This window comes from Corynebacterium sp. HMSC08C04, from assembly GCF_001807495.1.
GTDB classification, from domain to species: Bacteria; Actinomycetota; Actinomycetes; order Mycobacteriales; family Mycobacteriaceae; genus Corynebacterium; species Corynebacterium simulans.
This window is the reverse complement of the sequence record NZ_KV789202.1, coordinates 220,829-277,283: the sequence shown is the minus strand read 5'-3', so window position 1 is coordinate 277,283 and position 56,455 is coordinate 220,829. Positions and strand designations below refer to the sequence as shown.

The window sequence follows — 56,455 nt, the reverse complement described above, 5'->3', positions numbered from 1 at the left end:
GAATATTAACCTCGGCGAATTCATGACCTACCGTTCGTTCAGGTAAATCATGTGAGGTACAATACAAGGCCTGTACGTGAGTTACAACACAATTAAAAAAGTTTCATGACCCAGGGCACATTTCCCGTTGGGAAAACGCAGCTAAGGCCTAGAATTTTTCTCTCACAGATTCTCCCCAGTCGAGCTACCCCCGCAGCACCCCAAAACTTCTAGCCCCTCAGGCCACCAAACAACAAGCCCACCACAGCATCGGCGACTTCCTCCGCCTCCAGCTTGCCGCCCGGGTTGTACCACTCCGCCACTGAGTTGACCATGCCAAAGACCATGCGAGTCAAGATCGCAGCGTCCAGGTCAGACCTGATTGCGCCATCCTCCTGAGCATCGCGCACGAGCGGGATAACTGAGCGGGTTAGCTTACGACGTCGCTCCAAAGCGCGGGACTCAACCTCCGAGTTGCCACGCAGCCGCAGCAGCAAAGACACCGACTGCGGGTCTACACACAGCACATGAATGGACCCCTCCACCAGGCAGCGCACACGCTCCCCGGAAGCCAAGTCCGAATCTTTAACCTCGGCAACCACGGCCTCAAGCTCGCTGAGCGCGCGGGCAACCGTCAGCTCCAAAATCTCCTCTTTTGAAGAGATGTGGTGATAAAGCGCCGACTTTGTAATTCCCAGCTCGTGCGCAACATGCCCCATCGATGTCGCGTCATATCCACGGGCATTAAAAGCGCGCACAGCCGCGCTAATTACATCATCACGGGAATAGCCCGGGCGACCCCGCCCGGCACCAACATTTACTTCAACCACGGTCCCCATTCAAGCAGAACGGCCAAAAAATGGTTAGACTCTCCAATCACCACACCCCCATTTCTCATCGAGTGCTTGCTCTAGATCTCCAGCTAACTAGGAGCATCCATGAGCCAGATCCTGCGCCCCGGCGTGGCCGAATCTGAAGAATTCGCCCACGTCCGCGCCATGTTTGAAAGCGATAAAGCCACCGCGCACATCGGCGCGGAGATTACCAAGCTCGAACTTGGACACTGCGAAGGCCAATTCACCATCCGCCCAGAGATGTGCAACGGCCACGGCACAGCACAGGGCGGTTTTCTCTACACCTTTGCCGATTCACTTTTTGCCGGCGCGTGCAACTCCCCCGGCGAAGTCGCCGTCGCTGCCCACAACTCCATTCACTACATCGCCCCCGCTTTCGAGGGCGACGTCGTCAGTGGCGTAGCCATCACGCGCGAGACTTGGGGACGCAACGGAATCGTCGACGTTTCGCTGAACATCCACGGCAAACCCATCGCGGAGTTCCGCGGAACCTTCCGCGTCCTGCCAGCCAAGAAGTAACGAAGTCTCCCCCAAGAAACTAGAGACACATCACAAAATGTGTTGACGTAGGTCACAGATCTCCCATATACTGACCAACCATTCAGTAAGTAATACCCCGCTTACTCCTCCATCCGGATAGAAGGATTTCCTCCATGACTACCACTGACTCCGCACTCGCCAGCGCAGAGGCAGAAGCACGCTTCGACGAGCTCATTGCGGAAGATTCCCGCATTGAGCCCACCGACTGGATGCCGGCCGCCTATCGCAAGACGCTGACCCGCCAGATCTCCCAGCACGCGCACTCCGAGATCATCGGCATGCAGCCAGAAGCCAACTGGATCACCCGCGCACCATCACTTAAGCGCAAGGCAATCCTCATGGCCAAGGTGCAGGACGAGGCAGGCCACGGCCTTTACCTCTACTCCGCCGCCGAGACCCTCGGCACCTCCCGCGATGAGCTGGTACAACAGCTTCTTGATGGCACGGCGAAGTACTCCTCCATCTTCAACTACCCGGCGCGCACCTGGGCAGACATCGGAGCAATCGGCTGGCTGGTCGACGGTGCGGCAATCTGCAACCAGGTCCCACTGTGCCGCGCTTCCTATGCCCCATACGGCCGCGCCATGGTGCGCATCTGCAAGGAAGAATCCTTCCACCAGCGCCAAGGCTGGGAGATCCTCTACGAACTCTCCCACGGCACCGAGGAGCAAAAGCAGATGGCGCAAGAGGCCATCAACCGCTTCTACGGCCCAGCCCTGCAAATGTTCGGCCCACCAGATGATGATTCCCCGAACTCCAAGCAGTCCATGGAGTGGAAGATCAAGCGTTTCTCCAACGATGAACTGCGCCAGCGCTTCGTCGACATGATCGTCCCGCAGGCTGAGGCCCTAGGCCTCCACTTCGAAGACCCGGACCTTAAGTGGAACGAGGAGCGTGGCCACTACGACTTCGGCGAGCTGGACTGGGCCGAATTCAAGTCCGTCATCAAGGGCGAGGGTCCGTGCAACGTGCAGCGTATGCAGCGACGTCGCCAAGCGCATGACGACGGCGCCTGGGTCCGCGAGGCAGCAGCTGCTTATGCCGAGAAATACCACAACGTCGACTCCGCCCTGTCGGCCTAATCCGCTCCACATCAACCAAAGGAAACCCCATGTCTGAAAATCAATGGCCAATGTGGGAAGTCTTCGTCCGCTCTTCCCGCGGCTTGTCCCACGTCCACGCTGGTTCTTTGCACGCGCCCGACGCAACCATGGCGCTGCGTAACGCGCGCGATCTATACACCCGCCGCAACGAAGGCACCTCCGTGTGGGTAGTTCCCACCGAAGCAATTTCTTCTTCCGATCCTGACTCCAAGGGCGGCTTCTTCGAGTCCCCGCAGGGCAAGAGCTACCGCCACGCCACCTACTACGACAAGTCCGAGGGGGTGCCGCACCTGTGAGTGGATTCGCTAGCGCCGATTCTGCGACCAAGCAGTCGCAGGGTAACGGCATTACCGCAGAAGACATCGCCGCTTCCGGCGCCGTGGCCTCGGAAGACGTTGCTGCTTACGCACTAACGCTTGGCGACGACGCCCTTATCCTCGCCCAGCGCCTGGGCTGGTGGATCTCCCGCGCCCCAGAGATGGAAGAGGACATCGCACTCGGAAATATCGCACTCGACCTCATCGGCCATGCCCGCTTCCTTCTGACCTACGCGGGTACTGCTTATGACAAAACTGAGGACGATCTCGCCTACTTCCGCAACGAAGAACAATTCCGTTCCTGCCGCCTCGTGGAGCAGGAAAACGGCGACTTTGGCCAGACCATCGCACGCCAGCTGCTCTTTTCCTACTACCAGTACGGTCTCTACACCGCCCTGCTGGCATCCAAGGATGAGACGCTAGCGGCCATCGCGGCAAAAGCCATCAAGGAAGTCGAGTACCACGTCGACCACGCCAATCAGTGGATCCTCCGCCTTGGCCTGGGCACCGAGGAATCCAAGCGCCGCGTGCAGGCAGGCCTGAATTACATGTGGCCTTACCTCGACGAACTCTTCGAGGATCTGCCGGTGCACGAGAAACTCGCCGCCGAAGAGATTGCCGTTCTGCCTTCCTCCCTGCGCGCTGAGTTCGACGAGCGCATCGCGCACGTCCTTGGCAAGGCCGAACTGGATATCCCGCAGGTAAAGCAGGCTCGTTCCGGCCAGCGCGGCGGCGGTTTTTCCGAGTACCGCGGCTACATCCTCGCCGAGATGCAATCGCTCGCCCGCCAGCATCCGGGCGCTACCTGGTAAGGAGTTTGACCACTGTGACCATCACTGATACCTCTCATCCCCTGCGCCCGGCAGCGCCTGCCGACGCCCAGGTATGGGACGTCGCCGCGCAAGTCCCCGACCCCGAGATTCCCGTCATCTCGATTGCGGACCTGGGGATTCTGCGCGCAGCGAAGCTAGAAGACGACGTCGCAGTGGTAACCATTACTCCGACCTACTCGGGCTGCCCCGCCATGGAGCACATCACCGCGGATATCACCGCAGCGCTGGGGCAGGCAGGCTACAGCGCTGCCCGCGTGGACCTAGTGCTGCAGCCGGCGTGGACCACCGACTGGATCACCGAGTTGGGCCGCAAGAACCTCAAGGATTATGGCATCGCGCCGCCAACCGGCAAGTCCCGCGCGGCAAACTCTGGACCCATCCCGCTGACCCTTGGTCCCCCACCTGCCATCGAATGCCCACACTGCGGCTCCCGCCGCACCCGCAAGCTCGCCCAATTTGGCTCTACTTCCTGCAAGGCACTGTATAACTGCCTGGACTGCCTAGAGCCTTTCGACTACTTCAAGGTGCACTAATGACCACCACAATCCCCGCTAAGAAGAAGGCTACGTTCAACACCCTGACCGTGACCGGTGTACGTAAGCTCACCGAAGACTCCGTCGAGGTTTCCTTCGCAGTCCCCGCCGAACTCCAGGAAGACTACAACTACATCCCCGGCCAGTACGTGGCACTGCGTGCCGAGATCAACGGCCAGGAAGTGCGTCGCTCCTATTCCATCTGCGATGTGCCGCGCGACGGCGTCATCCGCGTGGCCATCAAGCGCGACCGCGGCGGCATCTTTTCTACCTGGGCCAACGAGGAGCTAGAGCCCGGTACCCAGATGGACGTGATGAACCCGCAGGGCGCGTTTACCTCAAAGACCCACCTGACCGGCCTTAATAACCCAGAGGCCGTGCGCGAGGAGCTGGAAAAGCTTGACCATCCGCACCTCGTCGCCGTTGCCGCGGGTTCGGGCATCACCCCAATCATGGCGATTGCTCAGACCGTGCTGGCGGAGTCCCCGGAAACCACCTTCGAGCTCATCTTCGCCAACAAGGGCGGCGGAGATGTCATGTTTGCCGAGGAGATCGGTGACTTGAAGGATAAGTACCCGAACCGCTTCGCCGTCCATCACGTGCTTTCCCGCGAGCAGCGCGTCAACCCGCTGTTTTCCGGCCGCATCGACGCCGAGAAGCTGCAGACGTTGCTCGATAACGTGGTGCGCACCGAGAACGTGGACGAGTGGTTCCTGTGCGGCCCCTTCGAACTGGTCCAGCTGGTCCGCGACGAGCTCTCCGGCCGCGCTGTCGACGAGAAGAACGTGCGCTACGAGCTCTTTACCACCGGCAAGCCCACGGGCAATCAGAACCAGTCTGGCCGCCGGGTAGAAGCCGATCCAGAAGGCAACAACGTCGAAATCACCTTCCAGCTCGATGGCCTCTCCGGCTCGGTTACCTCCCCGGTTTCCGCCCACGAATCACTCCTGAACGCCGCTCTGCGCGTGCGCTCCGATGTCCCATTCGCCTGCGCCGGCGGCGTGTGCGGCACCTGCCGCGCCAAGGTCACAGAAGGCGAAGTGGAGATGGATGAAAACTACGCCCTCGAGGCCGACGAAGTGGCAGCCGGCTATGTGCTGACCTGCCAATCCCACGCCACCACGCCAAACGTCTCCCTCAACTTCGACGCTTAAAACCCACTACTTACTTTATAAAGGCACAGCATGATTGAACTACAGGTGGACGCTGAAAGCGGCGTCGCAGAACTCATCTTCAACAAGCCTAAGGCCATGAATTCTCTAGGCATTGCGGATTTGGCAGAGCTTTCCGATGCCCTCGATGCCGCAGCCAAGGCGCAGCCCAAAGCACTCATCGTCCGCGGCGAGGGCAAGAGCTTTAGCGCCGGCCGCAACATCAAGGGGCTAAACCCGCGCGAAGATGACGCAACCGACTTCCTAGCCAACAAGGTCACCCCAGTCCTGCGCCAGCTCGACGAGTTCCCCGCCCCAACCTTTGCCGCAGTCCACGGCCCCTGCCTCGGCGTAGGCCTAGGCATCGCGCTGGCCTGCGACGTTGTCTATGTCGCCGAAGACGCCAAATTCGGTTCTCCTTTTGCCAACCTCGGCGCCACCCTTGACTCCGGGGGCCACCACCTCTTCGTCGAGCGCCTCGGACCGCACCGCGCGATGGACCTCATCATCACCGGTGAGCTCATCAGCGGCGCCGAGGCTGTACGCGCGGGCCTGTTCTCCCGCGCACTCCCGGCAGAGGAGCTGCTGGACTTTACCCGGGGCGTCGCCAAGCGCGCGGCTCAAGGGGCCACCTTGGCATTCATGGCCAGCCGCAAGCTCGTCCAAGACATCCGCGACAACGGCACCGGATTGTGGGACTCCGTGGAGCAAGAAAACATCGCACAAGGAAAGCTGTGCGAGACCGAAGACTATTACGAAGGTTTTGATGCCTTCAACGAAAAGCGCAAGCCGCAGTTCAAAGGAGCATAAATGACTACCTCTAACGCATACCTCGTCTCCGGTTTCCGCGCGCCGGTGGGCCGCTACGGCGGCGCGCTTTCTTCCGTGCGCCCCGACGATCTCATCGCCACCGCCATCAAGAAGACTGTGGATGAGGCGGGCATCGATCCCTCCTTGGTGGATGAAGTCATCATCGGTAACGCCAACGGCGCCGGCGAGGAAAACCGCAACGTAGCACGCATGGCGTGGCTGCTCGCTGGCTTCCCCGACACCGTTCCGGGCATCACCGTCAACCGCCTGTGTGCTTCGGGCATGTCCTCGATTGCGCTGGCTACCGCCCTCGTGGAATCCGGCCAGGCCGACATCATCGTCGCAGGTGGCGTGGAGTCCATGTCGCGCGCGCCGTGGGTTATGGAAAAGCCCACCAAGGCCTTTGCCAAACCGGGCGAGGTCTATGACACCTCCATCGGCTGGCGCTTCCCCAACTCCAAGTTCCTGGCGCAGGAAAAGATGACCTACTCCATGCCGGAGACCGCCGAAGAGGTAGCTAACGTCTACGGCATCACCCGCGAGGACGCGGACGCATTCGCCCTGCGCTCCCACCAGCGCGCACTTCAGGCTATCGCCGACGGCAAGTTCGCCTCCGAGATCGTCGCCATCGAGGTCACCGACCGCAAGGGCAACGTCACCGTCGTCGATACCGACGAGGGGCCGCGCCCCGAGACCTCCCTGGAAAAGCTCGCCAAGCTACGCCCGGTAACCAGCCTCGGCGATGTCACCACCGCCGGCAACGCATCTTCGCTTAACGACGGCGCTTCCTGCGTCATCGTCGCCTCCTCTGCGGCGATTGAAAAGTACGGCCTTAAGGCTCGCGCCCGCGTGGTCGCGAACTCCGCCCGCGGCGTCAAGCCCGAGATCATGGGAACCGGCCCTGTGCCCGCTACCCGCCAGGTGCTTGAACGCGCTGGCTGGAGCATTGAGGGCCTCGACGCGGTTGAGCTCAACGAGGCCTTCGCCTCCCAGTCCCTCGCATGCATCCGCGAGCTCGGGCTCGACGAGGACAAAGTCAATGCGTGGGGCGGCGCCATCGCTCTGGGCCACCCACTGGGTTCCTCGGGTTCGCGCATCACGCTGACCCTGCTCAACCGCTTGGAGACCGAAGGCTTGCAGCGCGGCGTCGCCACCATGTGCGTCGGCGTGGGCCAGGGCACCGCTATCGCGATCGAGAGGGTCTAAATGAGTACCGCTATCGAAGTAACCCAAGAAGAAGGCTTTGTTCTAGCCCGCCTGAACCGCCCAACAGTGCGCAATGCCATCGACGAGCAGATGGTGGCTGAGCTGCACGAACTCTGTGCGCAGTTGGAACAAGAACCGCAGATTCTCATCATCACCGGCTGCACCGTGGAAACCTCCAAGGGCCCGCGCGGCATCTTCGCCTCGGGCGCGGACATCGCCCAGCTGCGGGAGCGCCGCCGCGACGACGCCCTGCGCGGCATCAACTCCGGCATTTTTCACCGCATCGCCCAGCTGCCGATGCCCGTCATCGCTGCCGTCGACGGCTATGCCCTAGGCGGCGGCCTGGAACTGGCGCTCGCTGCGGATTTCCGGGTAGCCACCCCGTTTGCCAAGTTCGGCCAGCCGGAGGCCAACCTGGGAATCATCGCCGCGGCCGGGGCGCTGTGGCGGCTCAAGAACACGGTCGGTGTGCCGCTCGCCAAGGAGATTCTGCTGGCAGGACGCATCTTAAGCGGCGAAGAGGCGCTGGAGGCACACCTTATTAACGAGGTTCACTCCCCCGCTGAGCTCCTCGACGGCGCAAAGGCCCTAGCCGAGCGCATCGCCGCGCTCGACCCGCTGGCCGTGCGCATTACTAAACAGCTAATGGACATGCCGGATTCCGCGCACCCCTCAGTAGACAACATCGCTCAGGCCGTGCTCTTCGAGTCTCAGGCCAAGTTCGACCGCATGCAAGCATTCCTCGACCGCAAGAAGGAAAAATAAAGATGAAAACCCCGAATAAAGTTGGAGTACTAGGCGGCGGCCGCATGGGTGCCGGCATCGCGCATGCCTTCCTGGCAGCGGGTGCGCAGGTCCACGTCGTCGATATCAACGACGATGCCGTCGCAGCCGCTCGCCAGCGCGTGGAGAAGGCCATTCAGGGTTCCCTGGATCGCGGCGCTTCCGGCACCTTCGAATCGTGGGCTCAGCGCCTGACGCTGTCCACCGAGGCTGCCGACTTCGCGGGATTCCCGCTGGTAGTCGAGGCAGTCCCGGAGTCCATGGAGCTCAAGACGCAGGCATTCGCCAACGTTTCGGCGGCAGCTCCGGAGGCAGTCATTGCCACCAATACCTCTTCCCTGTCCGTATCCGAGCTGGCAGGAAGCGTAAACAACGACGTGATCGGCCTACACTTTTTCAACCCGGTTCCGGCATCCAAGCTGGTGGAGGTCGTTATTGCCGATTCCACGCCTGAGCAGCTCGTCGAGGACGCCAAGGGCTGGGTTGAGGCTTTGGGCAAGACGGCCGTTGTAGTCAAGGATGCCCCCGGCTTCGCGTCCTCCCGCTTGGGCGTGGCCATTGCGCTGGAGGCCATCCGCATGGTGGAAGAAGGCGTGGCCTCCCCGCGCGATATCGACAACGCGATGGTGCTGGGCTACAAGTTCCCCATCGGCCCGCTCGAGCTCACCGACATCGTGGGCCTCGACGTGCGTCTCGGCATCGCCGAGTACTTGGAGTCCCAGCTTGGCGAGCGCTTTGCGCCTCCGCAGCTGATGCGCGACATGGTTGCTCGCGGGGAGTTGGGGCGGAAAACGGGTAAGGGGTTTTACGACTACAGCTAGCGCCTTTAAGTTCCGCCGCCCTAGATGCCAAATCGGAGCGAAATCGCGACGTCGTAAAGCGCAGATTTGGCATTTAGGGCGATGTTTCGTGCACCCACTCCGGCTCTGGCGGCAGCGCGTATTCCTCCCATGGTTTAGGAAGCAGCGCCTTGTGCCAGAGGTGAACAAAGGAATAGAAACGCCGCGACCAATTGGGCGGCTGCGCTACCTGCTCCACGATGTAATCTAGGTGATGCGCCACGCAATGACCGGTGTAGCGCAAAGTCCGCCAACCTCTTAATACGGCTTCGTTGTTCTTCCAGTGATCGCGAATCCACACGCCCAACTCGGAATGGAACTGCAGCCCGTTAATCTCGATGGCTATCTTGCGTGAGGGAATCACGATGTCCCAGCGATGCACGCCGATGAATACGTTGCATTCAATTTTCAACCCTGCCTGCTGGAGTGCCCGTGCAACCGCAATCTCCGCGCTGGAGTCGGTGAACAATACTGCGGACCTCAATAGCTCCTGTGCTCGGGCGGGCAGGCTGGATATTTCAGCCCGGTCTGCCTCAAGCTTCTCGCGCCCGCGATGTCCGGAATAAAGCGCCTCGCAGAGCTCGATGCCGCAGCCCCAGTCAATCTGTTCGAGGGCCAACAGCGGATTCTGCACGGAGCAGCCCAGTACTTCGCGCGTCTGCTCCCGCACGCTTCGCCGCGCGGAATAGTACGTAGATGCTGGCAGACGCTTCGGTGCGGCGAGTTCTAATGGCAGTGTCACCTCGCGCTTCAGATACAACTGCGCGGCTGTCTGCCCAGTGGCGACGGCCTGCGGGTATCGCTGTTGGACCGCCCAGAGCACTTCCAGCGGCGTGGGCCTGCCCCAGACGTTGAGCCCCCGCGCAATCTTGGTGACGCGCCCGTGTTTGATGTGCGTGGCCAGTTGGCTCTTCGTCAGCCCCGACACTAAGCCCTTGTGCATGATTATCTCCCCCAATTGGAAGCTAGCACCGGCGGGCGGGGTGTGCAGCTTGAAGCGGTGGAGGCGCTCACGCCTGCCTAGATGCCAAATCGTGGCCCATTCAGGCAGCCAACATGCGTCGATTTGGCATCTAGGGCGGCTAACCTAGCTTCTTTCCACCAATGCGTTCGTGATTCGCGCGGTGCACAGGCGCTTGCCGGCTTCGTCGGTAATCACGACCTCGTGGCTACACAGCGTGCGCCCCAACTTGATGGCCGTCGCAGTAGCGGTAACCAACCCGGCGCGCCCGGAAGAGTGATGCGTGGCGTTGATGTCCACGCCCACAGCTACCTTGCCCTGCGTCGAAGCATGGATGACGGCCGCCCAGCTGCCCACGGCCTCGGCTAGGCACACCATCGCACCGCCGTGCAAGATGCCGAAGGACTGCGTATTCCCCTCCACCGGCATGGTGGCCACAACTCTCTCCGGCGACTGTTCGAGCACCTCAACGCCCATTTTCTTGTCTAGCTCACCAAGCACAATTTGCCATTGCTGCATGGTTCTCCCTCCTCGCGATGTGATGTGGATTATACTAACTTAAATTACTGACCGAACGATCAGTTACTCGCGAAAGGAACGATTCCCGCAATGACAAACGAGAACACCGCGCAGCTTGTCCCCAGCTTCCTCGCCGGGCAGTGGGTCACGCCTGACAACCCCAGCAAGATCACCGATGTGCACGATGCGTCCACCGGCGAGCTGGTCGCTCGCGTGAGCGCAGAGGGCCTCAATATTGCTGCGGCCGTCGATTATGCCCGCACCACCGGCCGTATAGGCCTGCAGGCGCTTACCTTCCACGAGCGCGCCATCAAGCTCAAGGAACTGGCTCTTTACCTGCAGGAGCACCGTGATGAGCTCAACGAGCTCGCGCACAAAACCGGCGCCAACAAGCGCGATAACTTCGTCGACGTCGACGGCGGCATCTCCACCATGTTCACCTTCTCTTCGAAGGGACGTCGCGAGCTGCCTAACTCCACCGTCATCCCCGACGGCGAGGCTGAGGTCTTCTCCAAGGACGGATCGTTCATTGGCCAGCACATCTACACCTCGATTCCGGGCGTGGCCGTGCAAATTAACGCCTTCAACTTCCCGGTCTGGGGCATGCTCGAGAAGTTCGCGCCGGCTTTCATCGCGGGCGTACCCTCCATCGTGAAGCCAGCCACCCCTACCGGTTACGTCACCGAGGCCTGCGTACGCCTCATGCTGGATTCCGGCATCCTCCCCGAGGGATCCCTGCAGCTCATCTCCGGTTCCGCGCGCGATTTGCTGGATCACCTCGATTACCGCGATCACGTGGCCTTCACCGGTTCCGCAGCCACCGCACACACCCTGCGCAGCCACCGCAATGTCGTGGAGGGCGGCATCCAGTTCAGCGCCGAGGCCGATTCCCTGAACGCGGCCATCCTAGGCACCGACGTCACCGAGAACTCCCCCGAGTTCGAAGCCTACGTCAAGGCCGTCTTCGGCGAGATGACCGCCAAGGCTGGGCAGAAATGTACCGCCATCCGCCGCGCTATCGTGCCGCAGCACCTCGTCGATCCCGTCATCGCAGCGCTGAAGGCACGCCTCGAGGCGAAGGTCGTACCAGGCGATCCGCGCGACACTAACGCCACCATGGGTCCGCTGGTCTCCGTTGAGCAGCGCGAGGACGTCGCCACTGCAGTGCGCACGCTTGTCGACGCCGGCGGCGAGCTCATCTGCGGCGGCCCCGACGAGCTCGAGGGCGCATTCTTCGCACCGACGATTCTGCGCTTTGCAGATTCTCGCACCCCAGCCGTGCATAACACCGAGGCCTTCGGCCCGGTGGTCTCCTTCATCGGCTACGAGACCCCTGAGGAGGCCATCGAATTGGCGGCCCTGGGTGCAGGCTCACTGGTCGCATCCGTCGTAACCCACGACCCAGAGCTAACTGCCCAGCTCGGACGCGGTATCGCCGCTCACCACGGCCGCCTGCATTTCCTCGACCGCGACGACGCCAAGACCTCAACCGGCCACGGCTCTCCCCTGCCGCACCTAGTCCACGGCGGCCCGGGCCGCGCCGGCGGCGGCGAGGAGCTCGGCGGCGTGCGCGGCATCAAGCACTTCATGCAGCGCACCGCCATCCAGGGCACCCCAGACCACCTCACGGCAATTACCGGCCAGTGGCACCGTGGCGCGGCCGTTAACCGCGTGACCCGCGCCGATGTGGAGGCAGGCACCGGCACACATCCTTTCCGCAAGGATCTGGCAACGCTCAAGGTCGGCGACCAATTCGCTTCCGATCTGCGCAAGGTCACCTTGGAAGACATCACGGCCTTCGCCAACGAAACCGGCGATACTTTTTACGCCCACACCGACGAAGAGGCCGCCACCGCGAACCCCTTCTTCCCACGCCGCGTCGCACACGGCTACCTCCTGGTCTCCTGGGCCGCAGGCCTTTTCGTGGAGCCGGCGCCGGGTCCCGTTCTGGCAAACTACGGGCTAGAGAACCTGCGTTTTATCAACCCTGTCACCTACGACGATTCCATCCGCATCGAGCTCACCGCCAAGCGCATCACCCCGCGCGTGACCGACGACTATGGCGAGGTCTGCTGGGATGCTGCCCTCTACAACCAGCACGACGAGCTGGTTGCGTCCTACGATGTCCTGACCCTGGTGGAGAAGGTCGACACCATCTACGCGCAGCAGTAATACGAATAGGCGTCATTGCCGCCACGATTAAGGAGACTGCGTCACAGGTCACATTCCTGCCGTATGCTTTTGTGTATGAAAGAGAACTCAGTCATTATCGTCGGCGCTGGGCTGGCAGGAATGGTCGCAGGTTACGAGGCCATCAAAGGCGGCAAGCACGTCATCTTCCTCGAGCAGGAAAACCGCAATAACCTGGGCGGACAGGCCTTTTGGTCGCTTGGCGGCCTGTTTTACGTCGGCTCCCCTGAGCAAAAGCTCATGCGCGTGAAAGACTCCGAGGAGCTGGCCTGGCGCGACTGGGCCAACTCCGCCGACTACGACGAAGTCACCACCGAAGACTCCCACGACTACTGGCCACGTAAGTGGGGCCGCGAGTACGTTCGCTTCGCCGCAAATGAAAAGCGCTCTTACCTCAAGAAGCTAGGACTTAACGTGCTGCCCACCATTGGCTGGGCAGAGCGCGGCTCGGGCGACGCCTCCGGGCACGGCAATTCAGTCCCCCGCTTCCATCTCACCTGGGGCACCGGCCCTGAGGTAGTCCGTGTATTCCGCGAACCTCTTGAGAAGGCCGAGAAGGAAGGCAAGGCGGAATTCCACTTCCGCCACCGCGTGGACGAGCTCATCACCGAGGGGCACGGGAGCGCACGGCGCGTCGTCGGCGTGAAGGGCTCGGTCCTGGCGCCCACCGACCAGGTGCGTGGCGAGGCGAGCGGAAGGGACGTCGTCAAGCAATTTGAGCTCCGTGGCCAGGCCGTGGTGATTGCCACCGGCGGCATCGGCGGAAGCCTTGAGAAAGTGCGCACCATGTGGCCCACTGAGCGCTGGGGTAAATGCCCAGAGGAGCTGGTCAGAGGTGTTCCCGCGCATGTCGACGGCCGCGGAATCGACATCGCCAGCAAGGCCGGCGCCAACCTCGTCAACCAGGACCGCATGTGGGCCTACCCCGAGGGCATGAGCAACTGGGATTCCATCTGGCCAGAGCACGGCATCCGCATCATCCCAGGCCCATCCAGCCTGTGGCTCGACGCGGAAGGCAATCGCCTGCCCACCAACCTCTTCCCTGGTTCGGATAACCTCGCCGCACTGTCGCACATCACCAACACCGGACATGGCTACTCCTGGTTCGTGCTCAACCAGGAGATTGCGGACAAAGAGTTCATCTTCTCCGGCTCCGAGCAGAACCCCGATCTCACAGACAAGGAGTTCAAAAAGCTGGCCGGCAAGCTCGGCCCAGGCACCCATGTGGCCATCAAGGCTTTCATGGACAACGGCATCGACTGGGTTGTCGAAGATAACCTAGAAGACCTGGTCAAAGGCATGAATTTCATCAGTCCAGAGGGTTCACCCAAGATTGATGTGGACCAACTGCGCAAGATCATTGAGGATCGCGACGCGCAGCTCGACAACCCGTTCTCCAAGGACGCTCAGGTCAACTACATTCGCATCGCTCGCGGTTTCTTGGGCGACAAGTTGATTCGCTGCGCAGCCCCGCATCGCTTGCTCGACAAGGGCCCACTCATCGCGGTGCGCCTCAAGGTGCTCACCCGCAAAACGCTGGGCGGCATCGAAACCAACCTCGATGGCGCCTGCCTCAATACCGACGGAACCGTCCTGACCGGCCTGTATGCCTGCGGCGAGGCGTCCGGCTTCGGCGGCGGGGGCATGCATGGCAAGAACGCGCTCGAGGGCACGTTCTTGGGCGGCTGTATCCATTCTGGCAAGCGCGTAGGCGAGGCTCTCGCGCGCAGCTAAGATGGCCCATCATGGACATCTTTTTGGAAACCGTCGACGAGCTCCACGAGGTCGCGCGCTCCCATGAGGACCCCGCGTTTGACGAGGTCCTCTATCACCGCGATCCTTCAGGCATCTGCATCACTGCGATGACCTACGAAGATGAGCAGACCGCCGTGGTCACCTACCGCGGCCCGGCCCAGCAGGGCACCATCTACAGGGCCACGCCTTTCATCGGGGTGGTAGAAACTGCAGGTAAGCGCTTCGCAGCGCTTGTCGACGCCCCCTTTTCCCTCCCCGCCGGCAACCCTGCCGGTGGCGAGGCTTTGCAGGACACGCTGTACCCCGCACTCTTGGCCACGCACGTGGAATCCACAGGTCACCACGCTATCGAGGACTTCGAGGCCCCCGACACGGAACGCTTCTACAGCAATTACAAGCCCAGCATGCTGACCCCGCGGGTGCGGGTGACGGGTGAGGTAAAGGACGTCGCGAAGCACGTGCATGAGCTCACCGAAAATGAATTCTGGGTGGGCCAAGTGGCCGGGTTTGCGGTGGTCTTCGAGGAGGAACCGCCCGCACACGCGGCAATCGACGCCGTGGCGGTCTGCGCTACTCCTTTCTGGGACGAGGCCTAGACCTGTTCGCGGCGCGGCTTGTCGACGCCGCGCCGACGCACCGCGATGGTCAGCAAGATAATGCCGCTGAGCAGGAATGCGAGCGCGCGGAAGATACCGCTTGTGGCCGCGAGATCGAAGAAGGTCAGCTTGGCCACCGCCACAATGGCAAGCAGCACGCCGATGGCGGTAAAGCGCTGGTCCGCGGCAAGAAGCAGGCGGGCAGCAAGGACCATCCACGCCACAGAAACCAAAGCGTGCGAAGCCAGGTAGGCAGTCTTGAGGCCCGCGGCTCCCGCCACGATGGCGGCTGCCGAGGCGATTGTGCCTACCGCGGCAAGAAGACTGAGCAGGAGTACAAAAAGTAGCAGTGCGGCTGCGACTTCGCGGCGCTCGTAGTGGGGAATACGCTGGCGCAACAGGTAGCCCGCGATGAGAGCCACGGTGAGGACGATGCCCTCAGCAAGTGGCTCCATGCCAGCGAGGGCAGGCGGATCAAAGAGCACACCGCCGAGGAGCGGGGAGAGCACTATGAGCGAACCCAGGAACCAAGCGGCCAGGACGAAAGCATTGCGCATCGCTTGGAAGAGCAGCACGAATGCTGCGAAGAAGAGCCCGCTTAGGACAAACGTCAGGACTACAGCCATGGTCCCTGTGGGGGCTGTGCCGGTCCAGCCCGCCATGGTGTCCAGCATGACCAGGGCATAGACCACAGGGATAGCACCAAGTGCGCAATCTTTGATGACGGAGTTGCCAAGCCAGGCGATCCCCACGATGACAGCCAGGGCAGCAACGGCCATCCACTCGGCGAGGATGGTGTCCGCGCGAATGAGGGCAGTGACCAGCAGGAAGCCCGGGGCGAGCAGCCCCAAGAACGCAAAGCCAAATTCCGCCTTGGCGGTGGGGAAGTAGACCACTATGGCCACAGCCGCGATGGCGAGCAGGCTGCACACGATGGCGATCCACAACGAGGGCAGACTGAAGAGGGTGCTGCGGGCGGCGACTTCCGTCATGACCACGGCAAGCCCGATGCCAGCGATAGCGCGCAGCACCTCGGCCATGCGCTCACTGCGGCACAAGACGCTGTAGGTGGCGGTAACCAACGGGATCACGACAACGAGCATGGCACCGCCGACGTGCGCGGGTGCCACTGCGCTGGGGTAGGAGAGTGCGGCGATGCCTGCGCCTGCGGCCATCCACTCTTGTGTGAATGAGCCCTGACGGAAACGGTGGGCATAACCCACGAATCCGCCGTAAATGAGCGCCATGAGCACCGCGCCCAGCCACACCGGCCACCACCCGAGCCACGTGACCACCAGGAACGTCGTGGCCAGCGCCGCAAATAGGGAAGTGGCCACCAAGGCGGTCGCACCGGCCGGTGCTGCCTTGTCACGGAACCACCAGCCCGCGCCGAGCAGCGCAGCAGCAACGATATAGGCCAGAACGACGCGGCCCACTGGCCCCAGCAGGCCCGCCTGAATGGCAAGTCCCACAAGGAAGGCCACGCCCGCCAGGGTGATGACGGTGCCACCAATAGCAACCGCACTGATGAGCGTCTTCTCGCGGTCCCGCGGGGTACGCGGCCGCGGGGCCTGCCGCGGGTAGGGAGGCGGTGCCGCGTGCGGCTGGGGCTGCGCCGCCGGTTGCGCTTGCTGCTGCACTGGAGGTGGCGCAGGGGCCTGCTGGGGTGGGGTGGAAATTGGCTGCACCTCGGGCACGCCGGCCGTCTGACGTTCGAAATCGCGGAGGCTGGCGCGGGCGTCGCTAAGTGCTTGCTCGGCAATGTCGAGCCGGCGCAAAGCGTCCCTGAGCAGCTCTTGGTTTGGATTCATGCTTTATGATTTACCGCGAAACCCCCGTGTCTACTAGCGCACGTAGTATTTCGTTATGCCTTTGAAACCTTTCATCGGCTGGGATATCACCCAATGGCGCGAACATGCCCTGCGGCATGGCCCCGAAACTGGAAAGGACCACCTGTGAGCGTGCAGCTCGTGGCCTCGACAAGCAGCACAAATAGGGGAGAGGGCCTGCCCCTTGATGTGGCGCAGGCCCTCTGTTTGTGATGATTTAGCGCTTACTTAACCACCAGGTTGACCATGCGGCCAGGGACGTAGATCTTCTTGACTACGTTCTTGCCCTCGGTCAGCTCGACGATGCGGGCGTCGGCAAGCGCGGCGGAAACCACGGTGTCCTCGTCGGCGTCGGCAGGCACGTTGACGCGCGCCTTGACCTTGCCGTTGATCTGGACTGGAATCTCAATCTCGTCATCTACCAGGTACTTCTCCTCGAAGGTGGGGAAGGAGGAGTAGGTGATGGTCTCGGTGTGGCCGAAGCGCTTCCATAGCTCCTCCGCGATGTGCGGAGCAATCGGGGAGACCAACTGCGCAATCGGCTCAACCGCAGCACGCGGAGCGCCTTCGGCGGAGTTGCCGTAGGTGCGCGTCAGGTAGTTGACGTACTCGATGAGCTTAGCCACCACGGTGTTCAGACGCAGGTTCTCATAATCATCACGCACACCGGCGATGGCGCGGTGCAGGGCCTTGAGATCATCCTCGGTGAGCTCGGCGTCGCTAGTAGCAAGCTCTCCTGTCGTCTCGTCTACAGCCAGACGCCACAGACGCTGCAGGAAGCGCTGAGAACCGACGACGTCCTTGGTTGCCCACGGGCGGGAGGTATCCAGCGGACCCATGGACATCTCATAAACGCGCAGGGTATCGGCGCCGTAGTCGCGGCAGATGTCATCCGGAGCCACGGCATTCTTCAGGGACTTGCCCATCTTGCCGTACTCCTGGTTGACCTCTTCACCGTTGTAGTAGAACTTGCCGTCCTTTTCCTCCACCTCGGCAGCCGGGACGTAAACGCCACGGGAATCGGTGTAGGCATAGGCCTGGATGTAGCCCTGGTTGAACAGGCGGCGGTACGGCTCCTTGGAGGAAACGTGGCCGAGGTCGAAGAGGACCTTGTGCCAGAAACGGGCGTAGAGCAGGTGCAACACCGCGTGCTCGACGCCGCCGACGTAGAGGTCCACGCCGCCTGGATCGCCAGCGCCGTGCTCCTCAGGACGAGGGCCGGTCCAGTAACGCTCGTTCTCCAAGCTGCAGAATTCTTCCGAATTCTGCGGGTCAATGTAGCGCAGCTGGTACCAGGAAGAACCTGCCCACTGTGGCATGACGTTGGTATCGCGATAATACGTCTGGGTGCCCTGGCCGAGGTCGAGTTCTACCTCAACCCATTCGCGGGCCTTGGCCAGCGGCGGCTGCGGGGAGGAATCGGAATCGTCTGGGTCGAAGGAGACCGGCTTGTAGTCTTCTACCTCCGGCAGTTCGACCGGCAGCATGGACTCTGGCAGCGGGTGAGCCTGGCCTTCAGCGTCATAGACGATGGGGAAGGGCTCGCCCCAGTAACGCTGGCGTGCAAACAGCCAGTCGCGCAGCTTGTACTGGATCTTTTCGCAGCCGATGCCCTGCTCCTCCAGCCACGGGATGATGGCCGCAATTGCCTCTTGTTTGGACTTGCCGTTCAGGTCGATGGATTCGTTAGCGGAGTTAACGGCCTTGCCGGACTCAGTAAACGCTTCCTTACTGATGTCACCACCAGAGACAACCTCCGTAATTGGCAGGCCAAATTCGGTGGCGAACTCGTAGTCACGCGTATCGTGCGCCGGCACCGCCATGATGGCGCCGGTGCCGTAGCCGGTCAGAACATAGTCAGCAATAAAGATCGGAACCTGCTTGCCGTTGACCGGGTTAACGGCATAGGTGCCCAGGAAGACGCCGGTCTTTTCCTTGTTCTCCTGGCGCTCCAGGTCAGACTTTGCGGCGATGGACTCACGGTAGGCCTCCACGGCCTCCTTCGGATCATCGTGGCCAAAGGTCCAGCGGCTGTCGACGTCGTCGTCATACGGGACGGGGGAGAGCAGGGCGTCGACAAGCTCGTGCTCTGGAGCCAGCACCACGTACTCAGCGCCGAACAGGGTGTCAGGGCGAGTGGTGAAGACGGTGATCTTGTGGCCTTCAGCGGTGAAGTCCACCTCGGCGCCGCGGGAGCGACCAATCCAATTGCGCTGCATGGACTTGACCTTCTCCGGCCAATCCAGAAGCTCCAGATCGTCCAGCAGACGATCGGAGTAAGCGGTAATGCGCATCATCCACTGGGACAGGTTCTTGCGGAAGACCGGGAAGTTGCCGCGTTCGGACTTGCCCTCTGCCGTGACCTCCTCGTTTGCCAGCACGGTACCCAGGCCAGGGCACCAGTTGACGGTGGAGTTAGACAGGTAAACCAGGCGGAACTCGTCCAGGGCTGCGGCCTGTTCGGCTGCAGTCAGATCGGAGTAGTAACGGCCATCCTTGGTCTTGCGCTTTCCTACCTCGAGCTCCTTGACGAGCTCAGACATTGGGCGCGCCTTCTGCTGCTCCTCGTCGAACCAGGAGTTGTAAATCTGCAGGAAGATCCACTGAGTCCACTTGTAGAACTCCGGGTCAGTGGAAGCGACCGAGCGGCGCGGATCGTGGCCCAGGCCCAGCAGGCCCAGCTGGCGGCGCATGTTCTCGATGTTGGCCATCGTGGTGGTGCGCGGGTGGGTACCCGTCTGGATGGCGTACTGCTCGGCCGGCAAGCCGAAGGCGTCATAACCCAGGGTATGCAGGACGTTCTTGCCCAGCATGCGGTTGTAGCGAGCATAGGTATCGGTAGCGATATAGCCCAGCGGGTGGCCCACGTGCAGGCCCGCACCAGATGGGTACGGGAACATGTCCTGGATGTTGAGCTTTTCCTTCGGAAGGGCGCCCTCGCCCTCCGTGGCTAGGTCGCCGACGGGGTTCGGCGCGTTAAACGTGCCATTGTCTTTCCAGTACTGCTGCCAGGTCGACTCGATCTGGGCCGCGAGCTCCGGCGTGTAGCGGTGCGCGGTGGAATCACTCGGGTTAGTCATGGCTCCACAGTCTAGCGCCCTAACAAGCTCCGGAGCACGTCAGGGCGGATAAAACTTCAATCTATTCGGCCGCTCCGATGTATCGCGCGGCCTCCACTCCGACCGCGCGCCGTCGGACGCTGTCCGCAGCGCTGTCTTTGCCCGTAATCATTCCGGTAACCTGCGCCACTTTGACTAATCCCATGGGTTAATGAGACGGACTCCAGTATTCTCAAAATCCTTGACATTACGGGTGGCACATACAGCACTATTGGCTCGGCATACTGCTGCTATCTGCGCATCGACAGTAGAAATTGGCTGCCCGGACTGCCTCCGTCTGGAAACTACTTCGGCGTATTCCTGCGCAGCCAGAAAATCAAAGGAAAGGATTGAGTACATACCGAGGACACGATCTAAGACCGTGCGCAACGTGGCCTTCTTCCTTCCCTCTGGCAAGATAGCCACGCCAGCATAAAGCTCCGAAACAGTCATGGCAGTGACAAATGTACGGGCCTCGATGCTTTTCATCCAACTCAACACTTTGTCATCCGGAAGCGGTTTAAGCACCTCAGATACGACATTTGTGTCCAGTACGATCATTTAAAAAGCACCGCCCGCGCTTCATCATCACGTGGTGGAGTTTCCAATTCAACCGCGGCATCTCTGCTTGCTTCATAAAGAGCAATCCCAATGTTCTTCGGTTGCACAACGTCAATAAGAATGGCGCGCACCTCCGCTTCCATTGAGCGGCCATTGTCCCGCGCACGAGCCACGAGCGCTTCTTTTATCGCGTCGTCAAGGTTTCTTACTACCAATGAGGCCATCGCACTGCCCACCTTCCCGTTGATATCAGTAACGATATCACTTTCGGGCAAACCCCTCTAGACCTTCTTGACCACCGCCGGTTTCAACGTCATGGCGCCGAAGCCATCAATCTTGCAGTCGATGTTGTGGTCTTCCTGGCCCGTTCCAGCATCAAAGTTCAGGCGAATGCCACGGACCTTGGTGCCGGACTTTAACGGCTGCTGCGCACCCTTGACCTTGAGGGTCTTGGTGACGGTGACTGTGTCGCCGTCGGCAAGCGCGTTGCCCACAGAATCAACGATTACCTGGGGCTCAGCGGAGTCGGTGTCCGCACCAGCGGCGGTGGCTTCGAACTCGTGCGCGCACTCCGGGCAGACGATGAGCGGCGGCATCTCGTAGGTGTATTCGGAGGAACATTCAGGGCATGGCGGCAACGTCGCAGCTGCATTTTCAGTCATGAGAGGGATTCTAACCTGTGCTCGTGCCTACGGCTGAACGCCGTAGTGGGTAATTGACGTTCAAAAGAGTTCCCCTCAAAGTTCGATTCTTATTAACCCGTGCGTGGTCCCGCTGTTACTCCGCCTGCCTAGATCTATGCGCGGTTGATTCCACTCTCACTTTTGGAACTTGCCTCTTTCTATTCCTATCTCTCTTTAAAGTCCCTAAGACCTTAAACATAGAAAGCTCTCTCATGCGCAACTTCTCTCGCGCCCTGCGCGTTAGCGTGGCCGCAGTAGCCACTACCGCCCTGACCACTGGCCTTGTCGCCCCGGCACACGCCGCTGCTTCTGGCCCGAAAAATGTCATCTACATGATTGGTGACGGTATGGGCTACGGCCACATCGCCTCCAACAATCTCTACGAGTCCGGCCAGTCTAAGTACCTGGTTGAAGGCGCATTCGGTGCTGACACCGCCAAGGAGCTCGAGGGCGAGTCTGTCCAGGCATTCGAGGACTTTAACCGTCTGTCCATGACCACCTTCCCGCACGGCGGCTCCTACGACCCAGCCAAGGCATGGTCTGACCACGAGTACATCAAGCAAGGCCCTACCGACTCTGCTGCGGCCGGCACCGCAATGGCCACCGGCTCCAAGGTTGATAATGGCACCCTGGGCGTCTCTTCCTACGGCCACGAGATGGAAAACCTCTCCGAGCGCGCCATCCGCGAGGGCAAGTCCGCAGGCGTCGTCACCTCCGTACCGTTTGACCACGCCACCCCAGCCGCGTTCGCGGCGCACAACAAGAACCGCAACAACTACCTGGAGATCGGCGATTCCATGATCAACTCCGATCTCTCCGTCATCATGGGCGCGGGCCACCCTGAGTACAACGACGACGCTCAGAAGGTTGCTGCCGGTTCCGAGGACTACTCCTACATCTCCAAGGAGAACCTCGCTGCGCTTCGCGACGGCTCGAAGGGCTGGGAGTTCACCGATAACACCGCCGGCTTTGAGTCCCTGGCTGCTGGCAACGTAGAAGAGGGTAAGAAGTACTTCGGCCTGGCACCAGTTGCTACCACCCTGCAGCAGAACCGCTCCGGCGATGCCAAGGCGAAGGAGCCAGGCACCGACCCGAAGAACGACATCGTCGACCTGCCGACCATGACCAACGGCGCACTCAACGCCCTGGGCCAGGACGAGGACGGCTTCTCCCTCATGATTGAAGGCGGCGCCATCGACTGGTCCGGCCACGCAAACCAGACCGGCCGCGACATCGAAGAGGTCCAGGACTTCAACGCGGCTGTCGACGCCGCCATCGACTGGGTTGAGAAGAACTCCTCTTGGGAGGAAACCCTGCTGATTGTCACCGCTGACCACGAGACTGGTTACCTCTCCGGCGCGGATGAGACCGACGCTTGGAAGCCACAGACCGGCACCAAGGGCACCGCTCCGACCCACGAGTGGTACTCCACCAACCACACCAACCAGGTAGTACCGTTCTTCTTCATGGGCGCCGGCTCCGAAGATATCCAGGCTAAGGTTTCTGGCACCGACCCAGTCCGCGGCGAGTACATCGACAACACCACCGTGGCCAAGCTGGCCCTGGACGAGTGGTGGTTCAACACCGCTGAAGACGACACCGACAACCCCGGCGATACCGACAACAAGCCATCTAACGGCGGTTCCTCCAACGGCTCCTCTTCTGCAGGCGCTGGCCTGGCTGGCGCCGGCGTGATGGCCCTCATCTTCGGCATCATCACCGCTGCGGCTCAGGCCCTTGGCCTGGTCAAGTTCGACTTCAAGGCTCTGCAAGACCTCATCAAGCAGTTCGCCTAATGCGCTAGCCGACGCCCCGCCACTAGGCCACGGGCAAGCACCAGCCCTCGTCTCCCCACAGACGGAAACACCGTCACTTTCTAGGGGATGACGAGGGCTTTGGACGTTTTCGCCGCTGAAAGGACACAGTCAGAAGACAGGACGGAAGGATAAGTCTTATCCGAAGGGCAAAGCCGCTCTGGTCGGTAGGTGAAGTGCCCTAGGTTTTGTTCCGTTTGAGTAGATGGGAAAATCTTCGAGCATGCCGAAGAAGTTTGATCAGGAGGTGAAGGACCGAGTCGTCCACTTGGTAGAAGATCCAATTCTGGCGGAGAATATTTCGATGCAGGAAGCAGGCAAGAACGTGGCACCCATAGCTGGGTGTTTCGTGGCGCACAGCGAAGCAATGGACGCAAGCCCGCTCGACGTGAGGGACGCGTTACTAAACGGTTGCCTGAGGACCTTGTGGCAGAGGTCGCCAAACTGCGTCGAGAAAATCACCAGCTACGCGACACCAACGGGTTGTTGAAGGCTGCTTCGGCTTTTCGCATCCGAACTCGACTGAGAAACGTCGGAAATGATCCTGTTCATTAATCAGTATCGGAATTGCTTCTGCGTCGAGTTCATCTGCCAGACGTTAAACATCCACCGTGAAGGCGGCTTTTTACTTCGCGTGGGTACCGCCAGTCTAAAACCCGGGGCTTAAGCGCCCACAGTCTTGGCGACGCTGTTTTCGTGGAGCATAGTCGCAACGTTCATTTCCGAAAATTACGGCGTCTACGGCGTGCGGAAGATGTAGCGCGTGCTAGTCCGTTAGGGCATTGACATTGGTCGCGAGCACACAGCGCTTCGCATCTAGCGAGCAACACTCTGTTGAAAACATCGCCAACTCACGCTGATCAGAATCGACGTCATCCATGAACTGCGGAAATAACAGATGCGGGGCGAATGGGATCTTGCCCGAGCTCACTGCAAATCCGCAGAACTGGCGGACCAGCTCAACGTTCGCCTCGGTGTCGCCCGAGTAGGGCGAGCAGATATAAATCAAGGGCCGGTAGCCGAATTGTTCACGCCGAAGCTTCTTGAGCGCGTGTTAGCTCGTCAGGTCCAGATAGCCTTCAGAGTTCTTCTTCGAAAACCCACTATCAAGAGTCGCGACGGTCATGCTTACACCTGACCCTCACGCTCAATCACTGGCAGAATGCCGAGCTGGTTCTTGAGAACCTCGTAAATGAACAGTCGGCCCTGCTGGGTCCAGTACATGTGGGTGCGGGTCCGTCCTTCGCCGTATTCGTGGGTCTTGGACTGGGTGAATCCTTGCTCGGCGTACTTGGCGTAGAGGAACCAGCGGCCAGACTGATGGAACTGCACGTGAGCATCACGCAGGATCCGGTTGAGCTTCTTCGCACTCAGCCCGTAGTCCTTCGCAATCGCCGTCGTCGTTAACAACGAATCGGACTGCAACACAACGTCGTAGTACGAGACTTTCGGTGCCGCTTCAAGCAAAGCTTGCTCTGCTGCCAATCGCTTGGCCCGCTCGGCACGAAGCGTGGCGATGGCATGCTCAAGGAACTCATCGTCAGCAAGGAGTTCGTCGTATGCATACATGCCGTGGCGGAGAATCGTCGGCAACACCTCATCGAACACCCAAGCCTCAAACTTCTGCGCTGCCGGGAGCTTCGAGAAGATGATCAGGCGGTAGAGGTCACCTTCGGTGATGAAGGTGGCTTCTTGTTCGCATCCCATGGCGTCGACGATGGGGTAACGTTTTAGACCCCCATCGGCGTGAGCATGATCGCGTACTGCCTTGCAGGGATTGGCATACCCGAGCGCGGCGGCGATATCCTTCCCACAAAACAGGATCTGACCATCATTGGTGATGACGCGAATGGTGCCGAACACGTCGTTGGTAAATGTTTGAATCTGGTTTCCCATGGCGGGGTTCCTTTCCGAGACCCCGTCGAGAGAAAGTCGTGCCGGGCGGCACAAGGGTTAAGGGCCTCACCCCACTGCCGACACCACCGAAAGTGTTAAATCGGGTATCCTCAACCGCCTGTCGGATCAGCGGTTTCACCTCTGCCACCAGCTGCGATACCCGAGCACGGGTCAACCCCATATCGCGCGCCACTTGCGCCTGATTGAGCTTGCTGGTTGCGAGAAGGCGCGTCATCACCTCACGATGCTGAGGATCCAAACCAGCGATGACGTCACGCATAACCTCGAGCTCACGGGCACGCTCGACGGTGTCTTCACGTTCAATAACCTGATCCTCGGCGCTGATACCCGGTGAAGCTGGATCAAGATCGATGTCGAGCATCTGCTCATACGAAAACGGCTTGTTATTCGGGATGCGGCATCCACGTCGAGGACCGCACCCAGCCCCGCACGTGCATTTCTTCTTACCCTTGCCGCGATCGGCGCGAACCGCCTGATGCGTGGCAGCTTCCTCGGCGTTCCACAACTCGTCCAGGATTTTCTGTGCGGTGCGGGGCTTAACCTGATCAAGCGGAACACCAGTAGCTGCAGCACGTTGCTGCCGGTCGGTAACGATCATGAGAGCGAACTCGCTAGGGTCAATGTCGAAAGTGTCAGTGATGGACTCGTTCTTGTTGTTATCTGCTTCGTGCTTGAAGGTGACCTTCATCGAAGGATCTCCATTTCTCCGGGAATCCCGGTGATTTGGAGACCTGATCTGTTTGGCTCAGATCACTGGTGAGAACTGCTAGGAAGACGACAAAGGCGAGCCACCCCACCCGTCCCTCAACAAAGAGGGGTTGGGTGAGGTGACCCGCCGAGCGCTTCCAGAGCAGGTCTCACTAGTGAATCTTTTGTCGAACCCCACGGCCTGCACCCGCCATAGGGCTTCGCTCATCCGCCAGATGAGCTCCCGAACAATCACGCTCAGGCTTCGGAGAACGTCAGTGCCGGTGGCCACCAGCACTACCGCCTCCACTGCTTGGCTCGAGAAGTACTCACACCAGGCAGGAGTGGTTGCGGCTACTTGCCGCGCTTAGATGGCCTGGCCTGCGCTAATGCCGACGCGGCAACAGACTTGGTCCGTTCCGATGAACGACCATCGGTCAGAATCTTCGACGCTTTGGACGCCACCTTCGCCGACGTCTGCTTACGGTTCTTACCCATGTGCTTCACCTCCTTCGCCACGATCAGGGCACCCACCACCAGTTGGTGCGTGTTCATGAGCGTTCGCGCGAGTCGGCGTGCGATAATGAGATGACAGTTGTTCGTCTCGTCGGCTCGTGTTTTGCTCACATACTCATCAAACGCTGTGGTTTTGGGACTTCAGATCGTTGAGGGAAGCAAAAACTGGGACTTCTGGGACTAGTTTTGGGACTCGGCATAGAGGAGCGTGACGCATATGGGTTTGCCCGAGTTTTGTCGCGCTGTTTACAAGCGGAAGAGTCCCATCACTAACCAGGCAAAATTCGTCCAAGCCGTATTCCAACACGCTGGCAGTGCAGAGCGGTTAGACGACGAGTACGCACGCAAGATCTTTACCGGGGCAAAACCGATCTCCGAACCGCAATACGAGTCATTTCCTACACAGGTGAGCAAGAAATCGTTGCATGATTTCCTTCTTGCCCACCTGAGGCCCCTCCCAAGCACGAAGCGCACGTTGGATGATCGTTGCCAAGAAGTCGGCAAAGATGCCGGACTGCCCTCAACCCTCACTATCGAACCAGAAGCATTCATTTGGGCACTCACAGATTGGTTCGACGCGATCATCCATGACCCAGACCATTGCGATGTCCTTGAACACTGCTACCAACTTCGCCTTGAAGACCAGGAACCAGAAGAAATAAACCCCGCGCCGCAGCCGCTCTATCAAGGAGATCGCGTCGACGTGACGCAACCGCCCGCACTGCAAAAACACAAGCCAGGATTTTGGGTCGAGTTCACTCACACATGGACACTGCGCAACGTTGGCAGCATCGACTGGACCAGTCGGACACTCATCTGTACGAATCCAACAGACCCGCGACTACGACCCGTCGGCACCACACAGATCGCCATTCCTGACAGCCCACCGGCGACAGCGAAGTTCATCAAGATTTCTTGCACGTTTCGGGCGCAAGGCTATGAAGGTGCTGCCTCAAGCCACTGGGAAATGCGCAACCAGGAAGGCGAGAACTGCTTCCCTCAAGCGACTACAACATTCAATGTCAATGCCACAGTTATTAACCCGGATCTTCACGCGATAAGGCAGGAACGATGAGCGAAGCTGAATTAGAAAACTGGGTCACCATGAAAGAAGCGCAAGCCCACCTCGGGGTGCGCCGGGAAACCATCACGAAATGGATAACAACCCATAATCTCCCTGCCTATAAAGTCGGCAGGGTCTGGAAGTTCAAACTCTCAGAAATCGACGAATGGGTCCGCACCGGTCAAGCCGCAGAAGAACCACATCCCAACACCCCTCACGAGCCTAAGGAGGAACGCTAATGCCAGAACTGAACTGGGTCGGCAAAGACAAGGTGATCACCCACCACCTCGACGTTCCCTACCGCGTCCTCGACCGCCAATACTCATATGACGAGCACGGCCAACACGATGGGGACAACGGCTCACAGAACATGATTATTCATGGTGACAACCTCGAAGCCCTCAAAGCTCTACTACCAAAGTACGAAGGCAAGGTTGACTGCATTTATATCGATCCTCCCTATAACACAGGCAACGAAGGCTGGATCTACAACGACGCCGTCAACGACCCACGAATCAAGAAATGGCTTGGCGAAGTCGTCGGCAAAGAAGGCGAAGACCTCTCCCGCCATGACAAATGGCTATGCATGATGTACCCACGGCTAAGACTTCTCCATCGCCTGCTAGCCAGAAACGGATTGATTGCTGTCTCGATAAGTGACACAGAGCTGTCCAACCTAGGCTGCATCATGGACGAAATCTTTGGCCCTGCAAACCGACTTGCTTGTGCGCCAGTGCGCTCTGAACCAAGTGGAGGGAAAGATAAAACGGCCCTGCGAACAGGGCACGAATACATTTTGTTCTACACCAAGGGTGACCAATCAAGTCTTGTCAAAGAAGAGAAGACAACTGGGAAGCTTGACCTCAAGGACAGCAAGGGCCCGTATCGAAAAGGGCGTGAGTTACGAAAATGGGGTGCAACTTCCGACCGATCAGATCGACCGACGTTGTGGTTCCCCATTACTGCACCCAATGGTGGAGAAGTATTCCCAATCAAGAATGACGGGTCTGACGGCTACTGGCGTTGGAGTCCTGCTCACGCAGGTATGTCAGAGTTATTGGACAATCCTGAGGCTGCTCACTGGGAGAAAACATCATACGACCCAGGGGTTGTTGTAAATGGAGAAACTGAGCGCTGGGTTCCATACGAGAAAATTCGTGACGTAAAAAAATCATTCGGATGGAATACGTGGCTCGATGGCTATGGAACTAACGCCGACGCGACTGCAGTAATCAAGGCAATCTTTGGAAACAAGAAATTCGACACCCCTAAACCACTATCACTAATCGAATGGATTATCGCCCTGCATGGCAATACAGACGGCATCGTCTTAGACTCATTCGCAGGCTCAGGAACGACCGCACACGCCGTGCTCAATTCAAATATGTACGACGACGCAGACAGAAAATTCATCCTCGTAGAGCTCAGCGACTACGCAGAATCAATCACGGCAGAGCGGGCCAAACGAGTGATCGACGGATACCGCACCGATAAGGATGAAGTTCCCGGAACAGGAGGGTCATTCTCTTTCTACGAGTTAGGCGCGCCGCTTCTTGTTGATGGTGATTTGAATCCCGATGTTCCACTTAAGCAGGTTCGTGAGTATGTGTGGTTCACCGAGACGGGGCAGCCGTTCTCGAATCCGCCCAGTGCCCATCCGTATTTCTTAGGACGATATGAGGATGCGGCGTTCTTTTTCGTGTTCGAGCCGGATCGTGTGACGAGTTTGGATCGTGGCTATCTGGCTTCGATTCCTCCTGAGTGTGCGGCTAGTTCGTATGTTATTTATGCCGATACCTGTTTGTTGTCGGATGAGGAGCTGTGCTCGCTGAATATCGCGTTTAAGAAGATCCCTCGGGATATCACCCGTCTCTAAGGAGTATTGGACATGGAGTTGAAGAAGTATCAAAACCGGGTGGTTGCCGATCTGGAGGATTTCCTGATGCAGGTCAACGAGCAGCCCACGCTGAGTGATGCTTTTAAGGTGTTTTGGGAGTCTCACCAGATCGAGGTTGGCACCCCGCAGATGCTGGGCTACCAGAACGTGATCGATCGCGTCCCCCACGTGTGTTACAAGGTTCCAACTGGCGGTGGGAAGACGTTCTTGGCTTGTGCGTCGGTGAAGCCGATTTTCGAGGCGCTGCCGCCGACGCGGAAGAAGGCCGTGGTGTGGCTGGTGCCGTCAGATTCGATTTTGACGCAGACGTTGGCTACGTTGAAGGATCCCTTACACCCGTATCGACAAAAGCTGAATACTGATTTCGGTGGCCGAGTTGAGGTGTATTCGAAGGAAGAACTGCTGGCTGGTCAGAATTTCAGCCCATCGACGGTGGCTGAGCAGTTGTCAGTGATGGTGCTCTCGTATGACTCGTTCCGCTCACGGACAAAGGATGGGCGTAAGGCATACCAAGCGAACGGGAATCTGGCACCATTCGCGACTGCGTTTGGTGCCCCGGAGCAGCCGATCGAGAACGCGGATGAGACTGCACTGTTTCAGGTGATTAACCAGTTGAATCCGGTTGTGATCGTGGATGAGTCGCATCACGCGACGAGCACGTTGAGCCAGGAGATGCTCACCAATTTCAATCCAGCATTCATTCTTGATCTGACCGCAACCCCGAAACGACAAGCGAATGTGATCTCGTATGTGGATGCGCTCTCACTCAAAAACGAGAACATGGTCAAACTTCCAGTCATCGCATATAACCGGGCGTCACAAAAGGATGTTGTCACTGACGCGATCGACCTTCGCCGTTCACTAGAAATCGCCGCAACACAACAGCACGAGAATGGCGGCTCCTATATTCGACCGATCGTGTTGTTTCAAGCTCAGCCGAAGACCAGCGAGGACGCTACCTCGTTTGAGCGGCTGCGCGACAAGCTCGTCAAAGCTGGTATTCCTGCAGAACAGATCGCGATCAAGACCGCCGACGTGAACGAGCTCAAGGGCGTTGACCTGCTGAGCAAGGAGTGCCCAATCAGGTTCATCATCACCGTGAACGCGTTAAAGGAAGGTTGGGATTGTCCCTTCGCCTATATTTTGGCGTCGTTGGCAAACAAGACCAGCCAGGTCGATGTTGAACAGATTCTTGGCCGTGTTCTGCGCCAACCCCACGCTAAGCAGCAACCGAACATGCTGTTGAACATGAGTTACGTGTTGACCTCCTCGAACGATTTCGGGGCCACGCTCAATCAGATCGTTGCGGGTCTCAACAGTGCAGGATTCTCCAAGCGCGACTTCCGCGCAGCCGACCAAATAGCTTTCGACTTCACCAACACGAGCCAGTCAACCCAACCTGCCCCGACGCCTGCCGACCCGGAGCAGAGTGTGGATGTAGAAGAGTTTTTGGAGTTTGACGAAGAAGCGGTTGCAGCTGATCTGGATGCGCGAGACGAGTCCATTAGTTCACAGGATCCTTCGCCGGATCCGACGGTTGCTTCGATGATCGAGCAGGCGGTTCAGCAGGGTGTGGACTATGAGCAGGAGGCCGAAAAAGCCGCACAGATGGGTGAGGGTTACGTTCCCTCGGATTTGAAGGATGCTGTGGACACGAGCTTCGTGAACCCCGAATTTGCTGACGAGATCGAAACCCTTCGCCTTCCCCAATTCGTCATCCAAGAACCCGGATCAGCATTGTTCCCTACTGCTCATGAGGGATACAACGAGCTCAAGCACGAGGCACTAGCCGGTGACTTTGACTTAAAGACGAAAGACATCGACATTGACCTGTCAACGGCAGACGAGCAGATGTACAAGATCGACGTGCGAAAAGACTCCGAGGTTCCTAAAGCCTTCCGGATGTCGAGTACCGATCAGAAATTCATGCGCGAACACTTCTCGAAACTGAGCGTCGAAGGACAAAAACGCAACACGGCAATCGCCATCTACGATCGGATCAAACCGATCAATTCGATCACTGACTCTGATTTGCGCGCATACATTGTGCGGATGGTTGAAGCGTTCGGCACCGAGCAGCTGCTGACCTATCAAGAGCACCCGCATGCGGTAGCAAGCAAGGTCAAGCAAAAAATCGATGGTCTTTTGGAAGCGCATAAGGTCAAGAGGTTCTATGAGGACATCGAAACCCGGCGCGTTGACGTTCAAGCGCTATACCCGTTTCCGAAAGCGATCCAGCCCATTCATGCCAGCTCCCTGATTGGCGGGTCGCTGTATGAGGCCGAAGACAAGATGAACGGCTTTGAGCTCGAACTCGCTGGTCGTTTCTCCGGAATGGACAACGTTCGCTGGTGGCACCGCGTCATTGAACGCAAGGGTTTTTGCCTCAATGGTCCGTTCAATCACTACCCAGATTTCGTCATGATGACCACCAGCGGCACCATCGTGGTTGTCGAGTCCAAGGGCGAGCATTTGAAGAACGACGATTCTAACCGCAAGATCAGGCTCGGACGGGCGTGGGCGAACATGTCTGGCAATGGCTATCGCTACTACATGGTCTTCGAGGACGGAGTCACTCCTCCTGACGGGGCGGTTACTTTGTCGGAGCTCGTGCGTATCCTCGAAAAGCTCTAGGCGGGAAGGACACCTTTTGAGAGAAGACGAGATGGCACAGGCGACGATCACGCCAACGCTGCGAGGCGACACGTTTGAGTCCACGTTCACCGAGGTGGCGCATTCGAACACGTTAGGTCTTCGAAACGAGGAACAGTTACGACTGTTCCATCTGTCTGTCCAAAGCAACCGCTTCGACCACACAGCCCTCGTCAGGTTCCTCAAACGCAACGTTGGACGCTACGTCTTCTCCCGCGCCGAATACGAAGGCTATAAGCAACGAGACGATCTCGAAGAAGTCGCTCTCGACGCGGTAAACCGGATGCGTTCACAACAAGACGGCATGGGGTTAGGTGAAATCTTGCTCTACGTCCTGCTCGAACAAATCCTCGAAGCACCCAAAGTGATGAGTAAGATCGAGCTCAACCAAGCCCGAGGCCAGATCCACAGCCGCTGTGACGCCATCCACCTACTCATACCAGACGGTCAGCGAACCACCAGCAGTATCGTGTTTGGAACCTCCAGCGTTGTGGGCAATATTGGGGATGCCATCACTGCAGCATTCGACCGTGTTGTAGATATCGAGCAGAATCGCTCAGACGAGGTTCAGCTCGCCGAGCAGACCGTGTTCACCAAGACTCTCGACGCAGCGACCGCAGGCTACGTGAAGGATCTGCTGATCCCGAAGCCGGGTGGGGCACCCGTGTTCGATACTGCCTATTCGATGTTTCTGGGCTACGACATCGGTTTGAATCCGAAGAACTACGACAATCAGCAGTATCGGTCTGCACTCGATCAGAAAATGCAGGTAGATATCGCCGCGCACGCCCAACGCATCGCCGACGAGATCAACACACGAAACTTGGATAACTACTCGTTCTACATTTACGTTCTGCCCCTCAACGAAGTAGACGTTGACGCGGGCGCAATCATGGATGGGTTCGTGGGCGGGCCAGGTGGTAGCCATGTCTGACAAGCAAGTAACCGTCGGCGATCTCGTATTTTCCGACATCGATTCCAACGAATTCCTCAAACAGTTGTACACAAACCTGCTCTACAACTACGGCTTACATCGGTTGGGGCTGGTGGATCGTCAACCATACGATGTGGATCTTGAAGCAGCGCTGCGGTTTGCGGATCTGCTGTCGAAATCAATCCACCCTAACAATCGTGACCGGCACAGGGTGTGGGCGCAAGAAATCGCGCTCCTGTGCCACATCCTCTACCCACAAGACGCACGAACGAAAGCATACGTTCCTGCAATCTTCACCACGCTAGGTAACTACCCAGGCCTGAAGCAGCTGGGCGTGACTTCCGATGCAGGCATCCTCGACGCCGCATTCAATGCCTACCAGGCCGAATACCTCACCGTACCCGGTGACAAATCGATGAAGTTTTTCGCGCCGCAAAAGAAAATCTACGGCCGCCTCACTGACGGCAAGTTTTCCTTCTCAGCCCCGACATCCTTGGGCAAGTCCTTCATCATGCGCACTTTCATCACCAACCAGATCATATCCGGGGTGAAGGCCAACTTTGCGGTCATCGTGCCGTCAAAAGCGCTGATTAACGAGACCCGCTCGAAACTGATCGCTGACCTTGGCGAAGACCTGGAACGGCACAACTATCGAATCGTCAGTGCCGCTGGTGACATCGTGCTCGAAGGCGATCACAATTTCATCTTCGTGCTTACCCCAGAACGGTTGCTTTACCTTCTGATCGGCAAACCTGCGATCGAGTTCGAGTACGTCTTTTTCGACGAATCGCACAAGCTTTCAGGCAAGAACAGTCGCGCCCCGTTCTACTACCAAACCGTGACGATTCTTCAACACCGCCACAGGCCACCACACTTCGTCTTCGCTTCACCCAACATTCCCAACCCAGAGGTACTCCTAAGGCTGGTTGATCCAAACTCTGACGAGAATGAAACCAACGCAGTCGCAACCCAGTATTCGCCAGTCGTGCAGTTCAAATACCTCGTCAACCTGCACGAGAACACCATTTCCAGCTACAACGACCACACCCAAGAATTCACGCACCTAGCCTCGCTTCAAGCTCAGCACGCTACCGCACAGGGCGTAACCCGATTTGTTAGTGAATCATCACGACGATCAGATCACCGTGGGCAAACCATCGTGTTTCATGCTGCCCGAGATCACGCAGTGCAAGCGGCGCGTGCCTATGCCGAGGGTTTGGCAGACCTCAACGATAAAGACTTGGACGCTCTCGCAAAAGACATCGAACGCGACGTCCACGAGGACTACTACCTCAGCGGTCTCATCCGTAGAGGCGTCAGCTACCACATCGGCTACCTTCCACCAGCAATCCGCGAACGCATCGAAGGCCTGTTCCGCGAAGGCAAAATCTCGACACTATTTTGTACCAGCACGCTTCTAGAAGGAGTCAACCTTCCCGCCGACAACCTCGTCATCACAACCAACAAAGTCGGCAAAGCAGGAATGACAGCAGTCGACTTCAAGAACCTGATCGGCCGAGTCGGGCGTATTGAGTTCAACCTCTACGGCAACGTATTCATCATCGTGGGCAACCAACTTGCATCCGAGCAAAAAGCCAAGGAACTCCTACAAGCGAACGTTCCTGCACAGAAGCTATCCGTGCAAACTGACTCACAAATTATCAGCAAGAAAATGAAGCAAGGGGTCGTTGCTGATCTCCAAAAAGGACAGATCGAGTTCGCCAAGGGAGATGAAAGCTACGAACGCTACAACATGAAGCGCAAATTCGGACTCATGCTCTTGCGCGACATCACCACAGGACGTCAAAGCCTAGTGCGTGAAGAATTCTCCGACTACCTCGACGACCAAACCGTCAGCCAAATCCGCGAATCCTTCGCACAACGAGAAGGGCAACAAGACGACGACATCAACGTATCCGTCGACCAAGCAGAATCCTTAACTCAAGCTGTCCGAGCCGGACTCAACTACCCACGCATCTCCCCGGACGGGAAGTTCAACTACGACGAAACTCTCGCGTTTCTCCAAAGGCTCGCCTCAATCTTCAAATGGCGCGTCTACGACCCCGAAACACTCGGAAAAACAGATAAGTACAGCAACCAACTCACGATGCTGCGCTGGTACACCGTATTGCTCACACAATGGATGGAAGGTCACGGACTCCGTTCGATCATGAACCGTGCCCTCCAGTACCGCCTGCAACAAGGAACGCTCTATGTCAAAGGGCAAGGAGCGATCCGTTACGAGAACACGCTCCAGCACCGCAACATCGTCATCAGTGAAATCTTGAAAGTTCTTGAAGATGTCATCCTCTTCAGCCTGTCGAACTACTTCCTCAAATTCTCCAACGAATACAAGAAGGTCCACGGGGTAGAGCAGTTCGGCAACGACTGGTACGAGTACATCGAGTACGGCACAACGAAACAGGAAACTATTCTTCTCCAACGGCTGGGATTCACCCGCGAGAGCGCCACCTACATTCGAACCAACGTCTCCAATGCAATCTTTCTTCACGAAGGAACGCCCTACCTGAACCCGATTCTTCTCGAAAGCTCGAACATCAACGTCCGCAAAGAAGCCAACGAAATCAGATACAACGTGCCAGAAGCCTTCTCGATGCCAGGTTTCTTGTTCTAACACCCTCGTCTGATACCCGCTAACGCAAGCACTCGCGCAGACCCCCTTAGGTCGAAACGCGCACCTGCCGCGCGGACGTCATGGCGACGAGCATCAGATCACCGGACCTCCAGCGAGCCAACGAACAACCCCAGAAACGACAAAACCCATGCTCAACAGGGGCTCAAGGGCTCAAGCTGCTATTATCATTTTCGACGTCTTAATATCCAATGTCATCATCCGACTCATAGCTGACACTATGAGTCGGGTGATGGTTGACGCTTTGATGGTTACTGTTCTGAAAATGGGCGGTGGCCATTGGACCTGACCCCGCGAACATGAGCATCCCAGAAGCCATAAGCCGGGCTGTTCGCTTATTGCCGTCGAAGTAGAAGTGGCTACGTGTGGCAGAGCAGAAGTAGGCCAGTCCACGTTCAATTGGGCATCAAGCAACGCCAGGGAGTCGAGCAACTCAGCATGTGCAGCATGCAGCTCCGCAGCTGGATCAAACTCAACAAATCCACCGTTCATGAGGCGCACCCCCCCACCGTCACCGGTTACTGAGCCATCACCACGAAACAGCCCGACGCAGCCGACAAATCCAAAATCTGTTGCTGCTCAGCTGGGTCCTTTCCGCCGACGGTTACGCCATCGAGAAGCGTGCGCTGCTCCGGCAACGTAAAGGTATTTCCCTCCAGCGCGGTTGCATTCCAGACGAGGTCCAGCAGTTGCCGCGTGAGACGATAAAACGCACGCTCAGTACCCAATCACGAATTCGAGGCCCAGGCGGCGCGCACACTGTGCAGTTCATAGCCCAAAACCGTCATGACCTTGCACAAGCCGCCACAGCCCGCTACCAGCGCACTACCAACACGCTGCGATTTGTCCTATTATGGGGCAAATGAATGCGGAGACTCTGTGCTTGGAAACCACGGCAATTGACCAGTCCTCTTATCTCGAACAGGCTCCTCGCCTAAGCCTTGACCCAAAGACTCGCATCCTGGATATCGCACTGCCAGACCTCATGGAGCACGAACTGGAGCAACCGCAGTGGCGCGTCGAATCCCACTTCATCGATCGCCCACACTCCGTCCGCGTCTTCGAAGCCGGCGAGCGTCTGCGCGTGGGCATTCCCGGCCCCTTCAAGTCCATCCAGGTAACCCTCATGGACGGCGAGGAACCACTCGCACCGGAGTTTAACTTCACCGGTATCAGCAGCGATGCGCCGTTTATCATTCACGATCAGACCACGCTGCTCGCCCCACAGGGCACCTTGGAGGATGCCACGCCGCTAGCTATCTGGGCGGGCTGGGAGTTTGGTCCACTCCCGCAGCGCGTAGAGGTGCCACAGCGCGAGCCGGTGGACATCGATAAGCAAGTGTTCTTTGAGTGGGACTTTTCCGTAAAGACCTTGCCCAATGCGCAGGGCCTGGACGGCGAGCCGATTTATACGCAGTCGCCGAAGGTAACGCTGCACCAAGAAGGGGAGTGGCGCCTCGATTTGGTCTATGCGCCTGTCGACGGCGAGCAGGAAGAGATCTCCGAGCAAACCCTCGGCACCGGCATAGCAGAAGCGTTCCCCTCCGATCTCTACGAGGATCCGTGGGTCGGCCGCTACGAGGTCTCGCTGTACCACGAGGACACGCTTGTCGACGTCCGCTTTATCTCCATGGCCGAGGGCCTGCACATGCGCGCAAAGAACGAGGGCCCGCGCGGTACCGACTTCCGCTTCATCGATGCCTTAGGCAAGCACTCCGCGTTTGGTTACCTGCTCGCCTCGCCGCCGAAGAAGCCGATCGTACTGGAAAAGAAGGCTCGCACTTTCGAGGAGACGGAGGTCTCCCGCCGCGAGGTAGTGGCCAGCGAGGCCGGCTACGAGCTGGAATTCGACGTCATCCCGGAGGCCCTTTTCACCCGCGTCAAACGCATCGGCTTGGAGCCGACCATCCACTACGAAAAGCCGGTCATCCTGGCAGGTCAACTGGACCAGGACGCCCAGTTCAGCGTCCATTCCCCGCGCCCGCTACCGCTGGCGAAGTTCGTCACCATCGACTCCCGCCAGAAGATCAAGGAGCTCGCGCGTACCTCCCGTACCACTCAGCCGGTGCGCAACCTGTCCGTGCCGAATGGCGCTTTGGTCAGCGCCGTGCGCAAGCAGGCTTCCTGCGAGCTGTTCCTCATGTGGTCCACGCTGTCCTACGAGGATTACCTCGCCGAGCTGCCTGAGAAGGAGCGCGCCGCGCACCTGAGCCGCAGCATGGAGCGCCGCGTGCTGGAGTACGAGGCATCGGCTTCCTCGAGCCTCATCTATGCTGCGCTGGCTACCGTCCGCAAGTCCCCATTGGCCAGCCGCGGCCTGATTGGGGAGGGCATCGAGATCGAGCAGAACCTCGAAGAACCCGTTGACCTCGTGGGATGGGCGTGGCCTTTGGCCAACCCAACCGTTGCCCCAACCCGCCTTGAGCCAAACGAGGCCGGTTTCGAAGCTCCTGAGCTCGAGGGCACTTTGCTTGTCGACGTCCGCGAGCTACAGGCTTCCTCCAACCTCGCCGCCCCGGCGCGCCCGTCGAGCGCCTCACTCGTCGTGGGCACCGACGCCGCCGAGCCGGCCTTGGCCTCAAAGGAGTGGACCCCGCTCGAGCTCTGGGACGCTTTCCGTTCCCTGCACGTGCTCTCGCAGCGCAGCCCGAACCCGCGCCTGCAGGCGATGTTCGACAGCATCATCGACAATCTGCGCCTCGACCCAGCCGCAGCCGTGCAAGCACTGGGCCAGTCTGGTGTGAGCGTTAACCAGCAGGCTCGTTCCCTGGTGCGCACCCGTTTGTTCCACATGGACGTCGCCAGCGATAACCCAGCAACGGATAACTACCCGGGCCTTTTGGGCGCCGTCGCTTCCGATACCGCGCTGCCGAAAGAGCTCGCCACCGTGCGCACCTCGGGCGTCGACAGCCTGACGCGCCCGATGCTGCTCGCGGCCGCCACCACACCGAGCCCCTCGCCTGAGGTAGATGACCTCACCAGCGAGGCCGCCCGCATCGTCGCGCTGCGCGAATGTTTTGCTAACAACGGCCCGCTCGATGCCCTGGGCACCGTGGAGAAGCTGCGCAAGGATGCAACGGCCCTGACCTCGATTGTTCAGAAAGCCGGCGTGGACATGTCCATGAGCCACACGCTCATCGCGCTGAGCGCCTTTGGCAGCGGCAACACCGCCGACGAGCTCAACGCCGCCGCGTGGATGCCGTATATCTCCTACGCCTTCGCGCTGGCTTCCCGCGCGGTGGCGCACGGCGCCATCCCGGAAAACGCCCTGCTGAAGGAGGACATGCCCATGCTTGCCGACGTCATGCCGCTCGCCCCCCGCCTCTTCTTCTACGACCTCGTGACGGCCGAAGCTCTCTTCCGCGATCGCGACGTGTAAGCGCGTGAGGTGTGCCACAATGGGTGAGCATGAAGGTTATCTCCACGAACGTCGCTGTCCGCCGCCCGGAGCCGCACGGGCGGCACGAGTACACGGGCATCGATAAGCAGCCACGCCCCTTCCTGGACCTGGAGATACCTGGGCCCAACTACGGTGACGGCTCCGGCGTGGTGGGGGATTCCATCGGTGACCACGCCCACCACGGCGGTGCCGAGAAGGCCGTCTACGCTTATGCCCGCGAGGAGCTCGACTACTGGGAGGGCACGCTCAACCGCGTGCTGCGTGATGGCTACTTCGGGGAGAACCTCACCACCGAGGGGATCTCCTGGCCGAATATGCTGATCAACCAGCAGATTCAGGTGGGGGAGTGCGTGCTCGAGGTCTCCATTCCGCGCACGCCCTGCGCCACCTTCTCCGGCTGGATGGACGAGCCCGGCTGGCTCAAGTCCTTCACTGAGCGCGGCGATTGCGGCTCCTACCTGCGCATCATCGAGCCCGGCCGCATCAACCCAGGCGATGAGATTACGCTCATCGGCCGCCCCGACCATGACATCACCATGGGCATGGCCTTTGCCGCCAAGATGGGGGACAAGGAGCTAGCCCGGCGCGTCGTCGACGCCGGCTGCCTTGCCGCAGTCCACCACGATCAGCTGGTTAAGCGCCTGCAGCCCCGCGGTTAGCTAGCCATTCATAGGTTGTCGCTTGTGAACCGCGCGTGCCATCCATACGCACGAATCGTGCCTTCACCAGTGACTTCAGCGCATATCGGACCTGCGCTCGAGTAAGGTTTGTGGCTGTTTCTATTTCGCCGATAGACAGCGGTTGTGCCGCCGTACGCAGCGCCTCCGCTACGCGCGGGGCGTTAACACCCAGGCGTTCCAAGGTCACTGGTGCATCCACTCGTCGTTCCGGGCCGGTGCCTGATTCCTCCTTGCGTAGTGGCTCCCAGATACGGGCCTCTCCACGAGTGTCCGGCCGCCACATCTTCACCGTAAATTGCACGCCAGAATCTATCAGGTCAGGCTCCGGTAGTCCTTGCTCTCGCGCGGCATCCAGCATGAGCTGCACGCCGCCGCCTTCGCCCTCAATAACAAAAGAGCCATCGTCTGCTTTGAGATATCGGCACAGTCTATAGAGCCGCTGGTTAATCTCCTGGCGCGCCAGATCTCTCGACTTGAGCTGTTCAACCGTCAGATCCCGTAGGCCTCCTGGACTGGAGATAACCATCTTGTCCGGTAGTAGGCGGACATCAATCGATTTACCCGCACCCAACGTATTTGGCCCAAGATCACGGTGCACCAATGCATTAGCCACGGCCTCTCGAATGGCCGGAAGGGGAAGTTCAGGAACTTCCACCATTGATCCGTCCTCTCGATATCGCCGTACGGCGGCTAAACGTTGCCTTACCCATCCCATTACCGAGTTCAACAGCACCGGAACGGGCCCCTCAAAGGTCTCCAACCCCAGCACTCGCCCGTGCTTCGAACCATTTGGTAGCCTTTGCGCCACCGTTACTGCTAAGGAGGGAAAATGTCCTTGGGGATAGAAACCCAGCGCATACAGGCCAGCAAGGGTCAGCTCTCCAGTCGCGGTCGTCACCGCTAGCGCCCGTAAGACGTCCTCATCTTGAGTAAGTCCCGATAGTCGCCGATTCTTTTTCCGCGCCTGAACCAAGAAATCTTGCACCACGTCGCTATCTAGGTCTGCAAGGCTCGTGCCTTCCACAATCGTCGTGTCATAGGACACTGCCTCTTCGGCATGCAGCTTTGCCACGTCCATCATGCGCAGCTCCGAGGCACTCATACGGTAGTCCCCATCAGCCATTCGAAGATACGCTTCTCCCCTGTAGATAGCAGGCTTATCAATAATCGGAAGACCCGTAACCTCCGCAATCACGACATGCGTGCCATCTATTGCCACACTGTCGGTATGCACTGTGACTGGAGGGGTGATGGCATGACGCGCCTGCGAGGCCAGAGCAGCCTCCATCTCCGAAGGATTCTCAATGCCAGTGACAATGAATCCTTCCTTCTCATTGACACCGAGAATGATAAGGCCGCCACTCGGCATGTTTGCGAACGCGCACAATGTCTGCGGTAGAGAGTCCGGAATGCCCCCTTGAGCGGTTTTGACCTCGACTGTTGTTGAATCACCGCCGCGCAACTCAAGCTCAGCCAATAGCTCTCTCAGCTGATTCTCGGACCAATTGTTCACGATGAATACCCGCCCTCAATGTTAACAATGACGGCTCAATGCTAACTTCATTCCTCTTCAATGACAAGACTTCTCATTGATCTTCCCATTGAGGTGTCATTGACATTCTCATTGAGGCCAAATTATGGCCCTGAAACCCCGTATGTTTAAGCTTTATCTAGCGCATAAACCGCAATGAGTGGTTGGATAAGAGTTATCCAACCACTCATTTGCTGTCTGACGAATGGATAGCCTCTACAAGCCTCACTACGTTACCGAGAGCTGGATCCCCGAATCAGGCTCCGGCACTCCCCGGCGCGATAAGGCCGGAGGTCCTTTTCAAGCCTATGTCCCTGACCATCTTGTAAGTAAGGCATGGAGTTTTCCCCAGAGCTCACCAGCCGGGCAGCACGTATCGAGCGAGAGATCTTGGATCTCAACCGTCATGCTGCTTCTGGCCAGTTGGAGTCTGTGGCCCGCTTACTCATGCGTTCTGAGGCGATTTCTTCCTCACGCATTGAAGGTATTGCGCCCAACGTCGACAAGGTTGTCCTCGCGGAACTCGCCCAAAAGGAGGAAGTCCGCGGCTTTAAGGAAAGCGCGGAAGAGGTTGCGCGTAACCTCACCGTTCTGTGTTCCATTGAGAAGAGCTTTGCCACCGAACCAACATCTCCATCGACCTTCTTGAAAAGCTCCAAAGAGAGTTGATGGGGGAGAAGGGCTCTATCCCCACTGGTCTTCGCACTATTCAGAACTGGATTGGTGGAAGTAACCACACACCCATTGGGGCCGAGTTCATCCCAGCGCCCCCAGGCCTAGTCCATGACCTCGTGGACGACTTATGTCTTTACCTCGATGGCGCTTCGCACGGTGCTCTCATCCAGGCCGCAATTGCTCACGCTCAGTTTGAAACGATTCATCCCTTTGCAGACGGCAACGGGCACGTTGGCCCTGCTCTCATTCATGGAATTCTTCTGCGCCGCGGGCTTACGAAGTACACCATTCTGCCGGTAAGCCTCCTCCTCGGTACGCGGTCCAAATCGAAAGCTACCTGCCTTTTCGCACCATCGAGCGTTGTAAAATCCTCACCATGGAGCGCACGTATAAGTGGGAGCATGTCGAGACTCCCCTCATCCGGAACGAGGCCGCAGTTCATTTTTTAGGAGCCGGTTTGACCGCTTCCGGAGTGCAATACGGCGATGGATACGAGGCCACGTGGGAGCTGCGCGCCGCGGAGAACTGGATGACCGAACGTGTGTCGGTGAACGTTGAAGGCGACGGATGGGGGCGAAGCCTCGAGCTGTTAAGGTCCGAACAAGGCGTGTGGTCGGCGGAAACCAATGAAGAGGGCGCCCAGCCTGAAGAGCTGCCCTCCCCCGGTATCGTCCAGTCAGCCGACCTGAAAGCCGCACTCGATTGCGATCTCGGTCTGTGCCCTCTCACCAACACAATGCCTATTCGTCGCTTGACGCTGCTTGAGACTCAGGTTCCGAAAACGCAGCTGATCATGGCTTGGATTGATATACCGTCCCTCCAGGTGATCGCATCAGACCAGTACTACAGCTCCGTCGATGCTGAAACTGCCCGATATGAAAGCGGAACACGGGGAGTCGACGTCGAGTTGGAGGTCGACGGTGACGGAGTGGTCGTACACTACCCTGATCTCGCACGGCGGGTCTGATCCGGAAACAACGCTAACTAAGCTGGGCGGTATGAACGACCTGACCATCGCGCCTGGCCCAGGGATCCCTGGGGGTCTCGTGATCGTCGCCGCCGACCTGACGGAGCGGTTCGCGAAGTCGTCGGGACCAGGCGGCCAAGGCGTCAATACTACGGACAGCAAAGTGCAGCTTTCCGTCGATATCGCTACGTGCTCATCGCTTTCCGACGCCCAGCGTCGCCGCGTCCTTCACAACCTCGAGCACCGCCTAGACGGCACCGTCCTTACCGTTACCGCATCGACCCAGCGATTACAGGTACGCAACCGCGCCGAGGCACGCGAACGCATGGCCGCCCTCTTGCGCGAGGCGCTCGCTCCGCCTCCTCCTCCGCGGCGCAGGACCAAGCCGACGCGGAGCTCGGTACGACGCCGTCTCGAAGCGAAAAAGCGGCGCTCGGAACTCAAGTCCACGCGACGGCGGCCCCAAATTCCCTAGTTCGAACCATCCGCGTGCATATCCTCACGCTGACGGACCTGGTTCGGGTAACCGCTACGCTGAGACAGCTTGGACCGGGTGAATCCGCTCGATTTCCGAGAGGGTCTTGTCTTCCGCCACGTCCAAGTCATATTGAGCCTGTAACCCGAGCCAGAACTGGGGGCTCATCTCGAAAAACTTCGCTAGACGAAGGGCCGTGTCAGCGGTTACAGCGCGCTTACCGTGAACAATTTCGTTGATCCGGCGGGGCGGAACGCCGATGGAGACGGCGAGCTTGTGCTGGGTGATCCCCATTCCTTTAAGGAAGTCCTCCATGAGGATCTCACCGGGGTGAACCGGAGGGAGCTTGTCAGTGGTAGTCAACGATCTCAACCTCCTCTGGCCCCGCGGCGGACCACCGAAAACAGATCCGCCACTGGTCGTTGATTCAAATGCTGAACTTACCCCGCTGATCACCTTTCAACGCCTCGAGCCGGTTTCCCGGGGAATCCGTAACTCATCAAGAGTCTGCGCGTACCCAAGCTGGCGCAGCTTCCACAGACGCTCAGTGTCCTTGTCAGCGAACGACTGGATCATGCTTCACCCTATCCCCCATAACGCGAAGCATCAATAACGCTACACGTTAAATTTGAACTCCACGGTATGTTGTTGCAAAGTTACTTTCTCGTTAGCCTGCAACAATCAGAAAACTGCAATTACGTCAGCACACAGAGAACATATGGGCGCATGGAAACACGTAAAGGTTTTGCGGGATGGCGTAGACGTCAACGTGAAGATTCTGAGAACCTCGCCGCCCACGTCGCTCCCGCGTTGGGTGGCAGCCGAACCACAAAGGATCAGTCATCTTCTATCCCATCGACTAATTCCTGCAGGTCGCCGGACCTTCGCGCAACCGTCAGTTCAGTGCATTTTGAATAGTTCAGCGCACGTTGTATTGTTCAGTACATGCTGACTATTGCTTCACGCCTCGACGTCATGAACCGGCTCGGCCGGGCCATGGCTGATCCGACGCGTTCCCGAATCCTGATGACCCTACTCGACGGTCCGGCCTACCCGGCCGAGATTTCGCAAAGCTTGGATCTGACGCGCTCGAACGTCTCGAACCACCTGTCCTGCCTACGCGATTGCGGCATCGTCGTCGCTGAGCCGGAGGGCCGTAAGACCCGCTACGAAATTGCCGATCCGCACCTCGCGGCGGCGCTCGAAGCGCTGGTCAACGCGACGCTGGCCGTCGACGAGAATGCCCCCTGCATCGACACTGAGTGCTCGGTGCCCGGCTGCGGCGAGAAAGGAACGGACGCATGAGTTCAGCATGTGGATGCGAACACGAACCCGCCACGGAGATCGAAGAGCTCGATCGGCCATGGTGGAAGGACCCCGAGCTACTGCTACCGATCTTCTCCGGCGTAGCCCTCATTACAGGACTGGCGCTGGACTGGTCCGACTTGGAGACGCCCGCAACGGTACTGTATTGGCTTGGCCTGCTGTTAGGCGCTTACACGTTCGCACCTGGAGCGATCCGGAACCTTGTCACGAAGCGCAAGCTCGGCATTGGCTTGCTTATGACGATCAGCGCTGTCGGCGCGGTGATCCTTGGTTTCGTCGGAGAGGCCGCGGCGCTGGCGTTCCTGTACTCGATCGCCGAGGCGCTTGAAGACAAGGCGATGGACCGGGCCCAAGGCGGACTGCGGGCACTGTTGAAGCTGGTACCGCAAACCGCGACCGTCCTGCGCGACGGTACGACGGCCGAGGTCGCTGCGAAGGACCTTGAGGTTGGCGAGCTAATGGTCGTACGCCCCGGGGAGCGGATCGCCACGGACGGCATCATTCGGTCCGGACGCTCCAGCCTTGACACCTCAGCGATCACCGGAGAATCCATTCCGGAGGAGGTTGCGCCCGGCGACGAGGTACCCGCGGGAGCGATCAACTCCGCCGGTGTGCTGGAGGTCGAGACGACCGCAGCTGGAACGGACAACTCGCTGACCACACTCGTCGACCTCGTCGAGCAGGCGCAGGCGGAGAAGGGCGACCGCGCCCGGATCGCCGACCGAATTGCCCAACCCCTCGTGCCCGGGGTGATGATCCTGGCAGTGCTGGTCGGCGTGATCGGCTCGCTGTTGGGCGACCCAGAGACTTGGATCACCCGTGCGCTGGTGGTCCTGGTCGCAGCGTCGCCGTGCGCGCTGGCAATCTCCGTGCCGCTGACGGTCGTGGCCGCGATCGGCGCGGCCAGCCAGTTCGGAGTAGTCATCAAGTCCGGCGCGGCGTTCGAGCGACTCGGCGGCATCCGTCACCTAGCGGTAGACAAGACCGGAACTCTTACCCGCAACCAGCCCGAGGTTACCGGAGTGGTCCCGGCAGACGGATTCGATCGGGCGCAGGTGCTTTCCTTCGCGGCGGCGGTTGAGCAGCAATCGACGCACCCCCTCGCCGCGGCGATCGTGGCAGCGGAGCCCGAAGCGCCCACCGCCTTGGATATCAGCGAGGAAGCCGGTCATGGCATCGGCGGCACCGTCGAAGGCCGACGGGTGCTGGTCGGCAGCCCCCGATGGATCGACGCCGGGCCACTGAAGGCGGACGTTGAGCGTATGGAGTCCGAAGGCCAGACCTGCGTCCTAGTCACCGTCGATGACGCTCTCGCCGGGGCGATCGGGGTGCGCGACGAGTTGCGGCCCGAGGTGCCCGATGCCGTGCAGTCCCTGCACGACAACGACGTGGAAGTGAGCATGCTCACCGGTGATAACACTCGCACCGCTCGGGCGCTGGCTGAAATCGCCGGAATCGACGACGTGCGCGCCGAACTGCGACCGGAGGACAAGGCAAGCATCGTCGCCGATTTCTCCTCCAAGACGCCGACGGCGATGATCGGCGACGGCATCAACGACGCGCCGGCACTGGCGGGCGCAACGGTGGGCATTGCGATGGGAGCGACCGGCTCTGACGCCGCGATCGAGTCCGCTGACGTCGCCTTCACTGGCCACGACCTCCGGCTGATCCCGCAGGCGCTGCAGCACGCCCGCCGAGGCAGCAGGATCATCAACCAAAACATCGTGCTGTCTCTGGCTATCATCATCGTGTTGATGCCACTGGCGATCAGCGGTGTACTGGGCCTGGCCGCCGTCGTGTTAGTACACGAAGTCGCCGAAGTCATCGTGATCTTGAACGGCCTGCGGGCTGCACGAGCGAAACGCTGAGGCTGTGACCGGCAAGTCTTATAAGGGTTAAACCACGCGCCGAGCGCACACACACGTTGGACCAGGCGAGTCATTCGAGTTCACCACCTGGTCCTTCTCGATGCGTGCAGGCACGGGAACTGTGGGTGAACCTAATAGTTCAACGGCCCGATAACGCTTGCAGATTCTTCACACGAGGTAGCGGAATGGACCGAGGCCGAACGAAAACCGGAGTTAGAGACAGCGCTCTTCAACCTACCCCCAATAACGCGAAACGTCATTAGCGCCTCGCGTTACACGTTGAACTTGAACTCGACCACTTCGACATCAGTCGCCAAGAAGTCTTCCGGTGGTGCATGCGCTACAACACCCGCAGACGGCACTCCTGGTGCAACTTTCTAGCCCCCAATGACTTCGAAGCACTCACATCAGCTACACTGACCCAAGCAGCATAGCTAACCCCCGACGTGTCTACTTTCCGGGGGTCAGGCCCGTGCTCGACAACCCCAGCGGACTCAACGCCCACGCCAGCGTCGCGGACCATGCGGCCGGGTACCGGAAGGTGGCCAAGGCCGCGGGCATCGCGATTTAATCCCGCGCAGAGCCGGAGACTGTGACCTGGCGATCATTGATGCGCAAGGTGTTGTCAGCGGCAGCAATAACTGCGGCATCGTGCGTGGCGGCCAGAACGAGTGCGCCCCCGTCCGCAGCTCGCCGCAGGAGCGCGATAACTTGGTCGCGGTTTGTGGGGTCGAGGGAGGCGGTCGGCTCGTCAGCGAACACATAAGCCGCGCCGCGGAGCAGGGCTCGGGCGATGGCCAGCCGCTGCTGCTCGCCTCCGCTGAGAATAGCTGCCGGCCCGTCGAAGGGGACATCAAGACCGACTTCGCCGAGGGAGTGCAGCAATTCTTCTTTGGAGTATTGCTTCCTGGATAGCCCGAGGGTGAGGTTATCTTCGCAGCTTAGTTCGGGAATGATTCCGTGGTCTTGGTGGATTATCGCTGCGCGTTCTCGCCAGAACCTCCGCCTCCGCTTCATCTTCCACGCGGAGGCATTCTCGCCGTCTATCCGGAGGAGGCCGTCCGCCGGCGGCAGGAGCCCGGCCAAGGTGTTGAGCAGCAAAGTCTTTCCGGAACCGCTGGCTCCACAGATGGCGACAAAGCCTGGCCCGGGTAGGGAAAACGTTGCATTTTCCACGAGGGACTTCTTCACCATCCGCGTGCTGCGCCCCACAGAAAAAGTCGACTCCGCGGCGAGACAGAGATGAGAGGTGGAAATCTCTGGCGGCAGAGTGGGGGACTGATTGGGGCTAGCCAATGACATTGTGACTCCTAGGGGAGGCGGACATGTGCTGAGAAATACTGAGACGGACAAAACCGAGGTAGACGATTAAGACAAGGCAGCTTAGCGCGGTGAAGGTGTAGAGGAACGGGTTGGGAAGCAGTAGCGGAGCCAGGACGGACAATATGACGACAACTGTCAGGCTGACCAGTTGGCTTTTGAATAGTCGCCACATCGTTTTGTCCGGTGATTGCCCAGCGCTGTGGAGGAGTACCAGGAGGCGACGGTGAACTCGGAGCTGGATGCGCGCCTGGACTATCAAGGCCGCAAGCGTGGCGAGCAAAGCTCCGAGGACGCTCAGGATACTCAGCCAGAACAGCGCCGTGCTGGCTACTAGTTCGGCCAGACCGCGATCGGCCGCGCGTACCGGGTACACGTAGCCTTCGAGGCCGGCAGCGGTAAGTTCTGGACCCAGTTCCGAGAAATCCGCGAAGAGCAAATTTTCACTCGAAGCTGTGGAGCTTAGGAAGTCTGCGTCGAAGCCGGATAGATCGTCCGTTTCAAGCACGTAAAAACAATCGCCGGGAACCAGTTCCCCCGACATTGTTCCACTAATGAATCCGACCGCATGATCGGCACTGACCGGACCAATTTGCGCAGATTTAAGGAGCAGGTCGCCGGATTCCTGAGCCCACAGATCCACGGAAGCTGCGAAATGCTCTTGGGCTGCGGAATAGTCGACCGAGTGGTTGTCGTCTCCGGGACGGAACTGATAATCCTGCAGATCGTGCCATTGGCGGTTAGCAAGTGCCACGGGGCAGGAGTCCGGCATACCGGTACCTTCTTTCGGCAAAGTATGGCTGAGGACAGCCCCGTGCTCCCGTTCCCAGCTGAGCGCGAAGTCGCGGAAGTTCTGCTGCACACTGGGCGGCAAGAGCTCGCCTCCTTCCACGCGGCCAGCAGGGCCGTCGAAGTTGGCTGAAAAATGCAAGGCTCCAAACTCCGCGAGAGATTTCCAGGTCTGCTGGGCCTCGGATTCCTGCTGGTAGGAGCGGAGCGCAGCCGCTGAGCTAAGACCCGCTGCTACAAAGGTCACGCAGGTAAAGACCGAAATTACTTTCAGCGCTTTTCCCGCCGCCTTCTCTGCGGGGGCACGCTGCCCCAGCAGCGCTACTGCGCGGCGCAACAATGGGGCGGTGACGGCTACGGCCAAACCGGTGGTAGCCAGGGCCAAGCCTATCCCGGCGGCGTAGAACCTGAGGAACAGGAGGGCAAAAGAATAGCTCCCTTGGCGGGCGAGGAATGTACTCGCAAGGCCAATGAGAACTAGGTGCGGGAGGATGACAAAGGTCCATTGCCGCGAATTGCCTTTTTGACTGCGGTGCCCTCCATTTATTGTGCGCAGCGCTGCCAATCTAAGACCGGAAACCCGAAGAACAAATACCAGGGCAAAAAGGGAAACGACAAATAGAAACAGGATCGCCACCAACGCGGGCAGGCGGAATACGACCGATTGGATGAGGTGAAGGAACTGCGTCTTTTCGCTTAGCCTGAGCCCGTCATTCCTGGCCGATTCGTAGAAGTGGTTCGCATTGCCACCCGTTGCTTTGGGAACCAAGACGTAGTCACCGTGGTAATCCAGCGACCCAAGCTCACTGGCCGCTTGGCTCAAGGCATCCGGCCGGTTGAGCCGGGGAATGCGTTCCGGTGCTGGATAATTTTCCTCCAGCGGGATGAAAACCTCGTGGGAAGTCCCGCTTGCGTCATCGGTGCCAGTCAGCCGGTAGATGGAGTAGCCGTTCTGCTCGGCCAATGAAACCAGTGAGTTACGGATTACCGTCGGTGCGTAGTCTGACTCAAGTTCCTCCGCGAGTGAAGTCTTAGGCTCGACGTAGTCAAGACTAAAGGTTGATTCGACCCCTAAGGACAAGGGCTTGGTGGAGTCAACCAGGGCTGTCAGCAGCCACCCAGTAGTCGCGATGACTGCAGCAAGAAGTAGGCTCAAAAGCCCAAGTACTAGGGGTCGAATACGCATGAGTTCTAGCAGAAGTTGTAGTAGTAGCTGTCCTTAGTGCCCGGCAAATTCGTTGCCCAAAGCTCGGCGATCGACTTCTGGCCGCCGCGGGTGTCGATGCTTTGTTGCCTTCTGTCGTTGACGATCACAGTCGAAGTATGGCACCGATTCACGGTGAAATAAGAACGCGCCTTAGCGTCCCAGAATCCGTACTCCCAGGTACCGCCACCTGCAGGGTAGCGAACTTTCCGGCCGACAGATGCCCAGTAGGTTGTGAAGGCTGGTGCTGCCTCGCCGAGTAGCTCGGCCATCACACCGGAAGCAAAGCCTCCCTTGGCGCCGTGGTCTTGGAATTCTTCTGCGGAAGCAACGGCTGAGTTAGATACGGAAACGCTCAGAGCAGAGGCAATCAGCAGCGCTGCAAACTGCCGAGTGCGCTTTTTTGGGGGTCATAACAGTCTCCTTTGAGAGAGGAAATGAGGCGGGATTGCCTCAAAAGGAAGGCTACCCTAAGTGAATATAAATGGGAATAGAACCAGTTTTCTAATTTTATTGGTACTTTTCACGGGCCTTAGGCTCGGGAGGGCGGTGGTTGTCCTTGGTCCGCTATGTCTTGGATTCACCCCGTACGGAGTGGGGTTGCCCGCAACACGCCCTTTCGTCCTTGCTCTCTTCTGACGTCATCCTCGCCAACGTCAGCTGCGCGAAACTCCTGCCTAGTTTCGCACGCCGCAAGCGCACGGTGTCGTGCGCTTGCTTAGGCCGCCCCTAAGGCGCAGCACATGCGCGCGATTGTTGATGTGCCACACACTGCAACCTAGTTCCACACGATCTGCACCGATTCAGGGTTGAAGGTCTTGGTGCCGCGCACGCCACGGCGCAGGCGCACCTGGCACAGGGTGTTAATGACTCGACGCTGCACGGCAAGCTCTGCGTTGTCGAAGGCGTCCACGGGCGAGGCGTAGCCGGTTGTGTCGAGCAGCGCCGATGCGCCAGCAAGGCGGGCACGGCGCGTTTCGAGTTTCTCGATCTGCGGCTCATAACGGTTTCGCGCGCGCTTGAGGTCACGGGCCTCGATAAGCTCCTCGTCGTAGTCAGCCTGGACGCGGGCGAGCTTTGCGCGAAGCTCAGCGAGTTCGTCGTCGATGGCGTCGACCTCGTCGTCATCCGCAGTTGGCAACAGGTCTGCTAGGTCGTCACGGCCAAGGCGGGCGCGGATCACGGCGAGCACAAAATCATCGACGCTATGAGTGCGCACTAAGCCACAGGCCGCGCAGCGGTAGCGGTCGGCATGCGTGTGCACGGGGTTGCCGCACTCGTCGCAGACATACAGGCCCGAGCCAAGATGGCGGCGAGTGTTCCGGCGCTCCTTGTTTGTCAGCCGGTCGGGATCATCGAGCACGTTTTGCACACGCCACCACAGATCGGGTGTGACGATCGGCTCCCACTGCCCTTTCACCGGCTCGCCGGTATCGGGGTCGCGGACGATATGCGTGACACGGCGGTATTTGTTCTTCACGCCTTTGCGCTTGGCCTTCTTATACGTGGAGTAGCCGGCATACACGGGGTTGCGCAGGATCGAGTGCAACGACGTGTAGGCCCAGGGCTGCGCGTCGGGAACCGACTTTTCTTCCTGGCCAGCAGCGCGACGGCGTGCGTTGCGCTCTGTGACCACGGTGTGCATATGGCGCGGCGTGGTCGGAATGTCCGGCAAGCCCGGTTGATCGACCCCAGATAAGGCGCGTGCGATATCGCGCATGGAGTTGCCCCTCTCGACAGCGCGGAACATACCGAGCACGGCGGCGGCTTCGGATGGGATGATCTCGCCGGTGGAGGTGTAGCCGATCGGGCGCACACCGCCGGAGTACCAGCGGCCCTGCTCGGCGCGCTGCTGTTGCGCACGGGATTGGCGCATGCTTTTGCGTTCGATCTCGCCGCGCGCCACGGCTGCTTTGATACGCGCGTACATTCTGCCGCCGTCGGTGGCAAGGTCAGCATCAACGTTCGCGGTGACGAGTTTCAGCCCCTGCTCTTCCGCCCTGTCGATCCACTCTTCGAGCTGCGCGGGCTGTCGTGTGAGGCGGTCGAGGTCCCAGCAAATGATCGCGTCGATCTCGCCGCGCTCAAAGGACGCCACCATCGCGTCGTAGTCGGGACGGTCCACGTCCTTCTTTGATGCAGAGATCGATTGATCGACGTAGGTATGCACGACGTCCCAGCCGCGTTACTCGGCGAGGGCTTCGCAGTCCTGACGCTGCCGGTCGATGGCGAGGCCGTCCATGGCAGCATCTAACGAGATACGGAGGTAAATAGTAGCACGTGTAGTCATACGCTATTCATAGCGCATTTAGGTTACATTGAAACGAAACTCCACGCAGACGACATCCTCAGCCTGCTCGACCTCGCAGACCGCTAGCTCGCCAGCAGCCGCTTTGACACGAAGCTCTCACCGCCTACCGGGCGCGCAGTTCCACGGGCACAGCCTTAAAGTTTGCGGATACGCTCTGCATCAGCCACGAGGTTTTGCGTGAGCTTCTCCGCTTCAAGGCCACTCAAGTCGCAGCTGTCGAAGCGGGCCAGCCAATCAGCACGAATGGCGGGGGAGTCGAACCAGGTTGCGCGCTCGGCTTCAATATCCTCGATACCGCTCAAGGTGCGGCCGTCGCGGGTGCGGATCTCGAGGTCGTCGACAAGCGGGGCAATCGCTTGAAGCCCTGGGACGATGGCCTTAAAGCCCGACGTATGGGAAACCTCATTGGTCCAGCGCGGGTAGCGGCTCACGCGCTGCGCCTCCAGGTAGCGCTGGACGACACCGAGCCTGGAGACCTCCTGCGCCACCGCCAAGCCCACGACCCTCACGCGGAAACCCGCGGAGCGAAACTTGGCTATCTCTCCTGCGATGAATTCCGGGTTGGACAGCGTGTTCTCAATGATGAGGGAGTGCCCGTGCTGCCGGCCATACTCAATCAGCGAGGACATCCAATAGGGCACCGGACCATTGGTGAGCACGTCCATGCGCAGGGGGTCGCGCTCCATGATCTCGTCGAGGGCGGGGTGCAGCTTCCGAACCTCATCGGAATCAAGGACCGCGTGACCATTCTTTACAGATTCAATAGCCGTTGATTTGCCTGACGCTGGCTGCCCCGCCACATAAATGACTTCTGGAACAGACGGACTGTGAGCATTCGATCGGCCAAAGTAGCTGGCTTGCAGAGTCTTTAGCCGTTGCTCCATAACTTGTGGATCAACGGGGAAATCAGCGGCGGAAAGCATAAGCTATGCCGCTTTGTGCTCGGAGGAGAGGGCTTCAAGCCGCTGCGCAAAGAGAGCCGCAGCGGCGCGGATGGCTTCAATGTCGGTTGAATCAACACCACTGACTATGTCCTCTACCAGCCAATTCTGACGAATCCACCATTGTGATTCAACATCGTTGCCTGCTTCAGCGGCCCGAGTGAGGTAGGCAGCTTTCAGCGAGGACGCAACCTCCTTCATTGCGTCGAAGGCTGCGTACTCGATCTCCGGGACGTTGGCGGTGCTCATGGCGCTTAGAATAGCAGCGCCACGGCGGTTTTAGCCGTTGATAATCTGCGGGTAGGCCAGGCCCTTGAGGCCTTCGGTACCGAACTCCACGCCGTAGCCCGAAGACTTGATGCCGCCGAATGGCACGCGCGGGTCGACGCCGCCGTGACCGTTAATCCAGGTGGTACCAGCCTCGAGACGCGCCGCAACCTCACGCGCACGCTCGCGATCGGCGGACCACACCGAGGAACCAAGGCCGACATCGAGCTTGTTGGCCTGCTCGATTGCCCAGTCCAAATCGGTGTACTTGATGATCGGCAGAGCAGGGCCAAACTGCTCCTCGACGACGAGCGGGTTATCCGGGTCGATATCTGCCACCAGGGTGGTGGGGTAGAAGTGGCCCGGCGCGTCATAGTCAGGGTCGCCGCCCAACAGCACGCGCGCTCCGGACTCCTTCGCTGCCTTTACCAGCTTGTCCACGATGTCGAACTGCTGCTTGTTCTGCAGCGGGCCGAGCACGTTTTCTTCTTCCAAGCCCACACCCATCGGCGAGGCTTTGGCTACCTCGACGAGGGCTTCGCAGACGGCGTCGTAAAGCGATTCCGGCACGTACAGGCGCTTCATTGCCGCGCAGGTCTGTCCAGTGTTGATGAACGCGCCCCAGAAAAGGTCGCCGGCGATGGCGGCTGGGTCGGCGTCGTCAAGCACGATGCCCGCATCGTTACCGCCGAGCTCAAGGGTGAGGCGCTGCAGGTTCGCGGCAGAGGACTCGACGATCTTCTTGCCGGTCGCAGTGGAGCCGGTGAACATGATCTTGTCGATGTCCGCGTGAGTGGTCAGCGCTGCGCCTACCGCGCCGTCACCGGTGACAACCTGCAGGACGCCTTCCGGAAGCACGGAATTAAAGACCTTGATGAGCGCCAGGACGGACAGCGGGGTGTACTCGGAAGGCTTAACCACCACGGCATTACCCATGCGTAGGGCCGGGGCAATCTGCCAAATGGTGATCATCATCGGCCAGTTCCACGGGCCAATCGCACCGACGACGCCGAGCGGACGGTAGTGCACCGTCGCGGTGATGTCATCATCGACAGCGGTGTAATCAGGGGACTCGAAGGACGCCGTCGCGCGCAGCCACGCGGAGCACGCACCAACCTCGAAGCGAGCATTCGGGCCGTTCAGCGGCTTGCCCTGCTCGCGGGAGAGCAGCTCCACCAGTGGCTCCGCGGAAGCCTCAATGGCGTCCGCAGCCTTGAGCAGGAGGTCACAGCGCTCAGAGTCGCTGAGCTTTGCAAAGGACTTCTGCGCGTGAACCGCGCGCTCGACCGCCGCATTGAGCTCCTCAACACTGCCTTCAGGTGCGACGCCCACAACCTCTTCGGTGGCTGGGTTGATGATTTCTACGCCATCCTCAGCGCTAACAGCTGCGAGAAGATCTTCATACGTGGCGAACTGCGACATTTATTCTCCTTAGTCGAGGTGTGCAAAGTTTTGACTATTGTTACCCACAACACATATTGCCGCTTGACTTTAAGCGCACAAAACTTGTTCAAAAATGTGCTTGAGGTCACTGTATAGTACTTATATGCCCAACCCTTCCTCGCACTATGACCTCGCGGCCTGGCGCGCGGCGTCTTCGGAGACCTTCGGCAAGCTGGAAGTTCATGCACCCGAGGCGAGCACCTTTTGGGCTCAGCTCACCAGCACCAGGGTGGGGGAGGTCTCCCTCTTTGACATGCGCACCGCGCCCCATTCGGTAAAAAGGGAAAACGCAGCGCTTGCCGACGCCCCCTTTTGCAAGCTCAGCCTCCAGCTTTCCGGCCGCTCCACCATGGCGCAAGATGGCCGAACCTGCGAGCTTCATCCCGGTGACTTAGCACTGTATGTCACTCAACGGCCTTATGTTCTTGAATATCCCGTCGAGCAGCACACTCTTATCGTTCACTTTCCACAGAGCCTACTTAGCCTCACACCGGCGCAGATTCAGCAGCTAACTGCGAGCCCAGTTTCCCGTGATCATGGCTTGGGCAAGGTGGCAGTGCCGCTTTTCGAGCAGCTGGCCAATAACCTCGACGTGCTGGAAGGCCCGCACGCCCCGGCCCTTGTTCGTTCCGCCTTGAACATGTTGGTCACAGTGTTCTCTTCTGAAGTCGACACCGCCTCTGACTCGAAGAATTTGTTATTCAACCAGGCCACCTCATATATCGAGCAGCATTTGGGTGATGCAGAACTTTCCCCAAGCAGTATCGCCACGGCGCTTTTCGTATCCGTGCGTCATCTCCATTCCCGCTTCGCCGCACAAGGCCTATCAGTAGGCTCCTATATCCGCAGCCGCCGACTAGAGAAAGTACGGGAGGAGCTAACAAACCCCTTAAATGCCAAGGAATCCATTGGCACCATCGCCTCGCGCTACGGCCTGCACGATCCTTCGCATTTCTCGCGCATCTTCAAGGCTGAGTTCGGACTTTCTCCCAGCGCTTATCGCGCCCGTTTCGCACTCCATCCCTTTAAGAGTTCTAGATGGGGGTAAATCTCCCATTTAGCCTCCATACGGCTCTGCGTGGTCGCATAACAAATTTGTGAAGAAGAAATCTCTTGGCCTACTGCTTGCAGCGGCCCTCTCATTTGGCGCTATCTCTCCAGCGCAAGCACAAGAAGTTAACGCTCCGGTTGCCTCCGAAACGAGCGTTACAGCCGAACAAGATACCGCCACCAACTCCCAGTCCTCTGAACCTAATACCGGGGTAATTGTTGGCTCTGTCGTTGGCGCTCTCGCATTGGCCGGCCTCATCGCGGGCGGAGTCTATTGGGCTGTTCAACAGCGCATGATCCCCAATCCGCTACCTGGAATTATTCCGAATCCTCCAGCACCAGCTCCCGCCCCTGCGCCAGCACCGGCACCAGCTCCCGCTCCCGCCGCTAGGCCAGCTCCAGCCCCACCTCGCGTGATGGCACCCGCCCCTGCTCGCGTCACCGCCAGCTATGCAAACTGCACTGCCGTGTGGAACTCCATTGGCCGCCCAATCCGCTCTGGCGATCCTGGCTTCATGTCGAAGTTTGATCGTGATGGCGATGGCGTTGGTTGCGAGCGCGACCCTCGTTAAGACCTAAAGCAGCCACCCCATCGGAGTGGCTGCTTTTCTTATATTCCTTATCGGTTGGCGTATGGGTTACGCACACCGATGTACTGCAGCGAGGTGTACTCCTCGATGCCCTCGGCGCCGCCTTCGCGGCCCATGCCAGACTGCTTGACGCCACCGAATGGGGCAGCGGCGTTAGAGATGACACCGGCGTTGAAGCCCATGAGGCCGAACTCTAGGCCATCGCCCAGGCGCCACATACGGTCGGAGTCTTCCGTGAACACATAGGAGGCCAGGCCATACTCGGTGTCGTTGGCCAGCTCGATGGCCTCGGCTTCATCGCTGAAGGTAAGGATCGGCGCAACCGGTCCGAAGATCTCCTCCTGC

52 protein-coding genes and 3 pseudogenes (1 of these 55 only partly in view) are annotated in these 56,455 nt (G+C 59.2%); 32 read left to right on the top strand and 23 right to left on the bottom strand.

What is annotated here, in order from left to right; genetic code table 11:
• Window positions 1-209: 209 nt before the first annotated feature.
• Window positions 210-818 carry a TetR/AcrR family transcriptional regulator gene (locus tag HMPREF3169_RS04515; protein ID WP_070455809.1) on the bottom strand — a complete coding sequence of 203 codons (609 nt, stop codon included), beginning with the start codon at window positions 816-818 and terminating at the stop codon, window positions 210-212.
• A gap of 99 nt (window positions 819-917) precedes the next feature.
• On the opposite strand from HMPREF3169_RS04515, the gene HMPREF3169_RS04510 reads away from it, so the two are divergent.
• The 10 genes from HMPREF3169_RS04510 (at window position 918) to HMPREF3169_RS04465 (ending at window position 8,930) form a co-directional block, all read left to right on the top strand.
• Window positions 918-1,352 (top strand): hotdog fold thioesterase, encoded by a 435-nt coding sequence (locus tag HMPREF3169_RS04510; protein ID WP_062036661.1) that lies wholly within the window; start codon window positions 918-920, stop codon window positions 1,350-1,352.
• Between the two features lie 134 nt (window positions 1,353-1,486).
• Window positions 1,487-2,455: a 1,2-phenylacetyl-CoA epoxidase subunit PaaA gene (paaA, locus tag HMPREF3169_RS04505; protein WP_061925266.1), complete on the top strand. Its 969-nt coding sequence runs from the start codon at window positions 1,487-1,489 to the stop codon at window positions 2,453-2,455.
• 29 nt (window positions 2,456-2,484) lie between these two features.
• Complete coding sequence (paaB, locus tag HMPREF3169_RS04500; RefSeq protein ID WP_005530876.1) at window positions 2,485-2,772, top strand: 1,2-phenylacetyl-CoA epoxidase subunit PaaB; 288 nt, start codon at window positions 2,485-2,487, stop codon at window positions 2,770-2,772.
• Complete coding sequence (gene paaC / locus HMPREF3169_RS04495; protein WP_070455808.1) at window positions 2,769-3,605, top strand: 1,2-phenylacetyl-CoA epoxidase subunit PaaC; 837 nt, start codon at window positions 2,769-2,771, stop codon at window positions 3,603-3,605. The genes paaB and paaC overlap by 4 nt, the downstream gene beginning before the upstream one ends.
• A gap of 14 nt (window positions 3,606-3,619) precedes the next feature.
• Window positions 3,620-4,159, top strand: coding sequence for a 1,2-phenylacetyl-CoA epoxidase subunit PaaD (paaD, locus tag HMPREF3169_RS04490; RefSeq protein ID WP_062036657.1), 540 nt, complete (start codon window positions 3,620-3,622; stop codon window positions 4,157-4,159).
• Window positions 4,159-5,313: a 1,2-phenylacetyl-CoA epoxidase subunit PaaE gene (gene paaE, locus HMPREF3169_RS04485; protein WP_061925276.1), complete on the top strand. Its 1,155-nt coding sequence runs from the start codon at window positions 4,159-4,161 to the stop codon at window positions 5,311-5,313. Before paaD ends, paaE begins: the two co-directional genes overlap by 1 nt.
• 30 nt (window positions 5,314-5,343) lie before the next feature.
• Complete coding sequence (locus HMPREF3169_RS04480) at window positions 5,344-6,120, top strand: enoyl-CoA hydratase/isomerase family protein (RefSeq protein ID WP_070455807.1); 777 nt, start codon at window positions 5,344-5,346, stop codon at window positions 6,118-6,120.
• Window positions 6,121-7,326, top strand: a complete 1,206-nt coding sequence (locus HMPREF3169_RS04475; RefSeq protein WP_070455806.1) for a thiolase family protein — start codon at window positions 6,121-6,123, stop codon at window positions 7,324-7,326.
• Window positions 7,327-8,091, top strand: a complete 765-nt coding sequence (locus tag HMPREF3169_RS04470; RefSeq protein WP_062042932.1) for an enoyl-CoA hydratase/isomerase family protein — start codon at window positions 7,327-7,329, stop codon at window positions 8,089-8,091.
• 2 nt (window positions 8,092-8,093) lie between these two features.
• On the top strand, window positions 8,094-8,930 hold the full coding sequence (locus HMPREF3169_RS04465) for a 3-hydroxyacyl-CoA dehydrogenase family protein (protein ID WP_061925289.1): 837 nt from the start codon (window positions 8,094-8,096) through the stop codon (window positions 8,928-8,930).
• A gap of 73 nt (window positions 8,931-9,003) precedes the next feature.
• Here the strand turns inward: HMPREF3169_RS04465 and HMPREF3169_RS04460 are convergent, their stop codons facing one another.
• Entirely contained in the window at window positions 9,004-9,891 is an 888-nt protein-coding gene (locus tag HMPREF3169_RS04460) for an endonuclease domain-containing protein (RefSeq protein ID WP_070455805.1), read from the bottom strand.
• 144 nt (window positions 9,892-10,035) lie between these two features.
• A complete protein-coding gene (locus tag HMPREF3169_RS04455; RefSeq protein WP_070455804.1) occupies window positions 10,036-10,428 on the bottom strand; it encodes a PaaI family thioesterase in 393 nt (130 codons plus the stop codon).
• 90 nt (window positions 10,429-10,518) lie between these two features.
• Here HMPREF3169_RS04455 and paaZ point away from each other — a divergent pair, with 90 nt between their 5' ends.
• The 3 genes from paaZ (at window position 10,519) to HMPREF3169_RS04440 (ending at window position 14,969) form a co-directional block, all read left to right on the top strand.
• A complete protein-coding gene (paaZ, locus tag HMPREF3169_RS04450) occupies window positions 10,519-12,600 on the top strand; it encodes a phenylacetic acid degradation bifunctional protein PaaZ (RefSeq protein WP_070455803.1) in 2,082 nt (693 codons plus the stop codon).
• Window positions 12,601-12,675: 75 nt separating this feature from the next.
• Window positions 12,676-14,352, top strand: a complete 1,677-nt coding sequence (locus HMPREF3169_RS04445; protein WP_070455840.1) for an FAD-binding dehydrogenase — start codon at window positions 12,676-12,678, stop codon at window positions 14,350-14,352.
• Between the two features lie 11 nt (window positions 14,353-14,363).
• Entirely contained in the window at window positions 14,364-14,969 is a 606-nt protein-coding gene (locus HMPREF3169_RS04440; RefSeq protein ID WP_070455802.1) for a hypothetical protein, read from the top strand.
• Here the strand turns inward: HMPREF3169_RS04440 and HMPREF3169_RS04435 are convergent.
• From HMPREF3169_RS04435 to HMPREF3169_RS04415, 5 genes are all read right to left on the bottom strand, one after another.
• Complete coding sequence (locus HMPREF3169_RS04435; protein WP_070455801.1) at window positions 14,966-16,780, bottom strand: DUF2339 domain-containing protein; 1,815 nt, start codon at window positions 16,778-16,780, stop codon at window positions 14,966-14,968. The genes HMPREF3169_RS04440 and HMPREF3169_RS04435 overlap by 4 nt on opposite strands.
• Window positions 16,781-17,022: 242 nt before the next feature.
• Window positions 17,023-19,878 (bottom strand): leucine--tRNA ligase, encoded by a 2,856-nt coding sequence (leuS, locus tag HMPREF3169_RS04430; protein WP_070455799.1) that lies wholly within the window; start codon window positions 19,876-19,878, stop codon window positions 17,023-17,025.
• A gap of 174 nt (window positions 19,879-20,052) precedes the next feature.
• The gene (locus tag HMPREF3169_RS04425) at window positions 20,053-20,457 is read right to left on the bottom strand and encodes a type II toxin-antitoxin system VapC family toxin (RefSeq protein ID WP_070455797.1); all 405 of its coding nucleotides are present in this window, start codon (window positions 20,455-20,457) and stop codon (window positions 20,053-20,055) included.
• Entirely contained in the window at window positions 20,454-20,732 is a 279-nt protein-coding gene (locus HMPREF3169_RS04420; RefSeq protein ID WP_246815593.1) for a FitA-like ribbon-helix-helix domain-containing protein, read from the bottom strand. Before HMPREF3169_RS04420 ends, HMPREF3169_RS04425 begins: the two co-directional genes overlap by 4 nt.
• Window positions 20,733-20,738: 6 nt before the next feature.
• Window positions 20,739-21,119, bottom strand: coding sequence for a zinc ribbon domain-containing protein YjdM (locus HMPREF3169_RS04415; protein ID WP_070455794.1), 381 nt, complete (start codon window positions 21,117-21,119; stop codon window positions 20,739-20,741).
• 233 nt (window positions 21,120-21,352) lie between these two features.
• On the opposite strand from HMPREF3169_RS04415, the gene HMPREF3169_RS04410 reads away from it, so the two are divergent.
• Complete coding sequence (locus HMPREF3169_RS04410) at window positions 21,353-22,936, top strand: alkaline phosphatase (protein ID WP_083286056.1); 1,584 nt, start codon at window positions 21,353-21,355, stop codon at window positions 22,934-22,936.
• A 215-nt stretch (window positions 22,937-23,151) separates the two neighbouring features.
• Window positions 23,152-23,346, top strand: a pseudogene (locus HMPREF3169_RS13570) (hypothetical protein).
• A gap of 736 nt (window positions 23,347-24,082) precedes the next feature.
• Here the strand turns inward: HMPREF3169_RS13570 and HMPREF3169_RS04395 are convergent.
• From HMPREF3169_RS04395 to HMPREF3169_RS04385, 3 genes are all read right to left on the bottom strand, one after another.
• Window positions 24,083-24,850 (bottom strand): phage antirepressor, encoded by a 768-nt coding sequence (locus HMPREF3169_RS04395; protein WP_070455792.1) that lies wholly within the window; start codon window positions 24,848-24,850, stop codon window positions 24,083-24,085.
• Entirely contained in the window at window positions 24,786-25,559 is a 774-nt protein-coding gene (locus HMPREF3169_RS04390; protein ID WP_210387456.1) for a sigma factor-like helix-turn-helix DNA-binding protein, read from the bottom strand. Before HMPREF3169_RS04390 ends, HMPREF3169_RS04395 begins: the two co-directional genes overlap by 65 nt.
• 353 nt (window positions 25,560-25,912) lie before the next feature.
• A complete protein-coding gene (locus tag HMPREF3169_RS04385; RefSeq protein ID WP_070455838.1) occupies window positions 25,913-26,113 on the bottom strand; it encodes a hypothetical protein in 201 nt (66 codons plus the stop codon).
• Between the two features lie 178 nt (window positions 26,114-26,291).
• Here HMPREF3169_RS04385 and HMPREF3169_RS04380 point away from each other — a divergent pair, with 178 nt between their 5' ends.
• From HMPREF3169_RS04380 to HMPREF3169_RS04355, 6 genes are read left to right on the top strand one after another with little or no spacing between them, the layout of a single operon-like run.
• Complete coding sequence (locus HMPREF3169_RS04380) at window positions 26,292-27,149, top strand: NBR1-Ig-like domain-containing protein (RefSeq protein ID WP_070455791.1); 858 nt, start codon at window positions 26,292-26,294, stop codon at window positions 27,147-27,149.
• Entirely contained in the window at window positions 27,146-27,376 is a 231-nt protein-coding gene (locus HMPREF3169_RS04375) for a helix-turn-helix domain-containing protein (protein ID WP_070455789.1), read from the top strand. Before HMPREF3169_RS04380 ends, HMPREF3169_RS04375 begins: the two co-directional genes overlap by 4 nt.
• Window positions 27,376-29,013: a site-specific DNA-methyltransferase gene (locus HMPREF3169_RS04370; protein ID WP_070455787.1), complete on the top strand. Its 1,638-nt coding sequence runs from the start codon at window positions 27,376-27,378 to the stop codon at window positions 29,011-29,013. The genes HMPREF3169_RS04375 and HMPREF3169_RS04370 overlap by 1 nt, the downstream gene beginning before the upstream one ends.
• Before the next feature lie 12 nt (window positions 29,014-29,025).
• Entirely contained in the window at window positions 29,026-31,668 is a 2,643-nt protein-coding gene (locus tag HMPREF3169_RS04365) for a DEAD/DEAH box helicase (RefSeq protein WP_070455785.1), read from the top strand.
• Window positions 31,669-31,684: 16 nt separating this feature from the next.
• Window positions 31,685-32,620, top strand: coding sequence for a HamA C-terminal domain-containing protein (locus HMPREF3169_RS04360; protein ID WP_210387454.1), 936 nt, complete (start codon window positions 31,685-31,687; stop codon window positions 32,618-32,620).
• Window positions 32,613-35,255: a DEAD/DEAH box helicase gene (locus tag HMPREF3169_RS04355; RefSeq protein WP_210387452.1), complete on the top strand. Its 2,643-nt coding sequence runs from the start codon at window positions 32,613-32,615 to the stop codon at window positions 35,253-35,255. The genes HMPREF3169_RS04360 and HMPREF3169_RS04355 overlap by 8 nt, the downstream gene beginning before the upstream one ends.
• 536 nt (window positions 35,256-35,791) lie before the next feature.
• Here the strand turns inward: HMPREF3169_RS04355 and HMPREF3169_RS13245 are convergent.
• Window positions 35,792-36,001 carry a hypothetical protein gene (locus HMPREF3169_RS13245; protein ID WP_070455781.1) on the bottom strand — a complete coding sequence of 70 codons (210 nt, stop codon included), beginning with the start codon at window positions 35,999-36,001 and terminating at the stop codon, window positions 35,792-35,794.
• Window positions 36,002-36,135: 134 nt separating this feature from the next.
• Here HMPREF3169_RS13245 and HMPREF3169_RS04345 point away from each other — a divergent pair, with 134 nt between their 5' ends.
• Together HMPREF3169_RS04345 and HMPREF3169_RS04340 are read left to right on the top strand one after the other, a co-directional pair.
• On the top strand, window positions 36,136-38,652 hold the full coding sequence (locus tag HMPREF3169_RS04345) for a hypothetical protein (protein WP_070455779.1): 2,517 nt from the start codon (window positions 36,136-36,138) through the stop codon (window positions 38,650-38,652).
• 29 nt (window positions 38,653-38,681) lie between these two features.
• Entirely contained in the window at window positions 38,682-39,332 is a 651-nt protein-coding gene (locus HMPREF3169_RS04340) for an MOSC domain-containing protein (RefSeq protein ID WP_046646462.1), read from the top strand.
• On the opposite strand, the gene HMPREF3169_RS04335 is transcribed toward HMPREF3169_RS04340, so the two are convergent.
• A complete protein-coding gene (locus tag HMPREF3169_RS04335; RefSeq protein ID WP_062036601.1) occupies window positions 39,307-40,866 on the bottom strand; it encodes an ATP-binding protein in 1,560 nt (519 codons plus the stop codon). The two genes, HMPREF3169_RS04340 and HMPREF3169_RS04335, sit on opposite strands and share 26 nt — an antisense overlap.
• A gap of 354 nt (window positions 40,867-41,220) precedes the next feature.
• On the opposite strand from HMPREF3169_RS04335, the gene HMPREF3169_RS13370 reads away from it, so the two are divergent.
• From HMPREF3169_RS13370 to arfB, 4 genes are read left to right on the top strand one after another with little or no spacing between them, the layout of a single operon-like run.
• Window positions 41,221-41,553, top strand: a complete 333-nt coding sequence (locus HMPREF3169_RS13370; RefSeq protein WP_046646460.1) for a Fic/DOC family N-terminal domain-containing protein — start codon at window positions 41,221-41,223, stop codon at window positions 41,551-41,553.
• Entirely contained in the window at window positions 41,553-42,008 is a 456-nt protein-coding gene (locus HMPREF3169_RS13365) for a Fic family protein (protein WP_034657303.1), read from the top strand. The genes HMPREF3169_RS13370 and HMPREF3169_RS13365 overlap by 1 nt, the downstream gene beginning before the upstream one ends.
• Window positions 41,936-42,526: a putative glycolipid-binding domain-containing protein gene (locus tag HMPREF3169_RS04325; protein WP_201054667.1), complete on the top strand. Its 591-nt coding sequence runs from the start codon at window positions 41,936-41,938 to the stop codon at window positions 42,524-42,526. Before HMPREF3169_RS13365 ends, HMPREF3169_RS04325 begins: the two co-directional genes overlap by 73 nt.
• Before the next feature lie 31 nt (window positions 42,527-42,557).
• A complete protein-coding gene (gene arfB / locus HMPREF3169_RS04320; protein WP_062036597.1) occupies window positions 42,558-43,001 on the top strand; it encodes an alternative ribosome rescue aminoacyl-tRNA hydrolase ArfB in 444 nt (147 codons plus the stop codon).
• A gap of 54 nt (window positions 43,002-43,055) precedes the next feature.
• On the opposite strand, the gene HMPREF3169_RS04315 is transcribed toward arfB, so the two are convergent.
• Together HMPREF3169_RS04315 and HMPREF3169_RS04310 are read right to left on the bottom strand one after the other, a co-directional pair.
• The gene (locus HMPREF3169_RS04315) at window positions 43,056-43,364 is read right to left on the bottom strand and encodes a HigA family addiction module antitoxin (protein WP_082787649.1); all 309 of its coding nucleotides are present in this window, start codon (window positions 43,362-43,364) and stop codon (window positions 43,056-43,058) included.
• Window positions 43,351-43,577, bottom strand: a pseudogene (locus HMPREF3169_RS04310) (type II toxin-antitoxin system RelE/ParE family toxin). The gene HMPREF3169_RS04315 and the pseudogene HMPREF3169_RS04310 overlap by 14 nt, the downstream one beginning before the upstream one ends.
• Window positions 43,578-43,946: 369 nt before the next feature.
• Between HMPREF3169_RS04310 and HMPREF3169_RS04305 the strand changes: the two are divergent.
• The 3 genes and pseudogenes from HMPREF3169_RS04305 to HMPREF3169_RS13360 all read left to right on the top strand — a co-directional run.
• On the top strand, window positions 43,947-44,306 hold the full coding sequence (locus tag HMPREF3169_RS04305) for a Cd(II)/Pb(II)-sensing metalloregulatory transcriptional regulator CmtR (protein ID WP_062036595.1): 360 nt from the start codon (window positions 43,947-43,949) through the stop codon (window positions 44,304-44,306).
• Window positions 44,303-46,195 carry a heavy metal translocating P-type ATPase gene (locus tag HMPREF3169_RS04300; protein WP_062042866.1) on the top strand — a complete coding sequence of 631 codons (1,893 nt, stop codon included), beginning with the start codon at window positions 44,303-44,305 and terminating at the stop codon, window positions 46,193-46,195. Before HMPREF3169_RS04305 ends, HMPREF3169_RS04300 begins: the two co-directional genes overlap by 4 nt.
• A 311-nt stretch (window positions 46,196-46,506) precedes the next feature.
• Window positions 46,507-46,629, top strand: a pseudogene (locus HMPREF3169_RS13360) (IS3 family transposase); the annotation flags it as partial.
• Window positions 46,630-46,762: 133 nt separating this feature from the next.
• Here the strand turns inward: HMPREF3169_RS13360 and HMPREF3169_RS04295 are convergent.
• The 7 genes from HMPREF3169_RS04295 to HMPREF3169_RS04265 all read right to left on the bottom strand — a co-directional run bounded on the left by HMPREF3169_RS04295 (window position 46,763) and on the right by HMPREF3169_RS04265 (window position 54,449).
• Window positions 46,763-47,497, bottom strand: coding sequence for an ATP-binding cassette domain-containing protein (locus tag HMPREF3169_RS04295; protein ID WP_062036591.1), 735 nt, complete (start codon window positions 47,495-47,497; stop codon window positions 46,763-46,765).
• Window positions 47,484-49,490, bottom strand: coding sequence for a hypothetical protein (locus HMPREF3169_RS04290; protein ID WP_062036589.1), 2,007 nt, complete (start codon window positions 49,488-49,490; stop codon window positions 47,484-47,486). Before HMPREF3169_RS04290 ends, HMPREF3169_RS04295 begins: the two co-directional genes overlap by 14 nt.
• 5 nt (window positions 49,491-49,495) lie before the next feature.
• The gene (locus tag HMPREF3169_RS04285; protein ID WP_046646499.1) at window positions 49,496-49,780 is read right to left on the bottom strand and encodes a lactococcin 972 family bacteriocin; all 285 of its coding nucleotides are present in this window, start codon (window positions 49,778-49,780) and stop codon (window positions 49,496-49,498) included.
• A gap of 506 nt (window positions 49,781-50,286) precedes the next feature.
• Complete coding sequence (locus HMPREF3169_RS04280) at window positions 50,287-51,633, bottom strand: recombinase family protein (protein ID WP_246815592.1); 1,347 nt, start codon at window positions 51,631-51,633, stop codon at window positions 50,287-50,289.
• A 320-nt stretch (window positions 51,634-51,953) separates the two neighbouring features.
• Window positions 51,954-52,742, bottom strand: a complete 789-nt coding sequence (locus tag HMPREF3169_RS04275) for a zeta toxin family protein (RefSeq protein ID WP_062036587.1) — start codon at window positions 52,740-52,742, stop codon at window positions 51,954-51,956.
• A 3-nt stretch (window positions 52,743-52,745) separates the two neighbouring features.
• Complete coding sequence (locus HMPREF3169_RS04270; RefSeq protein ID WP_005530783.1) at window positions 52,746-53,009, bottom strand: hypothetical protein; 264 nt, start codon at window positions 53,007-53,009, stop codon at window positions 52,746-52,748.
• Between the two features lie 30 nt (window positions 53,010-53,039).
• Window positions 53,040-54,449: an aldehyde dehydrogenase family protein gene (locus HMPREF3169_RS04265; RefSeq protein WP_061925395.1), complete on the bottom strand. Its 1,410-nt coding sequence runs from the start codon at window positions 54,447-54,449 to the stop codon at window positions 53,040-53,042.
• 124 nt (window positions 54,450-54,573) lie between these two features.
• Between HMPREF3169_RS04265 and HMPREF3169_RS04260 the strand changes: the two genes are divergently transcribed.
• Together HMPREF3169_RS04260 and HMPREF3169_RS04255 are read left to right on the top strand one after the other, a co-directional pair.
• Window positions 54,574-55,518, top strand: coding sequence for an AraC-like ligand-binding domain-containing protein (locus HMPREF3169_RS04260; protein WP_061925398.1), 945 nt, complete (start codon window positions 54,574-54,576; stop codon window positions 55,516-55,518).
• A 49-nt stretch (window positions 55,519-55,567) separates the two neighbouring features.
• A complete protein-coding gene (locus HMPREF3169_RS04255; RefSeq protein ID WP_062036582.1) occupies window positions 55,568-56,092 on the top strand; it encodes an excalibur calcium-binding domain-containing protein in 525 nt (174 codons plus the stop codon).
• Between the two features lie 47 nt (window positions 56,093-56,139).
• On the opposite strand, the gene HMPREF3169_RS04250 is transcribed toward HMPREF3169_RS04255, so the two are convergent.
• Window positions 56,140-56,455 carry the final stretch of an NAD-dependent succinate-semialdehyde dehydrogenase gene (locus HMPREF3169_RS04250; RefSeq protein ID WP_062036580.1) on the bottom strand. Its footprint extends 1,160 nt past the window's final position, so only the last 316 of its 1,476 coding nucleotides appear in the window; its start codon lies beyond the right edge, outside the window; its stop codon occupies window positions 56,140-56,142.

What these genes read in the sequence shown, in the direction of transcription:
- HMPREF3169_RS04515 (WP_070455809.1), bottom strand. Translation starts at nt 818, where the DNA reads ATGGGGACCGTGGTTGAAGTAAATGTTGGTGCCGGGCGGGGTCGCCCG.
- HMPREF3169_RS04510 (WP_062036661.1), top strand. Translation starts at nt 918, where the DNA reads ATGAGCCAGATCCTGCGCCCCGGCGTGGCCGAATCTGAAGAATTCGCC.
- paaA (WP_061925266.1), top strand. Translation starts at nt 1,487, where the DNA reads ATGACTACCACTGACTCCGCACTCGCCAGCGCAGAGGCAGAAGCACGC.
- paaB (WP_005530876.1), top strand. Translation starts at nt 2,485, where the DNA reads ATGTCTGAAAATCAATGGCCAATGTGGGAAGTCTTCGTCCGCTCTTCC.
- paaE (WP_061925276.1), top strand. Translation starts at nt 4,159, where the DNA reads ATGACCACCACAATCCCCGCTAAGAAGAAGGCTACGTTCAACACCCTG.
- HMPREF3169_RS04480 (WP_070455807.1), top strand. Translation starts at nt 5,344, where the DNA reads ATGATTGAACTACAGGTGGACGCTGAAAGCGGCGTCGCAGAACTCATC.
- HMPREF3169_RS04475 (WP_070455806.1), top strand. Translation starts at nt 6,121, where the DNA reads ATGACTACCTCTAACGCATACCTCGTCTCCGGTTTCCGCGCGCCGGTG.
- HMPREF3169_RS04470 (WP_062042932.1), top strand. Translation starts at nt 7,327, where the DNA reads ATGAGTACCGCTATCGAAGTAACCCAAGAAGAAGGCTTTGTTCTAGCC.
- HMPREF3169_RS04465 (WP_061925289.1), top strand. Translation starts at nt 8,094, where the DNA reads ATGAAAACCCCGAATAAAGTTGGAGTACTAGGCGGCGGCCGCATGGGT.
- HMPREF3169_RS04460 (WP_070455805.1), bottom strand. Translation starts at nt 9,891, where the DNA reads ATGCACAAGGGCTTAGTGTCGGGGCTGACGAAGAGCCAACTGGCCACG.
- HMPREF3169_RS04455 (WP_070455804.1), bottom strand. Translation starts at nt 10,428, where the DNA reads ATGCAGCAATGGCAAATTGTGCTTGGTGAGCTAGACAAGAAAATGGGC.
- paaZ (WP_070455803.1), top strand. Translation starts at nt 10,519, where the DNA reads ATGACAAACGAGAACACCGCGCAGCTTGTCCCCAGCTTCCTCGCCGGG.
- HMPREF3169_RS04445 (WP_070455840.1), top strand. Translation starts at nt 12,676, where the DNA reads ATGAAAGAGAACTCAGTCATTATCGTCGGCGCTGGGCTGGCAGGAATG.
- HMPREF3169_RS04440 (WP_070455802.1), top strand. Translation starts at nt 14,364, where the DNA reads ATGGACATCTTTTTGGAAACCGTCGACGAGCTCCACGAGGTCGCGCGC.
- HMPREF3169_RS04435 (WP_070455801.1), bottom strand. Translation starts at nt 16,780, where the DNA reads ATGAATCCAAACCAAGAGCTGCTCAGGGACGCTTTGCGCCGGCTCGAC.
- leuS (WP_070455799.1), bottom strand. Translation starts at nt 19,878, where the DNA reads ATGACTAACCCGAGTGATTCCACCGCGCACCGCTACACGCCGGAGCTC.
- HMPREF3169_RS04425 (WP_070455797.1), bottom strand. Translation starts at nt 20,457, where the DNA reads ATGATCGTACTGGACACAAATGTCGTATCTGAGGTGCTTAAACCGCTT.
- HMPREF3169_RS04415 (WP_070455794.1), bottom strand. Translation starts at nt 21,119, where the DNA reads ATGACTGAAAATGCAGCTGCGACGTTGCCGCCATGCCCTGAATGTTCC.
- HMPREF3169_RS04410 (WP_083286056.1), top strand. Translation starts at nt 21,353, where the DNA reads ATGCGCAACTTCTCTCGCGCCCTGCGCGTTAGCGTGGCCGCAGTAGCC.
- HMPREF3169_RS04395 (WP_070455792.1), bottom strand. Translation starts at nt 24,850, where the DNA reads ATGGGAAACCAGATTCAAACATTTACCAACGACGTGTTCGGCACCATT.
- HMPREF3169_RS04390 (WP_210387456.1), bottom strand. Translation starts at nt 25,559, where the DNA reads ATGAAGGTCACCTTCAAGCACGAAGCAGATAACAACAAGAACGAGTCC.
- HMPREF3169_RS04385 (WP_070455838.1), bottom strand. Translation starts at nt 26,113, where the DNA reads ATGAACACGCACCAACTGGTGGTGGGTGCCCTGATCGTGGCGAAGGAG.
- HMPREF3169_RS04380 (WP_070455791.1), top strand. Translation starts at nt 26,292, where the DNA reads ATGGGTTTGCCCGAGTTTTGTCGCGCTGTTTACAAGCGGAAGAGTCCC.
- HMPREF3169_RS04375 (WP_070455789.1), top strand. Translation starts at nt 27,146, where the DNA reads ATGAGCGAAGCTGAATTAGAAAACTGGGTCACCATGAAAGAAGCGCAA.
- HMPREF3169_RS04370 (WP_070455787.1), top strand. Translation starts at nt 27,376, where the DNA reads ATGCCAGAACTGAACTGGGTCGGCAAAGACAAGGTGATCACCCACCAC.
- HMPREF3169_RS04365 (WP_070455785.1), top strand. Translation starts at nt 29,026, where the DNA reads ATGGAGTTGAAGAAGTATCAAAACCGGGTGGTTGCCGATCTGGAGGAT.
- HMPREF3169_RS04355 (WP_210387452.1), top strand. Translation starts at nt 32,613, where the DNA reads ATGTCTGACAAGCAAGTAACCGTCGGCGATCTCGTATTTTCCGACATC.
- HMPREF3169_RS04345 (WP_070455779.1), top strand. Translation starts at nt 36,136, where the DNA reads ATGAATGCGGAGACTCTGTGCTTGGAAACCACGGCAATTGACCAGTCC.
- HMPREF3169_RS04340 (WP_046646462.1), top strand. Translation starts at nt 38,682, where the DNA reads ATGAAGGTTATCTCCACGAACGTCGCTGTCCGCCGCCCGGAGCCGCAC.
- HMPREF3169_RS13370 (WP_046646460.1), top strand. Translation starts at nt 41,221, where the DNA reads ATGGAGTTTTCCCCAGAGCTCACCAGCCGGGCAGCACGTATCGAGCGA.
- HMPREF3169_RS13365 (WP_034657303.1), top strand. Translation starts at nt 41,553, where the DNA reads ATGGGGGAGAAGGGCTCTATCCCCACTGGTCTTCGCACTATTCAGAAC.
- HMPREF3169_RS04325 (WP_201054667.1), top strand. Translation starts at nt 41,936, where the DNA reads ATGGAGCGCACGTATAAGTGGGAGCATGTCGAGACTCCCCTCATCCGG.
- arfB (WP_062036597.1), top strand. Translation starts at nt 42,558, where the DNA reads ATGAACGACCTGACCATCGCGCCTGGCCCAGGGATCCCTGGGGGTCTC.
- HMPREF3169_RS04305 (WP_062036595.1), top strand. Translation starts at nt 43,947, where the DNA reads ATGCTGACTATTGCTTCACGCCTCGACGTCATGAACCGGCTCGGCCGG.
- HMPREF3169_RS04300 (WP_062042866.1), top strand. Translation starts at nt 44,303, where the DNA reads ATGAGTTCAGCATGTGGATGCGAACACGAACCCGCCACGGAGATCGAA.
- HMPREF3169_RS04295 (WP_062036591.1), bottom strand. Translation starts at nt 47,497, where the DNA reads ATGTCATTGGCTAGCCCCAATCAGTCCCCCACTCTGCCGCCAGAGATT.
- HMPREF3169_RS04290 (WP_062036589.1), bottom strand. Translation starts at nt 49,490, where the DNA reads ATGCGTATTCGACCCCTAGTACTTGGGCTTTTGAGCCTACTTCTTGCT.
- HMPREF3169_RS04285 (WP_046646499.1), bottom strand. Translation starts at nt 49,780, where the DNA reads ATGGCCGAGCTACTCGGCGAGGCAGCACCAGCCTTCACAACCTACTGG.
- HMPREF3169_RS04275 (WP_062036587.1), bottom strand. Translation starts at nt 52,742, where the DNA reads ATGCTTTCCGCCGCTGATTTCCCCGTTGATCCACAAGTTATGGAGCAA.
- HMPREF3169_RS04270 (WP_005530783.1), bottom strand. Translation starts at nt 53,009, where the DNA reads ATGAGCACCGCCAACGTCCCGGAGATCGAGTACGCAGCCTTCGACGCA.
- HMPREF3169_RS04265 (WP_061925395.1), bottom strand. Translation starts at nt 54,449, where the DNA reads ATGTCGCAGTTCGCCACGTATGAAGATCTTCTCGCAGCTGTTAGCGCT.
- HMPREF3169_RS04260 (WP_061925398.1), top strand. Translation starts at nt 54,574, where the DNA reads ATGCCCAACCCTTCCTCGCACTATGACCTCGCGGCCTGGCGCGCGGCG.